This is a genomic window from Selenomonas sp. FOBRC9 (assembly GCF_000287655.1).
In the GTDB taxonomy this organism is placed as follows: domain Bacteria; phylum Bacillota; class Negativicutes; order Selenomonadales; family Selenomonadaceae; genus Centipeda; species Centipeda artemidis.
Genome location: NZ_ALJR01000019.1, coordinates 1 through 57,671 on the forward strand (window position 1 = coordinate 1; position 57,671 = coordinate 57,671).

48 protein-coding genes and 1 pseudogene are annotated in these 57,671 nt (G+C 50.8%); 43 read left to right on the top strand and 6 right to left on the bottom strand.

The features are described 5' to 3' along the window. Positions 1-175: pseudogene (locus HMPREF1147_RS12015) on the bottom strand (IS256 family transposase); the annotation flags it as partial. Positions 176-480: 305 nt separating this feature from the next. On the opposite strand from HMPREF1147_RS12015, the gene HMPREF1147_RS12020 reads away from it, so the two are divergent. From HMPREF1147_RS12020 to HMPREF1147_RS04445, 12 genes are read left to right on the top strand one after another with little or no spacing between them, the layout of a single operon-like run. After that, positions 481-630 carry a hypothetical protein gene (locus tag HMPREF1147_RS12020; RefSeq protein WP_156791298.1) on the top strand — a complete coding sequence of 50 codons (150 nt, stop codon included), beginning with the start codon at positions 481-483 and terminating at the stop codon, positions 628-630. Between the two features lie 30 nt (positions 631-660). Continuing rightward, on the top strand, positions 661-972 hold the full coding sequence (locus HMPREF1147_RS04395) for a hypothetical protein (RefSeq protein WP_037351147.1): 312 nt from the start codon (positions 661-663) through the stop codon (positions 970-972). Positions 973-1,028: 56 nt separating this feature from the next. Beyond that, the gene (locus tag HMPREF1147_RS04400) at positions 1,029-2,825 is read left to right on the top strand and encodes a thiamine pyrophosphate-binding protein (protein ID WP_009657870.1); all 1,797 of its coding nucleotides are present in this window, start codon (positions 1,029-1,031) and stop codon (positions 2,823-2,825) included. Positions 2,826-2,828: 3 nt separating this feature from the next. Beyond that, on the top strand, positions 2,829-4,481 hold the full coding sequence (locus HMPREF1147_RS04405; protein ID WP_009657868.1) for a cytidylyltransferase domain-containing protein: 1,653 nt from the start codon (positions 2,829-2,831) through the stop codon (positions 4,479-4,481). Continuing rightward, complete coding sequence (locus tag HMPREF1147_RS04410) at positions 4,471-5,550, top strand: N-acetylneuraminate synthase family protein (protein WP_009657895.1); 1,080 nt, start codon at positions 4,471-4,473, stop codon at positions 5,548-5,550. Before HMPREF1147_RS04405 ends, HMPREF1147_RS04410 begins: the two co-directional genes overlap by 11 nt. Further along, on the top strand, positions 5,547-6,770 hold the full coding sequence (locus HMPREF1147_RS04415) for a glycosyltransferase (protein WP_009657875.1): 1,224 nt from the start codon (positions 5,547-5,549) through the stop codon (positions 6,768-6,770). Before HMPREF1147_RS04410 ends, HMPREF1147_RS04415 begins: the two co-directional genes overlap by 4 nt. Before the next feature lie 35 nt (positions 6,771-6,805). Then, positions 6,806-8,023 (top strand): radical SAM protein, encoded by a 1,218-nt coding sequence (locus HMPREF1147_RS04420; RefSeq protein WP_009657907.1) that lies wholly within the window; start codon positions 6,806-6,808, stop codon positions 8,021-8,023. Then, entirely contained in the window at positions 8,016-9,062 is a 1,047-nt protein-coding gene (locus HMPREF1147_RS04425) for a radical SAM/SPASM domain-containing protein (RefSeq protein WP_009657896.1), read from the top strand. The genes HMPREF1147_RS04420 and HMPREF1147_RS04425 overlap by 8 nt, the downstream gene beginning before the upstream one ends. 23 nt (positions 9,063-9,085) lie before the next feature. Continuing rightward, complete coding sequence (locus HMPREF1147_RS04430; RefSeq protein ID WP_232208048.1) at positions 9,086-10,201, top strand: bifunctional 2-polyprenyl-6-hydroxyphenol methylase/3-demethylubiquinol 3-O-methyltransferase UbiG; 1,116 nt, start codon at positions 9,086-9,088, stop codon at positions 10,199-10,201. An 18-nt stretch (positions 10,202-10,219) separates the two neighbouring features. Further along, entirely contained in the window at positions 10,220-11,128 is a 909-nt protein-coding gene (locus tag HMPREF1147_RS04435; RefSeq protein WP_037351148.1) for an NAD(P)-dependent oxidoreductase, read from the top strand. 33 nt (positions 11,129-11,161) lie between these two features. Next, a complete protein-coding gene (rfbH, locus tag HMPREF1147_RS04440) occupies positions 11,162-12,490 on the top strand; it encodes a lipopolysaccharide biosynthesis protein RfbH (RefSeq protein WP_009657869.1) in 1,329 nt (442 codons plus the stop codon). 28 nt (positions 12,491-12,518) lie between these two features. Further along, entirely contained in the window at positions 12,519-14,339 is a 1,821-nt protein-coding gene (locus tag HMPREF1147_RS04445; protein ID WP_009657854.1) for a glycosyltransferase, read from the top strand. Positions 14,340-14,401: 62 nt separating this feature from the next. Here the strand turns inward: HMPREF1147_RS04445 and HMPREF1147_RS04450 are convergent, their stop codons facing one another. The 3 genes from HMPREF1147_RS04450 to pyk all read right to left on the bottom strand — a co-directional run bounded on the left by HMPREF1147_RS04450 (position 14,402) and on the right by pyk (position 17,862). After that, positions 14,402-15,535: a YibE/F family protein gene (locus HMPREF1147_RS04450; RefSeq protein ID WP_009657897.1), complete on the bottom strand. Its 1,134-nt coding sequence runs from the start codon at positions 15,533-15,535 to the stop codon at positions 14,402-14,404. A gap of 407 nt (positions 15,536-15,942) precedes the next feature. Further along, positions 15,943-16,314 (bottom strand): RidA family protein, encoded by a 372-nt coding sequence (locus HMPREF1147_RS04455; RefSeq protein ID WP_009657888.1) that lies wholly within the window; start codon positions 16,312-16,314, stop codon positions 15,943-15,945. 132 nt (positions 16,315-16,446) lie between these two features. Then, positions 16,447-17,862: a pyruvate kinase gene (pyk, locus tag HMPREF1147_RS04460; RefSeq protein WP_037350137.1), complete on the bottom strand. Its 1,416-nt coding sequence runs from the start codon at positions 17,860-17,862 to the stop codon at positions 16,447-16,449. Between the two features lie 206 nt (positions 17,863-18,068). Between pyk and HMPREF1147_RS04465 the strand changes: the two genes are divergently transcribed. Next, positions 18,069-18,788, top strand: a complete 720-nt coding sequence (locus HMPREF1147_RS04465; protein ID WP_009657863.1) for a DUF4198 domain-containing protein — start codon at positions 18,069-18,071, stop codon at positions 18,786-18,788. A 255-nt stretch (positions 18,789-19,043) separates the two neighbouring features. Then, positions 19,044-19,793, top strand: a complete 750-nt coding sequence (locus HMPREF1147_RS04470) for a hypothetical protein (RefSeq protein ID WP_009657879.1) — start codon at positions 19,044-19,046, stop codon at positions 19,791-19,793. 89 nt (positions 19,794-19,882) lie between these two features. Here the strand turns inward: HMPREF1147_RS04470 and HMPREF1147_RS04475 are convergent, their stop codons facing one another. Further along, positions 19,883-21,253, bottom strand: a complete 1,371-nt coding sequence (locus HMPREF1147_RS04475) for an FAD-dependent oxidoreductase (protein WP_037351150.1) — start codon at positions 21,251-21,253, stop codon at positions 19,883-19,885. 213 nt (positions 21,254-21,466) lie between these two features. On the opposite strand from HMPREF1147_RS04475, the gene HMPREF1147_RS04480 reads away from it, so the two are divergent. The 29 genes from HMPREF1147_RS04480 to HMPREF1147_RS04625 all read left to right on the top strand — a co-directional run bounded on the left by HMPREF1147_RS04480 (position 21,467) and on the right by HMPREF1147_RS04625 (position 56,281). Then, positions 21,467-22,408, top strand: coding sequence for an AEC family transporter (locus HMPREF1147_RS04480; RefSeq protein WP_009657853.1), 942 nt, complete (start codon positions 21,467-21,469; stop codon positions 22,406-22,408). A 12-nt stretch (positions 22,409-22,420) separates the two neighbouring features. Beyond that, positions 22,421-23,857, top strand: a complete 1,437-nt coding sequence (gene wbaP / locus HMPREF1147_RS04485) for an undecaprenyl-phosphate galactose phosphotransferase WbaP (RefSeq protein ID WP_009657874.1) — start codon at positions 22,421-22,423, stop codon at positions 23,855-23,857. 92 nt (positions 23,858-23,949) lie between these two features. Beyond that, complete coding sequence (locus tag HMPREF1147_RS04490; protein ID WP_009657898.1) at positions 23,950-24,729, top strand: polysaccharide biosynthesis/export family protein; 780 nt, start codon at positions 23,950-23,952, stop codon at positions 24,727-24,729. A gap of 48 nt (positions 24,730-24,777) precedes the next feature. Next, on the top strand, positions 24,778-25,878 hold the full coding sequence (locus HMPREF1147_RS04495) for an ATP/GTP-binding protein (protein ID WP_009657891.1): 1,101 nt from the start codon (positions 24,778-24,780) through the stop codon (positions 25,876-25,878). Between the two features lies 1 nt (position 25,879). Further along, positions 25,880-26,518, top strand: coding sequence for a DUF3226 domain-containing protein (locus tag HMPREF1147_RS04500; RefSeq protein WP_037351151.1), 639 nt, complete (start codon positions 25,880-25,882; stop codon positions 26,516-26,518). Between the two features lie 54 nt (positions 26,519-26,572). Next, on the top strand, positions 26,573-27,922 hold the full coding sequence (locus tag HMPREF1147_RS04505) for a GumC family protein (protein WP_009657903.1): 1,350 nt from the start codon (positions 26,573-26,575) through the stop codon (positions 27,920-27,922). Positions 27,923-27,975: 53 nt separating this feature from the next. Next, positions 27,976-29,076 (top strand): glycosyltransferase family 4 protein, encoded by a 1,101-nt coding sequence (locus HMPREF1147_RS04510; RefSeq protein WP_009657889.1) that lies wholly within the window; start codon positions 27,976-27,978, stop codon positions 29,074-29,076. 53 nt (positions 29,077-29,129) lie between these two features. Beyond that, complete coding sequence (locus tag HMPREF1147_RS04515) at positions 29,130-30,347, top strand: glycosyltransferase family 4 protein (protein ID WP_009657862.1); 1,218 nt, start codon at positions 29,130-29,132, stop codon at positions 30,345-30,347. A gap of 156 nt (positions 30,348-30,503) precedes the next feature. Next, entirely contained in the window at positions 30,504-31,652 is a 1,149-nt protein-coding gene (locus tag HMPREF1147_RS04520) for a glycosyltransferase (RefSeq protein ID WP_009657900.1), read from the top strand. Between the two features lie 3 nt (positions 31,653-31,655). Then, positions 31,656-32,861: a hypothetical protein gene (locus HMPREF1147_RS04525; protein ID WP_009657860.1), complete on the top strand. Its 1,206-nt coding sequence runs from the start codon at positions 31,656-31,658 to the stop codon at positions 32,859-32,861. A gap of 64 nt (positions 32,862-32,925) precedes the next feature. Continuing rightward, entirely contained in the window at positions 32,926-34,137 is a 1,212-nt protein-coding gene (gene wecC, locus HMPREF1147_RS04530) for a UDP-N-acetyl-D-mannosamine dehydrogenase (RefSeq protein ID WP_198002975.1), read from the top strand. Positions 34,138-34,334: 197 nt separating this feature from the next. Further along, positions 34,335-36,257 carry a bi-domain-containing oxidoreductase gene (locus HMPREF1147_RS04535; RefSeq protein ID WP_232208049.1) on the top strand — a complete coding sequence of 641 codons (1,923 nt, stop codon included), beginning with the start codon at positions 34,335-34,337 and terminating at the stop codon, positions 36,255-36,257. 93 nt (positions 36,258-36,350) lie between these two features. Continuing rightward, the gene (locus HMPREF1147_RS04540) at positions 36,351-37,592 is read left to right on the top strand and encodes an oligosaccharide flippase family protein (RefSeq protein WP_009657864.1); all 1,242 of its coding nucleotides are present in this window, start codon (positions 36,351-36,353) and stop codon (positions 37,590-37,592) included. Positions 37,593-37,599: 7 nt separating this feature from the next. Next, positions 37,600-38,457 carry a class I SAM-dependent methyltransferase gene (locus HMPREF1147_RS11400; protein ID WP_009657902.1) on the top strand — a complete coding sequence of 286 codons (858 nt, stop codon included), beginning with the start codon at positions 37,600-37,602 and terminating at the stop codon, positions 38,455-38,457. Between the two features lie 42 nt (positions 38,458-38,499). Continuing rightward, entirely contained in the window at positions 38,500-39,849 is a 1,350-nt protein-coding gene (locus HMPREF1147_RS04550) for a phenylacetate--CoA ligase family protein (protein WP_009657872.1), read from the top strand. Between the two features lie 38 nt (positions 39,850-39,887). Continuing rightward, entirely contained in the window at positions 39,888-41,351 is a 1,464-nt protein-coding gene (locus HMPREF1147_RS04555) for a DUF362 domain-containing protein (protein ID WP_009657867.1), read from the top strand. Between the two features lie 24 nt (positions 41,352-41,375). Continuing rightward, positions 41,376-42,338 carry a hypothetical protein gene (locus HMPREF1147_RS04560; RefSeq protein WP_009657901.1) on the top strand — a complete coding sequence of 321 codons (963 nt, stop codon included), beginning with the start codon at positions 41,376-41,378 and terminating at the stop codon, positions 42,336-42,338. 34 nt (positions 42,339-42,372) lie between these two features. After that, the gene (locus HMPREF1147_RS04565; RefSeq protein ID WP_009657866.1) at positions 42,373-43,557 is read left to right on the top strand and encodes a glycosyltransferase family 4 protein; all 1,185 of its coding nucleotides are present in this window, start codon (positions 42,373-42,375) and stop codon (positions 43,555-43,557) included. Positions 43,558-43,845: 288 nt separating this feature from the next. Continuing rightward, a complete protein-coding gene (locus tag HMPREF1147_RS04570; RefSeq protein ID WP_232208050.1) occupies positions 43,846-45,735 on the top strand; it encodes an alginate lyase family protein in 1,890 nt (629 codons plus the stop codon). Between the two features lie 286 nt (positions 45,736-46,021). Then, positions 46,022-46,240, top strand: coding sequence for an abortive infection protein (locus HMPREF1147_RS04575; RefSeq protein ID WP_009657904.1), 219 nt, complete (start codon positions 46,022-46,024; stop codon positions 46,238-46,240). A gap of 281 nt (positions 46,241-46,521) precedes the next feature. Continuing rightward, positions 46,522-46,701: a hypothetical protein gene (locus HMPREF1147_RS04585; protein ID WP_009657858.1), complete on the top strand. Its 180-nt coding sequence runs from the start codon at positions 46,522-46,524 to the stop codon at positions 46,699-46,701. A 71-nt stretch (positions 46,702-46,772) separates the two neighbouring features. Beyond that, positions 46,773-48,230 (top strand): MBOAT family protein, encoded by a 1,458-nt coding sequence (locus HMPREF1147_RS04590; protein WP_009657865.1) that lies wholly within the window; start codon positions 46,773-46,775, stop codon positions 48,228-48,230. A gap of 10 nt (positions 48,231-48,240) precedes the next feature. Next, positions 48,241-49,203, top strand: a complete 963-nt coding sequence (locus tag HMPREF1147_RS04595) for a hypothetical protein (protein ID WP_009657882.1) — start codon at positions 48,241-48,243, stop codon at positions 49,201-49,203. Between the two features lie 417 nt (positions 49,204-49,620). Continuing rightward, positions 49,621-50,364 (top strand): nickel pincer cofactor biosynthesis protein LarB, encoded by a 744-nt coding sequence (gene larB / locus HMPREF1147_RS04600; RefSeq protein ID WP_009657877.1) that lies wholly within the window; start codon positions 49,621-49,623, stop codon positions 50,362-50,364. After that, on the top strand, positions 50,365-51,582 hold the full coding sequence (gene larC, locus HMPREF1147_RS04605; RefSeq protein WP_009657857.1) for a nickel pincer cofactor biosynthesis protein LarC: 1,218 nt from the start codon (positions 50,365-50,367) through the stop codon (positions 51,580-51,582). It abuts the gene before it with no gap. After that, positions 51,567-52,391 carry an ATP-dependent sacrificial sulfur transferase LarE gene (larE, locus tag HMPREF1147_RS04610; RefSeq protein WP_037351154.1) on the top strand — a complete coding sequence of 275 codons (825 nt, stop codon included), beginning with the start codon at positions 51,567-51,569 and terminating at the stop codon, positions 52,389-52,391. The genes larC and larE overlap by 16 nt, the downstream gene beginning before the upstream one ends. Positions 52,392-52,546: 155 nt before the next feature. Then, positions 52,547-53,968, top strand: a complete 1,422-nt coding sequence (locus HMPREF1147_RS04615; RefSeq protein WP_009657856.1) for a 3'-5' exonuclease — start codon at positions 52,547-52,549, stop codon at positions 53,966-53,968. Continuing rightward, positions 53,965-54,639, top strand: a complete 675-nt coding sequence (locus tag HMPREF1147_RS04620) for a DarT ssDNA thymidine ADP-ribosyltransferase family protein (protein WP_037351155.1) — start codon at positions 53,965-53,967, stop codon at positions 54,637-54,639. Before HMPREF1147_RS04615 ends, HMPREF1147_RS04620 begins: the two co-directional genes overlap by 4 nt. Before the next feature lie 10 nt (positions 54,640-54,649). After that, a complete protein-coding gene (locus HMPREF1147_RS04625; RefSeq protein WP_009657890.1) occupies positions 54,650-56,281 on the top strand; it encodes an ADP-ribosylglycohydrolase family protein in 1,632 nt (543 codons plus the stop codon). Positions 56,282-56,342: 61 nt separating this feature from the next. On the opposite strand, the gene HMPREF1147_RS04630 is transcribed toward HMPREF1147_RS04625, so the two are convergent. Then, positions 56,343-57,659 carry a sugar phosphate nucleotidyltransferase gene (locus tag HMPREF1147_RS04630; RefSeq protein WP_009657899.1) on the bottom strand — a complete coding sequence of 439 codons (1,317 nt, stop codon included), beginning with the start codon at positions 57,657-57,659 and terminating at the stop codon, positions 56,343-56,345. Positions 57,660-57,671 lie beyond the last annotated feature (12 nt).

Consider the following 57,671-nt stretch of genomic DNA (forward strand, 5'->3'; position numbering starts at 1 on the left):
GCTCGTTGCTCATGTAACCGAGGTGGTTTTCCATCTCGCCATTGAGCATGGCTTCAAACATGGGACCGAAGATTTCTTTGAGGGCGTTTTGCATGTCTTCTACACTCTTGGGCTGATACTCTTCGATAATTGCCTTAGCGAGCGTTGCACCGCGCCGTGGGAGCCTCTTTGACATAAGGGTTCCTCCTTAGTTTTTGACTCCCCCTCACGGGGAGTGCTCCTAAGCTGTCTTCCTACTTACACAGTTTATTATACACTCCCCTTTGATAAGAATATTCGCTTGGAACGGAATTATGATGCTTTTGCATCGTTTCAGGTATTCGAACATCTTGGAGATCCTTTGAGTACGTTTCAACTACTTTACAATGTGTGCAGGGAAAACGCCTATGGCATCATCAACGGTCCGAATGGACTGCAGGTTTTTTTGCGCAGGTACTCTATCAACAGGTGATTCTGCAGCACATCAATTACTACACTCCGATGAGTCTTTACACCTTGGCGCAGCGTGCAGACTTTATCGTTGAGGAACTCAAGTCGGATGACGCAGAGATTGAGATGAATCTCTACTGCAGGAAGCCGGGCGCGTCTGTTTCAATGAATGAGCGGCGCGCACAGGAGCGCAGTGTCTAAAGGAATATCTTTCCGGAAAAAGGTGGTCATTTGGGGGCAGGCACAAAGGTAATCACCTATTCTGCTTTGCTTGGTGCAGAGGTGAACATTACACATATTGTTGACGGGGGCCCAAAGAAATCAGGCGGCTATATTGCAAATATCAATGTGTCGATTGAATTGCTTTCTGATACTTCCTTTGCGGATGCGGACATTGTTCTCCTATCTGCAACATCCTATCTTGATGAGATTATAAACAGGCTGAAGATGGAGTTTTCTTTACGAAGAGGATCGTCTACTTTGGTGAGCGCGGAGCAGTTCTGGCATAAAATTTGGCAAAGCAATTTTATGAGAATCATGTAAGATTCGATAACCTATATAGGGATGTTCTAACAGAAAATGTAAAGTTGGGAAAATCAATGAAGCTATCCGATTATGTTGTTCAGAAACTAAAAGAAAATGATGTGCGTGATGTCTTTCTCCTTGCAGGCGGTGGCATTATGCATCTCTTAGACTCCGTGGCGCGGGAAGACGCGATCAACAAATACTACACGCTGCACGAGCAGGGCGCGGGTTTTGCAGCAGATGGCTACGCGCAGTGCTCGAATCGTCTCGGTGTCGTCTTTGCGACGACGGGGCCGGGCGCGACGAATGTGGTGACGGCCCTCGGCTCGGCGTTCATCGACTCGACGCCGATGCTCGTCCTCTCGGGACAGGTCAAGACTGCCGATATGACGACGATAGGGGGGGTGCGCCAGACGGGCGCGCAGGAAATCGGTATCATTCCCATCGTGGAGAGCATTACAAAATACGCCGTGACGGTGAAAGAGCCCGCACGGATCCGCTATGAAGTCGAAAAGGCAATTTACCTCGCCACGCATGACAGACCGGGTCCGACGTGGATCGATCTCCCACTCGATGTGCAGTCGGCGGAGATCGATCCTGCCACGCTTGAGGGCTATACACCGTCTGCAGCGTACGCGAGTTCGGCGCATGATGAGCAATATGACGTGATTGCGCGTATTGCGCAGGGGCTTGCGCACGCCGAACGCCCCGCAATTCTCATCGGCAGCGGTGTCTTTCTCGCGGATGCTCTGGATGACTTCCGCGCGCTTGCGTCAGAACTGCGGATGCCCGTGCTCACGTCGCAGCGTGTGAAACGCGCCTTTCATGTGGGCGAGGACCGTTACTATTACGGCAACGTCGGGCGTATCGCGCCGCGCTATGGCAACTACACTCTGCAGAACTGCGACTTCCTCTTCTCCATTGGATGCGGTCTGCGCTACTACCTCACCGTGTTCAATGAGGAGCGCTTCGCCCCGCATGCGAAAAAGGCGGTCGTCAACATTGCACAGCCGGAGATCGATAAGTTACGTATGCCTGTGGACTATGCCGTGACGATGGATGCGAAGGAGTTTATTACGCGTTTTCATTCGGCATGGAAAAAGAGCGGACAGAAGTCGCAGATGTCACCTGCATGGCTCGCGTACTGTGATGAGATGCGTGCAAAATACCCCGTGCGGAACGATGTCATCCCGCATGATGACGGGCTTTCGGATGGCTATCTGACGACCTATGCGATTGAGAAATACGCCAAGGACGATGATGTATTCCTTGCCTCGCCCTCGGCGTTCTGCTATACCTACAACATGCCGCTCAAGGGGGGGCAGGACTATGTCTGTCCGATGGGACTCGGCAGCATGGGGACGGCATTGCCCGCCGCCATCGGCGCATGTGCGGCGGCGGACGGGCGGCGCGTGATTGTCGGTGAGGGGGATGGCAGCCTCCAGCACAATATACAGGAGCTTGCCCTCCTGCATCACTACCATCTGCCGATCAAACTCTTCATTGATACGAATCTTGGCTATCGGCAGATCTACACGATGCAGAATGCACATTTTGATGGAAAACTTGCGGGCTGTACGAAGGAGAGTGGTATCGAGTTCCCTGCCCTCGAAGCGATTGCACGTGCCTACCATTTGGACTATTACTGCATCGAGAATGCGGAGATGACCGATGTGGTTGTTGCTCGTGCACTTGCGGACGATGAGCCTGCTGTCATTGAGGTGGTGAGCAATCTCAAAACCGAATTTGTTCCGAACATCAAGAGCCGCATGGGGGCGGATGGTAAAATGCAGACCTCTGCACTTGAGGATATGTTCCCGTTTCTCCCTGAGGAGGAACACCGGGCGAACATGGCGATCTCGGAGGACTGAGGCATGCGTATTTTGGCGGTCATTCCTGCACGCGGCGGCTCCAAGGGGATTCCACGGAAGAACATCCGACTTCTTGCAGGAAAGCCCTTGATCTACTATAGTATCCGCACAGCACGGCACTGCTCCGCGATCACGGATATTGTCTTGACAACGGATAGTGCAGAGATTGCCGATCTCGCCCAGCAGTATGGGGCAGACATTGTGTTTCGCTCTCCTGAACTCGCGACGGATGAGGCAACCCTTGATCCTGTTGTATATCATGCGGTATGTGAAATGGAAGAGAGAAAGGGCACGGCATACGATGTCGTTATTACACTTCAGCCGACAACGCCGCTTCTATGTGCAGAGACTCTTGCAAAGGGACTCGAATATTTCTGCACGGGAGTATGGGATACTGTGCTCAGTGTCGTAAACAAGCCTCGCCTTTTCTGGGAAAAACAAGGCGATGAAATGGTGCCGCTCTACACACAGCGACGCAACCGTCAGAACATGCGTCCGCAGTATCTTGAGACAGGGGCGTTCCTCATCACGGGGCGCGCGTTCGTCACGGAGGGCAGCCGCATCGGCAGACGTGTCTCCGTCTTTGAGATGGGCGAGGATGAGAGCATTGAGCTGCGCACACCGAATGATTGGCTTCTCGCGGAGCATAGGCTTGGGCGCAAACGGATTGTCTTCCGCGCGGATGGACATACGAAGCTCGGTATGGGTCATATCTACAACTGTCTGACCATGGCATACAGCCTCATGATGGAGCATGATGTCCTGATCGTCCTGCACGAGCGTTCACACGAGGGGCTGAAAAAGGTGCAGGAATCCTTTCTTCCATACATTGTCATTCGTGATGATGCAGAGATTGACCGTGTGATTGAGGACTATCGGCCCGATATATGGGTCAATGACTGCCTCAACACAGACGAGGAGTATATCCTGCACCTCAAAGAGCGGATTCCGCGCGTCGTCACCATCGAGGATCTGGGAACGGGCAGCGAGGTCGCGGATGCTGCCATCAACGCACTTTACATTGAGGAGGGACGTGCCGCACATGTCTACAGCGGCTATGAGTACGTCTGTCTGCGCGAGGAGTTCCAGACCGAGGAACCGCGCGCATTCTCCGAGGAGGTGCGCTCCGTCATCATCATGTTCGGTGGGACTGATCCTGCGAACCTCAACCAGAAGATCTATCGCAGCCTGCTGCAGTATGCGCCGCGCCACCCCACAATCCGTTTCTCCTTCATCACGGGGGTCGGTTACGACCATGAGGCGCACGGCGTTGTGACACGCGAGGACTGCAACATCTTCGTCCATCCGAACGTGCCGCGCGTGTCGAAATACATGAAGGAAGCCGACCTTGCCATCACCAGTCAGGGACGTGCCATCTTTGAGCTGGCGGCGATGGGCGTACCCGCGATTGTGCTCTCGCAGAACAGACGCGAGCAGACCCACCGCTTCGCACAGATGGCGAATGGCTTCATCAATCTCGGCATGGGCGAGGAGGTCGAGCAGTCAATGATCGAAAATACGCTCGACTGGCTCATTCATACACCGTCCGTACGACGCAATATGCACGAACTCCTTTTGCAGTACCCCCTGCGCGAAGGTGTGGAGCGCGTGCGGGACATCATACTCGGGAGAGGAGGACGTACCTATGGCGTATGATCTGATCGAGCGTTTGCATGCGGGGCGGTTTACCCTGATGGCAGAGATCGGTGTCAACTACTACGACATCGCTGCAAAACTCCATATCTCGCCGATGGAAGCGGCGAAATACATGATTCTCGCGGCGGCGAATGCGGGCATTCACGCGGTAAAGTTCCAGACGTACAAGGCGGAGACGCTTGTCTCAAAATACTCGCCCTCCTACTGGGATACGAGTGAGGAGCCGACTACATCGCAGTATGAGCTGTTCAAGAAATTCGACTCCTTTGGTGCGGATGAGTATCGTGAACTCAGTCATTTTGCGGCGCAGACAGGTGTCGAGTTTTGCTCCACACCGTTCGATTTCGATTCGGCAGACTATCTTGCGGAAATGATGCAGGTCTATAAGATCTCCTCGTCCGACCTCACAAATCTGCCGTTTATTGAACACATGGCGAAGAAGGGGAAGCCAATCCTGCTCTCGATTGGTGCGGCGAATCTCGATGAGATCGAACGCGCTGTCGCCATCATCCGTGCCCACAATGACCGCGAACTTGTCCTGCTCCACTGCGTACTTGAGTATCCGACCCCGCAGGAACACGCAAATCTGGCGAAGATCCGCAGCCTGCGGGAACACTTCCCCGATGCCTATATCGGGTATTCCGACCACGCGAAGCCCGATATGGATGTCATTAAGACAGCGTATCTCTTGGGAGCGACCCTTGTTGAAAAGCATTTTACCGTGGATAAGACCCTCGTCGGGAATGACCACTATCATGCGATGGATCCCCATGATGCGGAGGAGATTCTACGCGGCATCGCCCATGTGGATACCATCCTCGGCAGTGGGGAACTCGCGGCTCTTCCAACGGAGGCGGCGGCACGGCAGAATGCACGCCGCTCCATCGTTGCACGCGTTCATATCCCTGCAGGGACGACCATTCGTGCGGACATGCTGACGTGCAAGCGACCCGGGACGGGAATCCCGCCCGCACGGATGGAGGATCTCCTCGGCAGGGTGAGTGCCGTCGATATTGCAGAGGACAGTATTTTGCAGGAAGAAATGTTCGAGGGCGGGGTGCGGCGATGATCCACATAGCGGCATCCATCGACTTTACGAAGATCAGCGCAGAGTATGATGCCTATTTGGGCGTGCTCTGCGCCTCCATTTTGGAGAATACGACGGCAGATGTGACGATCCATGTCTTTTTCATCGGAATGCGTACGGATGACTACTGTGTGCGGCTGACGGCGATGGTGGAACGCTATCGCGCTGTCCTTCGCTGGCATGAGGTGCATATTGACGCAGCGTTCATGGAACTCTCCCACATTCACACATGGACGCCCGTCATTCTGAACAAATTTTACTTCCCGCAGATCCTTTCGGATGTGGAGAAGGTGATCTTCTTCGACCTCGATGTCGTCGTGAAGCGGGATGTGCGCGAACTCTGGGACATCCCGATGGAGGGATATGCGATTGCAGGCGTACAGTACGCGAACTCCTTTGCGCTGAACCGCGAGTTCAACTCCTACGAGGAGACGCACACCATCGGCATGCGTGTCAACGGCGGCATGGTCATTATGAACCTTGCCGAGATCCGGCGCACGTGCGATTTGCTTGCACAGGCAAAGGCATTTGTACGGGAGTATCCCGATGTCAAGGGCGTGGACGAGGTGCTCTTTCACCATCTCTTTTACGCAAAGACAAAGCTCCTGCCCGCGCATTGCCAGCACTTCCTCGGGATGGACGGACTGCTCTTCGACGAGGAAAGCTCTGCGGTGCAGAATGCCGTGATTGCCATGCACTATGCGTATGAGTCGAAGCCGTTCCACTATGTGAACGGGACGCCCGACCGCTACTTCTGGCAGTATTTCAAATGCACGCCGTTTTGCGAGGAGCATGCCGTAGCGGAATGGTATGCGCGTGTGGGGCTGATGCGTGCGGCACTTGTGAACGGACGGCGGCATATTCGTGCATTCTATGAGCGACTGCGGGAGAATCCTGAGATCGTTGTCTTTGGGACGGGGGTCTTTGCACGCAAGCTCGTGCACTATCTCGGGACGCGTGGGATTCCCGTCCATGCATTTTCGGACAACATGGAGGAACATTGGGGGCGGCAGGTGGACGGCCTCGCGGTGCTTTCGCCTGTGGACGGCTTGCAGTGCGGAGCAAAGCGGATCGTGCTGCTCGGTATCATCAACGAGCGCAACAACCGTGCCGTACGGGAGCAGTTTCACGCGGCGGGGCTGCGTGATGGTATTGAGTTTTTTGATGCGAAAGTCATCTTCGAGGATATTCGCAGGGATTAGGGAGAGCAATGCTTTCCATAGAGGAGGATGTTTGATTGTTCGTATATGATGCGCTGGCGACGGAACGACGCGCCATCGTGATCTTCGGCGCGGGCTTTGTCGGGGAATATATCGGAAAACGGTGCACGACGGCGGGCATCTCCGTCGCCGCATACTGCGACAATGTATTGGGGCGTACGGGCGGCGATGTATTTGGTCTGCCCGTGCGCACGCTGCCGGCACTGATGGAGGAGTATGGAGAGAATATCGTATTCCTCATCGCTGTGCGGGATATTGATACCGTCGTACAGCAGCTTGCGGCGGCGGGAGACTTTCCGTGGCATCCCGTCTGTGACCTCTATGAACCCTCGGATATTCCGCAAACACTTCCCTTTATGGATCGGCAGAAACTTGAGGCGGCGTGGTATGTTCATGATCATTACTGTGATGCGGAGCGGCTGACGCTGAATACGCTCGACTTCGTGATTACCGAGCGGTGTTCCCTGCGCTGCCGCGAGTGTTCAAACCTCATGCAGTACTATGAAAAACCGCAGAACTTCGGGCTTCCTGCGCTTCAAGAACAGATCGCCCGTCTCCTCACTGTCTATGACGAGGTGTACGAGCTGCGCCTCCTTGGCGGTGAGCCGTTCGTGCATCCCGAGATGAAGGAGATTATTACATTTCTGAACGGACAGGATGCGATCAAACGCCTTTGCATCTACACGAACGCGACCATCCTGCCGGGGGATGATGTGTTTGCAGTGATGGCGGAGGGCGGCAAGACATGGTTCTCCGTCAGCGATTATCATGCACTCTCACGGAATCTCACGCCGATGATCGCAAAACTTGAGACATTCGGCATCGGCTATGAGCGGAAACCCGTCGACTACTGGACGCGCTGCGCCTCGTTTGAGAAACACAATCGCACGCCGGCGGAGAACCGCCGCATCTTCTACGAATGCTGCGCGAAGGATCTTTTGACCCTCCTTGGCGGGCGGCTCTATCCCTGTCCATTTATTGCGAATGCGATGAATCTCAAGGGCATCCCCGCCGCACAGTGCGACTATGTCGACCTGATGGCAGATAAAAGCGCAGAGGAATTGCGAACGGAACTGCGTGCAAAGCTGAAGAACCGTCCGTATTATGTTTCCTGCGACTACTGCCTCGGTCGCCCCGCCGTTGCGTTTGTGCGGGAAGAGGATAAGATCCCGCCGAACGAGCAGACAGCGGCGGCACTGCCGTATCGGCGGCTGGAGGTGATGGCAGATGGCTGACACAGACTATCAGGCGAAGATTGGGACGGGGCGCGATGAGAACCGCACCCCGCTCTGGCAGGTCGTGCCGATTCCCGTGCCGTTCTCGGTTGGCATCACCGTGAGCGACTTCTGCAACTTCAAGTGCATCTACTGCAACCACTCCATTCCGAACGCCATCAAGAATCCGAAGATGATGACGTATGACATGTTCCGCGAGATTGCCGTACAGCTTGAGGAGTTCTACCGTGTGCGTGGGATGGGGCGCACGAAAAACCTGCGAATGTGGGGGTATGGAGAACCCCTGATGAACAAAGACCTCCCGCGTATGATACGCTATGCACGGGAACGCGAGCTCTCCGACCGCGTGGAGATCACAACGAATGCGAGCCTGCTGACGCATGAACTCTCGGATGCCCTGATTGATGCTGGGCTGACACGTATGATCGTCTCCGTGCAGGGCGTGACCGAGGCGAAGTACAAGGACACATGCGGCTACAGGATCGACTATCCGCGCCTGTTGGAGGAACTTGCCTATTTCTATGCGCATCGGAAAAACTGCAAAGTGTTCATCAAGACAGTGGATGTGGCACTCGACAATGCAGAAGAACATGAGCAGTTCTATGAGATGTTCGGTCCCGTTTGTGATACGATGGGCATCGAGCACATCTTTGCCGCGTTTGAGGGCGTGGACTATGCGACCATTCTGCCGGAGTCGGACGGCACGACGCGCTATCGGTATGCCTACAAGGAAAAGCTAGTCTGCGACACGCTCTTTAGCCTCCTCAACATCCAGACGAACGGCAACGTGGACTGCTGCGGGTGTAAATATCCGCCGCTGCCCATCGGCAATATCCATCGAACCCGTCTCAAGGATATATGGAACGGAAAAATCCACCGAAACTATATGCAGATCCATCTGACGGGACATTATCGCGACATTCCCGCCTGTAACGGTTGCACGTCCATGCAGTTCAACGGGCATCCGATGGATATTCTCGACGACCATTGCGCTGAACTGCTCCCCAAGATACGGGAGCTTGGAAAGGACACGCCATGATAAAGCGCTGCTGCCCCGTCTGCGTGGGGGAGGAAACGAAAACGATCTTTCATCGGGATTTTGGCGGCATGGAGAGCATCGTTCCGTTCTCCGGCTACGATGTCGTGCAGTGCACGCGCTGTGGAGCATTCTATGCGGATAACATCGGCGAGACGATGCCGCTCATGCACTACTACGAGATGATGTCGAAGTACGAGACGGAGGCGTTCTCCGTGTCGCAGGAGGCTCTGGCGGAGTATGCGTTTGCCATCGGTTTCCTGCGCGGTCATATTGCGCCGGAGCAATCCATTATCGACATTGGCTGCGGCAACGGTGCGATGCTGCACATGCTGCAGGAACAGAGATTTCGGCATCTCACGGGACTGGAACCGTCGGAGAAGAACTGCCGCAGCATCACGGAGCGATGGGGGATTCGTGCCGTAGCGGGCGCACTCGGGGAGGACATACCGCCGCTTATCGGTGAGACGTTCGACGTTGTTCTAATGGAGGGGGTGCTTGAACATCTCATTGATGTTCAGGGGAACGTGAGAGATGCACTTGCCTATCTCAAAAAGGACGGTGCACTCTATCTCAATGTGCCCGATCTCGCCGCATTCCCTGACTGTCATGATCTCTATCAGCAGTTCAGTGTCGAGCATGTGAACTTCTTCAGCCTTCCGTCCATGCAGAACCTCATGGGGGCATTCGGTATGACCTGCGTGGCTTATGACCGCAACGGCTACGGCGTGTTCACGCTCTGGCGACACGCGTCGGAGGGCGTGACCGCACGCACTTTCGATCAAGCGGGCACGGCGGATATGCGTACCTATCTGGCGGGGGCGGAACAGCTCGCCGCTCAGATGAAAGATCGCCTTACGCCGTATCGCGGACGTGAAGTCTATGTCTGGGCGGCGGGGACGCACACGGCGATGCTCTATCAGCTAGGGCTGCTTGACGGTATTCATGTGCGTGCAATCATCGACTCGAATGCGAACTATCAGGGTAAAGAGATCTACGGTGTGCCTGTCATCGCCCCGCAGGAGCTCGTGGCGCGTGAACCTCTCCCCATCATTATCTCCTCCCAGCTCGCACAGGATGCAATCCATACACAGATCAAAGAGAAGATGGGGAGGCCAAACGAGGTGGTACGGCTGTACTGAGGGGCAATCCTCTGCACGATGAAGGGAGCGACCTTGAAAAACTACATCGTCACAGGTGCGGCGGGATTTCTTGGCTGCAATCTCACAGAGCGGCTGATGCAGGAAGAGGATGCACACATCTATGCCGTCGTGCGTCCGAACTCACCGCATAACGCACGCTTTGCCCCATCGGAGCGGCTGACCATCGTACCCGCCGACCTGTCGGAATATGCACGTCTTGATGAGCTGATTGATCAAACGTGCGATGTGTTCTTCCATCTTGCGTGGCAGGGGGGGCGCTATGACTTTGCGACGCAGTATGGGAATATCGCAGATACGCTCGGCGCATTGGAGGCGGCGGGACGCCTTGGCTGCCGGCACTTTATCTGCACGGGCTCACAGGCGGAGTACGGGCGGCAGACCGCCCTCATCACGGAGGAGACGTGTCCGCACCCCGCCTGCGCCTACGGTGCGGCCAAACTCGCCGCCTGTGTGCTCTCGCAGCGGCGTGCGGCGGATCTCGGCATCGCGTGGATCTGGGGGCGCGTGTTCAGTCTCTATGGGCGGTATGAGCAGGAGGGGCGGATGCTGCCCGCACTTGTGAACTCCCTGCGTTTGGAACAGCCCTTTGCGCTTTCCTCCTCGGGTGCGCAGAATTGGGACTATCTCTATGCGGCGGACGCAGCGGATGTGCTTCTTGCGCTCGCCGAACGGGGGCGTGCGGGCGAGATCTATAACATTGCGCATGGCGGCTACAGACCCTTGCGGTATTTTATCGAGGCGGCGCGGCAGACCATTGCTCCATACTGTGATGTCGCCTATGGTGCGGCGGATGCGGATGTGTTTTCCCTTCAACCGTCTGTGGAAAAGATTTGCCGTGATACGGGATGGCGGCCCGTGACTGATTTTGTCGATGGGCTGCGGTTGGGATATGGGCTTTTACCTTGAGAAGGAATCGATATTGATGTATGGGAGAGCAAAATGACTGAGCAGGAGATGCGCGGAGAGATTCTCGCACTGGTACGGGAATACGCTGAGAAATATCATGCACCGAAGGAGGGCTTTGCGTCGGGGGATCGGCTGCCGTATGCGGCTCGGGTCTACGATCACGAGGAGATGGAGAATCTCGTTTCGAGTGCGCTTGAGTTCTGGTTGACGGCGGGGCACTATACGGAGGAGTTCGAGCGCGGACTTGCCGCCTTTTTAGGCGTAAAGCACTGTTCTCTCGTCAATTCGGGTTCGTCGGCGAATCTTCTCGCCTTTATGGCACTCACCTCGCCGCTCCTCGGAGAGCGGGCTGTGCGGCGCGGCGATGAGGTTATCACGGTCGCTGCGGGCTTTCCGACGACGGTTGCGCCGATCATCCAGTACGGGGCTGTTCCCGTGTTCGTGGATGTAAGTTTGCCGACGTACAATGTGGATGTCAGTCTCCTTGAGGGTGCGCTCTCAGAGCGGACAAAGGCGGTCATGATCGCGCATACGCTCGGCAATCCGTTCGATCTGGCGGCGGTCAAAACCTTTTGTGAAAAACATCATCTGTGGCTCGTCGAGGACAACTGCGACGCGCTCGGGGCACGCTATACGCTAGACGGCGCAGAACGCTATACGGGGACGATCGGCGACATCGGAACGTCGAGTTTCTACCCGCCGCATCATATAACGATGGGTGAGGGCGGCGCGGTCTATACGAACAATGCCCTCTTGCACCGTATTGTGCGCTCCATGCGTGACTGGGGGCGTGACTGCATCTGTGCGTCAGGGCAGGATAATCTCTGCGGGCGCCGTTTCGACCGACAGGACGGAGAGCTGCCGCATGGCTACGATCATAAATATGTCTACTCCCATTTCGGCTATAATCTGAAGGCGACGGATCTGCAGGCGGCAATCGGCGTGGCACAGCTGAAGAAGCTGCCGTCCTTCGTAGAGCGGCGGCGGCACAATTTCGCACGTCTGCGTGCGGCTCTTGCGGATATGGAGGAGTTCTTTATCCTGCCGGAGGCGACGGCGGATGCCAACCCAAGCTGGTTCGGTTTTCTCCTGACCTGCCGCGATGGCATCAACCGTACGGCGGTGGTGCGACATATTGAGGAGAAGGGGATTCAGACGCGGATGCTCTTTGCGGGGAATCTGACGAAGCACCCGTGCTTTGACGAGATGCGGGCATCGAGCGAGGGCTATCGTATTGCGGGCGAACTCACACAGACTGACCGCATCATGAACGATACGTTCTGGCTCGGCGTCTACCCGGGATTGACCGACGAGAAGATCGACTATATGGCACAGACCGTAAAGGATGCTGTGCGCGTGTAGCTGTCATAAGCGCGAAAGGAAGAAAGAAATGGAACAGGAACAGATGCGGTCGTTGCTGAATATATCTGTGGAGGCAGCGTCCCATATCCAGGGGGTCCTCGCGCGGGGGGAGATTGAACCTGCGCTTGAGGAAATCGTGGACAATCTCGCGCAGATCGCGGCACACATCGAAACGGCAACGGTGGATGCCGCCGGCCTGATGCAGAAGGTGCATCTGTATGCAAAGAACGTGCAGGCTTCTGTGGACGATATCCGCTGTGGGCGCACGGCATTGGAATGCGGGGTCTTGTGGGAGATTTACCCGTTCGTTGTAGAGATGCAGCGGCTTTGGCATCTTGCGACGGAGGTGCTTTCGGATGCGTCAGCGCGGGCAGGGCATCAGGAGCGGCTGATGCAGGCGATGAAGGACTTACACGGTGAGCCCCGCACGCATTATCCGTATGATGTGTCGATTGTGCTGTGTGCCTACAATAAATTGGAGTATACGAAAAAAGCCGTTGAAAGTATTTTTGCCCATACGGATTTTTCAAGCGGCAGGATTGAACTCATTACGATTAACAACGGTTCGGAGGATGGCACAAGGGAATACTTTGAGCGTTTGCCGCATAGGAAGAAGCTCAATCCCAGACACAATATCCTCGGCATCAATTCTTGGCAGCATATCGCCGAAGGAAAGTACATCGTCGGATTCTCCAACGATGTCGTTGCCACACCCCATTGGTTGGAGCATCTGCGCACGGCGATGGAGTCGGATGAACGTATTGCAATGGCTGTTCCCACCTGCAACGAGGAGAGCATATCGAACCTCCAAGGAATTCCTGTTCCCTACGCCAACACGTTTGAGGGGATGCGAGAGATGCAGGAATTTGCGGCAGCACACAATCATCTCGATCCCGCCCTTTGGGAAGAGCGGAGCGTATTGATGCCCTTCCTTGCCATTACCCGCTCGGATATTTACAAGTTGGGGCTGATCGATCCGATCTATACGCGGGGGGAGTTCGTAGACGATGACCTGTCAACACTCCTTCGCCGTACGGGATGGCGGCAACTGCTTCTGAAAGATACCTTCGTGCATCATTTCGGCGGCGTGACCCTTGGTGCGGATCGCCACAAGGGAGCCGGCAATGCGCTCGACGAGATGCGCCGTGTTTATTACGCGAAATGGGGCGTGGATGCGTGGGACTCACGGGGGGGCTTTAGTGGTAGCGAGAATGCCTGGGCTTGGCATACATTTCATGCAGGGGAACGAGTGCTTGTCATGGAGCCTCGCTTCGGTGAACTTGCTTGTGATCTGGTCAACGCCTATCGACGCAGCGGATTTGTGCCCCACATGACGGCTGCTGTTTTTGATGAACGCTATCTGCCGGATACGGACTACCTCTTTGATGAGACGATGATGACTGCGAGTATTGCGGATGTTGCGGCGCAGTGCGCAGGGCAGCGGTACGATGTGATCACGGCAGGCTGTTATCTGGACGAGCTGCCGACAACGGATGTGGTTGCAGATCTGGAGCGGCTCTATGCGCTCCTTGCACCGGGCGGCATCATTATTCTGCCCGTGCGGAATCCGGGCAGCGCGTACGAGCTGGACTGCATGATGCACGCGGGGACACGGGAGGTGTATGAGCCGAAGACACCGCGCTATGCGGTGATTCCTTATCGTCAGCTCTTGGAAAGGTTTCATGCACACCCGTTACTGCACCAATATCGGGTTCACTCCATCTTGATGAAAGCGGACGAGGAACTCGTGCGACGGATGAAGCCGCTGCTTCGCCATGATGAGGATGCTCCGACGGATTTGGAGCTGAGTCTTTCGGTTCGGATGTTCTTCCTTGGCATTTCCAAATGATAGGAGTCGTTTGGAAATGAAGTCCGTTGGATTGATTGAACAGCGCAAACAAAAAACGGAGGTTAGACCTCCGTTTTTTGTTTGCGCTGCGGGCGGATGGTGATGAGAAATGCGGTCGCGTACGCGGTGATGGGGATGGCGCAGAGGAGTCCGATGCTGCCGATCAGGGAGCGTACGATCTCGGCGGCGATCATGTTGAGGTTCAGCACGCGAATGAGGTCGATATTTGGCTGCGCGGAGATGAGGAGAATGAGCGGCAGTGCGCCGCCGATATAGGCGAGGACGAGGGTGTTTGCCATTGTCCCCATGACGTCGCGCCCGACCGACAGCCCAGAGGAGACGAGCGCTTTGAACTTTGTCGCGGGGGCGAGCTGCTTCATCTCGTACTGCGCGGCAGCGATGGAGACGGCGACGTCCATGACCGCACCGAGCGCGCCGAGGATGATGCCCGAGAAGAGCAGTTCGCGGAAATCAACATCCTGCAGATAGAGCACCTTGAGCATGGTCGCCTGCTCTTCGTCGATGCCGGTCAGGTACGTTCCGTGAATGGCAATCAGCGCCAGAATACCCGCAACGAAGATGCCGCCGATGGTGCCGATGATCGCGCCCGCCGATTTCCGATTCCGGCCGCCGATGATGAGCTGCGTGGCGAGCGTGATGACGCTGCCGATGAGGAACGTCCAAAAGAGGATGTGCGACGGGGAAAAGAGGATGAAGGAGATCAGCCCCTTTGCGATGAGGAGCACCGCAAAGAGGAGGACGAAGAGCGCCTTGAGTCCCGTCAGCCCGCCAAAGAGCACGAGGAGAACGCCAAAGCCGATGAGCAGCCATATGATTCCGGGCAGGCGGTCATAGTCCGCGATGGCATAGCCCTCACCCTCGGCGCGCAGGAGCACCTCCTCACCCGCCTGCGGGTGGATGTCAAAGGCGGGATTATTCGCAGTCGCGTGCAGGAACGAGACTTCCGTCCCTGCGGCGGGGCCCGACGTGAGCCGTGCCGTGACGTCGTACTGGACGCTGCCGGGGGCAAAGGAAGCAAACGCGCCGTCCGTCTGTGTCGCGGAGATGATTTCCGCCTTGTAGGTCGGGGGCTCGGCGTCCTCTCCGCCCGGCAAGTGGAAGATGCAGTAGAGCAGCACGGAGAGCGAGAAGCAGACGGCGAGAAAGCGTGCAAATCGGCGCGGGTGAATTTTCATAGCAGGCAGCCTTTCGTCTAGCAGTGGGAATGATTGAAATTATCATACAATGGAAATGTGATAATTGCATGAAGGAAAATGGGGCGTGTGCGCAGGATAAAACTTGACGAATCACATCGGAAGTCATATAATAAGCATAGAAAAGGTGCTGTATCTGCAGTGACGCGGTAAAGCCCCATATATGTGTTTTGGAATTAACTGCCACAAGATTGGAAGCTAGGGGCGGTTACTTTCTTTGTAGGAGAACCACGAGAACGACGAGGAGCAACAAAGTTACATTCGTGTTATCCATGGTGCTCACCCCCTTCCAGGGGTAAGAGTTAACCGCGCCTCCGCTGTGCAGAACAGCACCTCAAAACCATTATATCAGCTTGCAGGCACGATGACAACGTGCCTTTTTGTTTTGGCTATACCTCGGCAATGACCTCGATCTCGCAGAGCGCGCCCGCAGGCAGCGCCTTGACGGCGAAGCAGGAACGGGCGGGTTTGCCCGTAAAGTAGCGTCCGTAGACCTCATTGAATGCGGCGAAGTCCGCGATGTCCGCGAGGAAGCAGGTCGTCTTGACAACGCGTGTGAGATCCGTGCCGGCGGCTGCGAGCACGGCGCCGAGGTTTTTGCAGACCTGCTCTGCCTGCGCGTCGATTGCTCTTGCCGTGATCTTGCCCGCAGCGGGATCAATGCCGATCTGTCCCGAGGTATAGACGAGATTGCCGACCCGCATGGCTTGGCTATATGGGCCGAGGGCGGCGGGGGCGTTGGGGCTGTGGATTACTTCCATTTTTATCCTCCTTAAAGACGTGACGCGGTTATGGGACGCGGGATTTTCGCGCCTAGCTGCGTATATCCGCGCGCCTACGAAAAGAAGCCGTCCAAAATCCTTGAGACGGCTCCTTCCGGTTCGGGTCAAAAATCAGCTGATGGTCGTGACGCGTATGGCGACGGAGCTTGCCTCGTTGTAGGTCATGCCCGCGACCATGACGACTTTGTCGCCCTGTGCGACGTAGCCGTGTGCGAGTGCGCCGCGCGTGCAGGACTCGATCATCTCTTCGACGCTCGACCATTTGCGTCCGAGGATGGAGTAGACGCCCCAGCGCAGGTTGATGTGGCGCGCGACCATGTGGTTCGGCGCGTAGGCGACAATCGTTGCCTTCGGGCGGTACTTCGACACGACGCGCGTGGTGTAGCCGGACTGGGTCGGCGTGAGGATCGCCGCCGCGCTCGTCTCGTACGCGAGCTGTACGGTCGCGTGCGAGACGGCGTCTGTGACGGAGGAGCGTTCGCGAATGCTGCGCGAGCGGATGATGGTGTCGTACTCGAGCGATTCCTCCATGCGCAGGGCGATGGTACTCATCATCTTGACCGCCTCGACGGGGTAATCGCCGCTCGCGGTCTCGCCCGAGAGCATGATGGCGTCCGCGCCGTCAAAGATGGCGTTGCCGACGTCCGAGACCTCCGCGCGTGTGGGGCGCGGGTTCGTGGTCATGGATTCGAGCATCTGCGTGGCGACGATGACGGGCTTGCCGACGGCATTGCACTTGCGGATGATTTCCTTTTGGATGACGGGAACGTCCTCGGCGGGCACCTCGACGCCGAGATCGCCGCGCGCGACCATGATGCCGTCCGAGACGGCGAGGATCGCGTCGAAATTATTGACGCCCGCGAGGTTTTCGATCTTTGGGATGATCTCCATGTGTCCGCCGTGCTTGGCGATGAGGTGTCGGATCTCCTCAACGTCCGCGGGGCGCTGGATGAAGGAGGCGGCAACGAAGTCCATGTCGTTCTGGATGCCAAAAATAATGTCGCGCTCGTCCTGCTCGGAGATCGCCGGGAGGCTCAGCTCGATGCCGGGCGCAGCGACGCGTTTGCGCGTGGACATGGGACCGCTGTTCTGGATCGTCGTCACGATGTCCTTGCCGCGCACCTCGTCGACGACGAGTCCGACGAGACCGTCCGAGAGGAGGAGCGTGTCGCCGGGTTTGACCTCTTCCCAGAGTTTCTTATGGTTGACGCTGACGTGCGTCTCGTCGCCGGGCGCGTCGTCGTAGGTCAGTGTGAATTTGTTCCCCTTTTCGAGATGCACCTTCCCTTCGGCGAACTCGCCGAGGCGCATCTCGGGGCCTTTGGTATCGAGGATGAGCGAGATGACCTTGCCCGAGCGCTCCGCCGCCGCGCGCACCTTCTTGATGCGCACGAGGTGTTCCTCATGTGTGCCGTGGGAGAAGTTAAAGCGCGCGCAGTTCATCCCATTCTCGATGAGCGCGTCCACAATCCCGTCCGGATCGGTCGACGGCCCCTGCGTGCATATGATCTTGGTTTTCTTCAGCATCATAAATATCCCCGCCTTTTATTCCCTGAGTGTTTGTAACTGATAATATTTTACACTCTTTTTTAGGAGAAGTAAAGAACGGCGCGGTGTTATTTGAAAAATCCGCCGGGCGGTACGCTTGCAAATATCTCTCATTTTTATTATAATAAATGAAGATGTGCGGGGGATCCCGCGAAAATCTTCTCTCTGCGTTAGGAGGATGACTGATGAAAAAATTTCTTTCTGCCGCGCTCGGCGCGGTCGTAGGGCTCGGGCTCTATGCGGCACCCGCGGATGCCCACGGCGTGTACTTTGCCAATCGTTTTGACCAAAAGGCGCTCGTTCTGGGCGAGGGGCCGATCGACAATGCGTATGATCCGGCATGTGCGCTCGGCATCGATGCGTACGATGTGGACTTTATGCCGACGACGATTGAGCGCGTGGACTACAGCGACCACATGTCCGTCATCCCGTCCGACCGGCTCGGCGTGACGGCGACGTTCTTTGACTACGGGTATTTCGCAAAGACAACGGACGGGCAGGTCATCCCGACGCGCGACTACTCGAACATCGAGAATCTCGTCTCGGTGACGCACGCGCGCAAGTACAATGTGCACTATTGGAGCGACGCGGTAAAGCCGGGCGGGCTCTACAACGTGCCGATCCAGATTGTGCCGAGCGTGAACCCGCTGACGCTCCGCCGCGGCGATACGCTCGAACTCCGCATCTATAAGGACGGTCAGCCGTATGCGAACGCGCCCGTCATCGCAGACGTCATCGGCAACCTCGCATCGGAGATGCAGGCGGATGTGAACGGCTATGTGTCCGTGCGCGTTGCGAACAACGGACTCAACGTCATCGGCGTCGAGGTCGCGTTCCCGACCGCCGATCCGAATGTGAAGGAGAAGGTGTTTAGTTCGCTGTCCTTCATTCTTCCCGCCGAGTGAGTGAGACGGTATGAGGTGAAATCGTGACACGGGATTTTGGCGCCTAGCGTCGTCATTTTCGGTGAACGCTTCGTCGACGTAGGGGTCATCTACGCCGTCCTTGCGTTCGTCTCAATTCCTTGCTCTGCATCCAAACTTCCGTGTCACTCACGCTGCGGCGGGGCAGCACGAGATTTTGGCGTATCAAATGAGACAGCCACCCTGCGCAATCATGCGTCCGGGCGGTTGTCTCGTTTATTTTATGGGGGAGTACCAATGAAACATCAAATAAGCGACGCCTACATCCCCTTCGTCTTGGGGCGCAGAGCGGCGCTTGATGCGGTACGCGCGTACGCCGGGGCACGAGGGTGCTCTTCCGTTGTGGATGCCGGTCTGCGTATGGAGTCGTGTCACGCCGTCTATGTTCCTTTTTGGCGTTTTCGTACCACTGCGATATGCGAATATCAAGGTGCGTGGGACGAGGAGCAGGACTATGAGGACAGTGACGGAGACTGGCAGACGGACACCGACCGCCATTACATCAGCGGCACGGCACATTATGATCTCGACGACAACATCCTTATCTCTGGTGCAGAGGAATACACGGATTCCTTCGAGGAGGGGCTTTTCCCCTATGACCTCGCGCAGACAGAAGACGATGTACCGAACAATGCGGAGCGCATCGACATTGTCCCTTGTACCGTCACCGCGCAGGACGATTGGGACGAGGCGCAGGAGGGGATACGGGATTTCCTTGCGCAGCGCATCGAGGACGATTTGTGCGGGGAATATCAAACGCAGTCGGCAGAGGTACATGAACTGAATATCTCATACGGCGATATTGTGCCGGAATGTATCCTTCTGCCGCTTTGGGAGATCTCATTCATCCATGACGGCACGACCTATACCGTCCGCGTGAACGGTCAGACCGGAAGTGCCTGCGGGGATCTGCCGCCTGCTCCGCGGCGCACAGGATGCCTGGCGGCAGCAGCGGCAATACTGTCTATATTGCCGGTTTTATGGTAGTAACGTAAAAAGGAGCATCGTGATGGGATGCTCCTTTTTGGTATGCCGGTTTATCCTGTGACGGGAGGTCGTGTCTCTTTCCGTCCGCCTTACACAAACAGATCGTTCAGCGCCTCGCTCATGGTCGGGTGGTTGTAGATACTCTGTCCAAGCGTATGCGCGGTAATGCCGGCGTCAATGGCGAGTTTCATGAGGTTGATCATCTCTTCCGAGCCGGGGCAGAAGAAATGCGCGCCGAGGACTTTATCCGTCTTGGTGTCGACGATTGCCTTGAGCAGACCCACAGGGTTCCGGAGGACTTGCGCCTTTGGTACGGCGGCGGCCTCGAGCTTCAACACGCGCACGTCGTATCCCGCCGCGCGCGCTTCATCCTCGGTCATGCCGACGCGTGAGAGCGGCGGATCGAGGAAGACGGTGTAGGGAACGGCACCGCGGTTCTCCGTTGTGCGCGCACCCGCACCGGCGAGCTGATCCCGCACAATGCGGAAGTCGTCGAGCGAGATGTAGGTGAACTGAAGTCCGCCCGTCACGTCTCCCATCGCACAGATATGCGGCACATTGGTCTGCAGATGCGCGTCCACGGCGACCGCACCGCGCGGCGTGACATCAATGCCTGCTGCCGCGAGTTCCAGCCCTTCGGTGTTGGGTTTACGACCCGTGGCGAGGAGAACCGCATCGGCGGAGATGGACTGCTCGCCGACAGAAGTCCGAACGACAACCGTCGTCTCTGCCGCACTGTCCTCAATGTGCTGCGGCGCGGCGGCGGTCAGTACGGTGATGCCGCGTGCCTTGAGCGATGCCTTGACGCGTGCCGCGATCTCCGCGTCCTCGCGCGGGATGAAGTCCGCACCGTCCTGGACAACCGTGACTTCCGAACCGAAATTTGCATAGTATGAGGCGAACTCAAGTCCGATATAGCCGCCGCCGATGATGACGAGACGGCGCGGGAGTATGTCGAGCTCCATCATCGTCTCGCTTGTATAGCACCGCGTACTCTCCGCCGCGCCGGGGATGGCGGGGATGATGGGCAGGGCGCCTGTATTGATAAAGATGCGCTCTGCATATACCTGTGTCTCTGCGCCGTCCTCGGCGGTCACACAGACGGTGTGCGCATCAATAAAACGGGCCTCGCCGTCGAGAATGTCCGCGCCCGTACCCGCGACTTTGTCGTAGTTCTTTTGCCGCAGCATAGCGGTGAGACGGCGCTTCTCGGTGATGGCAGCCGCGTATCGGCGCGCCTTTTCTTCGAAACTGCCGCCCTCCGCCGCCGAGAGGCGTGCGCTGTATTCGAGCGATTTTGACGGGATGCACGCGACGTTGATGCAGGTGCCGCCGTAACGCTGTTTCGAGCGTTCCACGAGTGCGGTTTTCTCGCCGCGCTTTGCGAGGAATCCGGCGAGGGTCTTGCCCGCCTTACCGAATCCGATGATGAGATTCTGTACGTTTATTTCATTTGCCATGACCGTGTCTCCGTTTCTATCATTCATAATATGCGGCTCGCTGCCGCCTGCTTGTATCATAGGCGGTGCGGCTGTACTTGTCAAGAAGGCGGGAGACTGTCGTATCGTATTGTACGGAACGCTCAAATATTCCGACGGGAATTGTACAGGATAATTGCGCTGTTCTCACTTTCCTGTTATAATAAAATGGGATAATCAGGAGGAGACATCTGTATGCTTAGCAACTTTTTCGTTGCGCTTGGCGGCGTGGTGCCGCTCTTCTGCTTGATGGCGGTCGGGCTCTTTGTCCGGCGCGTGCGGCTGCTCACGGATGAAGAGCTGTTCCATGTGAACGGCATGGTGTTCCGGGTGTTTTTCTTCTTCATGATGTTCTATAACATCTACGCGGCGAAGCCGGGGACGACGGTCAGCCCGCTCCTCGTGGGCCTCGGCGCGGGCGGGGTGCTGCTGACGGCGCTCGTCGCGACGGGGGTTGTCTGTATTTTTGAAAAGGACAATGCGCGCCGCGGCGTCATCGTACAGGCGGCGTACCGCGGGAACTACGTTCTCATGGGCGTGCCGCTCGTGGCTAATATCTTCGGATCGGATGCGGTCGCTATTCCGACGATGATGATTGCTGCCGTTGTTCCCCTCTATAATGTGCTCTCGGTGTTCATACTTGAGACGTTTCGCGGGGGACGGTTCGATCTCCTGAATATCCTGCGCAGTGTCGTGATGAATCCCATGATCCTCGGCGGTATCCTCGGAGCGCTCTGCCGCGCTGCGGAGCTGCATATCCCCGCACCGATCCTGAGACCTGCCGCAGAGATCGCGGCGGCGACGACGCCGGTTGCCCTCATCATCCTCGGCGCTTCGTTCCGGGGCGGAAGTTTCCATACGCATTTGCCGCAGCTCATCGGAGCGATTGCAGCACGTCTCGTCATCGTGCCGGGGATCATGCTCGCGATCGCGATCGCCCTCGGCATGCGGGATGTGGAGCTCGTGACGCTCATCGCGATCTATGCAACGCCCTGTGCGGTCGCCGGCTTTGCCATGGCGCAGCAGATGCACGCCGACGCAGAGCTCGCGGGGAACTGCGTCGTCTACAGCAGCGCGATTTCGTGTTTTACGATCTTTGGATGGGCCTTTTTGCTCAAGACGCTGGGGTATTTTTGAGAGGGAGGACATATGCCGGAGCACCGATTGTCTCTGTGGGAGCACTATGCTTCGTATCTGCTTCCGTTCATGGCAGTGATTGTAGACTATGCCGCGATCGTGTCGGCGGAGCTGATCGCCTATGCGGCGTATCGGGTGTCGCCGTTTGGCGATCCGCAGTTTCATATTTCGGGTATTTACATTTACGGCATCATACCGCTCATCTTCCTCGGCTTCCTCTACGCGATGCGCTCGCATGCGCGCGATATCCCGTTCTGGGTCGTCGTGCAGCGGATCTTTTGGGCGTCGGTTTATGCCGTTGCGACCATCGTCCTACTGCTCTACTTCGCGCAGCTTGGCGATGCGGTCTCACGGCTCTTCGTCGGCCTGACGGCCGCCCTCATCGTTTTCCTCCTTTGGGCGGGGCGCTATATCTATCGGAAATGTGTGTATTCGCTCGGCCTCTTTCGCGTGCCTGTCCTCTTCGTTGGGGCGGGGCTCACGGCCGAGCGCGTCATTCGGTCGTTCCAATACGACGTGGGCTTTGACTGCCGCATCGTCGGGTTCCTCGACGATCATCCCGTCAGTGCGGCGCTCGCTGCGAAATATCCGATCCTCGGCGGCTTTGACGATGCGGAGCGCGTCATCCGCGCGACGGGCGTACGCGACGTGATCATCACCGCGCCCGGCCTCGAACAGGACGCGCAGGTGCGCCTCATCAACCGCATCCAGCCGCTCGTCTCCCGCGTCGTCGTCGCGCCGAACCTCATCGGCATCCCCATGGGGCGGCTTACGGCGATTAGCCTGGTGAGTGAGAAGGTCATTCTCCTTGAAACGCATAACAATCTCCGCAGCGCGCTGAACCGCACTGTGAAACGTGCCTTTGATCTCGTGTGCAGTATTTTGGGCCTTATCGTTATTTTACCGGTGATGGTGGGCGTCGCCGTCGCGATCTATATCGACGATCCCGGCGCGGTGGTTTTTGCGCATCGACGCATCGGGCGGAATGGGCGGACGTTTTCCTGCTATAAGTTTCGCTCCATGGTGAAGGACGCGGAGACCCGTCTCACGCAGTACCTCGCGGAGAATCCGGAGGCCCGCGAAGAATGGGAGAGGGATTTTAAACTCAAAGACGATCCCCGCATCACGCGCATCGGGCATTTTCTCCGTCGTACGAGCCTCGACGAGCTCCCGCAGATCCTCAACGTCATTCGCGGCGAGATGAGCCTCGTCGGACCGCGCCCCATCGTGCAGAAGGAAATCGTAAGATACGGCGACCTTATCTCGGACTACTACCTTGTGCCGCCCGGCATCACGGGGCTTTGGCAGGTCAGCGGACGCAGCGACACCACCTATGACGAGCGCGTGCAGATGGACTCGTGGTACGTTCGCAACTGGTCTATTTGGCTCGATTTCGTCTATCTGATGAAAACCGTGCAGGTCGTGTTCAAAAAAGAGGGCGCATATTGAAGCCACTTCTTGATCTTGCGTATGGCTTTGCTTGACAACATGCAGTGAATCCTTATAATAAAATAAAAACTTTACCTTAGCACAGGAGGAGCATGGGAATCATGACATGCAGGAAGAAAATCGCGGGACTCGGCACACTGATGCTCGCAGGATATATCGGCATGATTGCGCAGCCGACAGCAGCACATGCGGCGGAGACGATTGCAGCAGAGCCGGGCAGCACCGCTAGTGTCGATCAACCGCGTCGTGTTGTCGAGGGCGGCGACTTTAAGACCGCAACCTTGCAGAGCGACCGTCTACTTGAGACCTACCGCCTTACGAAGTATGACGTCGTCGACATACAGATCATCGGCTTTCCCGAGGGTACCGGCATGAGCGACATCATGATCGGTCCTGATGGCTATGTGCAGCTCCCCTACGCAGGCTCCGTGAAACTCGCGGGTCTGACCCTCGAAGAGGCCAAACAGGTCCTGACAGAAAAACTCGGCGTCTATCTCCGGTTCCCCGATATATCTCTGATCATGAAGACCTATGGCCCGCGTAAAGTATACGTCATGGGGGAGGTCGGCACCCCCGGCATCCATGAACTCAGCGTCGACAACCTCAACGCCTACGCCGCGATCTCCTCGGCGGGCGGCATTAAACGCCGCGGCCGCAGCACACAAGTGCAGGTCCTGCGCGTCGTCGGCGATACCATGTATTATAAGAAACTGAACATCAAAAACTACATCAAAAAACACGACCTCACGCAGAACGTCGTGCTTCAGGACGGCGACATCGTCTATGTGCCGCGGTCGAACGGCATCAAGGTCGACGAGGATATTTTGCCGTATGTCAATATTTGGGCTATGTATAAAGCAATTAGGGATTAGGTTTGTTTCTGTTGATTTGTAGGAAAATTATTGATAGGAGGGAGCTTGATGATCAAGGCGTTCCATATACAAAACTTCAAAGGATTTTTTGAACTCGATGTTCCTCGTTTGGCTCCCATTACACTTGTTGCCGGTATGAACAGCGTTGGTAAGACAGCTTTACTTGAGGCGATGTTCCTCTTTCTTTCGCGATGGAACCCAATGATGTTTTTCCAGCAGTTGCGATTCCGTGGCCTGAATGTGAACCCGATTAACGGTGCGAATTTATGGCAACCGCTCTTTTATCAATTTGATATGAATCATGATATCATATTGAAAATGAGGCGCTCAGATACAGAAGAGGAACAACTGTCGTTGAGCTATGATCCTCGTTATGCGCGAACTCTTATGAAAAAATCTAAAGGGACTGAAGGAACGGAGCGATTTGAACGGATAGAATCATCGAATGTGCCCCGCCCCGCAGAGGCAATGCGGTTACTATATGTTCACGGTTCAGATCGGAAAGAATATTATCTGAGGCTGGAGCAAGATGGGATGAGCGTTAATATCCCGAGGGATGAATGGGAGTCTGAACAAACGGCAGTCTTCTTAGCCGCACGCCATATCTTAAACTTGACCGATGATGCGGCACGGTTTAGCGTCTTCGATAAAAACAATCAGAAGCGACTCATTATAGACGCCCTTCGTATCGTGGACGAAAGGGTTTCCGATCTATCGGTTGTTGTAGATGAAGGGAAAGAAGAGGGGACGATCTACGCAGATATTGGGCTTCCTCAAAAGCTCCCGGTACGTCTTATGGGCGATGGTATCTGCCGGTTGCTGTCCATTATATTGGCATTGGGGAATGCAAAGAACGGCGTCGTTTTTGTCGATGAAATAGAAAACGGCATTCATCACAGTGTACTCTCAGATTTTTGGAAAGCTCTCGCACATGTCGCGGAGGCCTTTTCGTGTCAGTTAATCGCAACGACGCATAGTTATGAGTGTGTCACAAGCGCATTCCGGGCGATGACCGAGAAAGATCAACTAGACGATTTTGCATATTTCCGTCTTGCTCGTGATAAAAAGCAGGCAGATACGATAGCGGCGAAGGAATTTGACGCCGATATGTTGAAAATTGCTGTGAATGCCAATATGGAGATTCGTTGATATGGGACAGGAATGTAAGCCGTATGAAACAGAAAAAATCCTCAAGGAGAAGCTGATTCTTGCAGAAGGGGCAGATGGAATGCGGTTTTGCATAGCAGCGCTAGCAGCTTATGGTATAGATGACGTTCAGGTATTTGATTTTGGGGGGAATGAAGATTTGATAAGATATTTGCGAACCTTACCCCCACGAGATGGTTTTGATCGAGTTAACGCGATTCTTATTGTACGTGATGCAGAGGATGATGCAGAAGCTGCACAACGCAGCATAAGAACAGCCTTGATAAATGCAGGGTTTCCACAGTGCCATGAAAGAGCGTATGAATATGAGGAACACGATGATCTCCGTATAGGTACCGCCATTTTCCCTAATAGCAGAGCTGCTAGTGGGGCCTTGGAGGATTTGTGTTTGGCAATGATCCCACCGGAGCAACACTGTAAGATGGGGTTGGTTGACTCGTTTGTGGAGCAGGCAGATCAGCGCGAAAGGCTAACTCGCAGGCATAAGACGAGGTTACATGCGTATTTATCAATACAGAACGACTTTGTCGGGCTAAAAATTGGAGAGGTGGCAAGAGCAGGAGCATGGGATTGGGACAGTCAGGCAGCCAATGACTTTAGAGAGATGCTAGTGAATCTATAAGCACCATTATGGGGAAATATATTAAGCAAGACTACTAGAGGAGAGAATGCATCAATGGAACAGCGTGAAGATACGATCGACCTCTCGCGACTTTTTAGCGTGATGTGGGCGAGGCGCGGTGTAATTTTCGGTATTATTGTCACCTGCACGCTTATCGCGCTGATTATTTCCTTTACATTACCCAAAGAATACGAATCGACGACGCTTGTGCAGACGCGTAATGCGGCAAGGGTCGATACTTTCGGGGCAGCAGCTGCGATGGCCGCCTTGGGAATGAGTGGTGGAAGCGGATCGATCACATCACCGACGATGAGCTATATTGAGCTTATGAAATCTCGTACGGTGCTTGATCCGATTATTAGCAATCTCGATTCTTCGGATGAAAAAAAACTTGACGCAAAGGCATTTGCAAAACTACGATTGGACATTCGTAATGCAAAAGGGACAAATTTGATCGAGGTCACTGCTCGCGGAAGAACGCCTGCAGAAGCTCAGTACATCTCGCAGGCTGTTGTGGATAATTTTCTTATCATGCAGACGGATATGAATCAACAGACGCAGTCTCTGCTCGTTCAATTCCTCAATACTCGGATTGTCGATGCTAAAGCAGATGCTGACGAGGCGGAGCAGACGCTCGCGACTTATAGTCGTGAACATAAGATTTATAGCCCTGATGATCAAGCAAAAGCTGCCATTGAGCAGATGGCAGCTTTCGATAAAGCAATCAGCGAGGTGGAAGTCAATGCGAAATCTGCAGCGGCATCTCTTGATGTTGCAAATGCCAAATTAGGAGAGCAAAAAGTAGGGAGTAAAACTTATAATATCTCTGATAATTTGACGGTACAGAAAATCCGTGATCAGATTGTTGCAAAGAGAGTAGAACTCGTCGGCTTAGAACAACGTTATACCGATCAGCATCCGAGTGTTCAGCAGACGCGCAAAGAACTAGCTCAGCTGCAAACGAGTCTTGATGCAGAAGTCGCCGCGACAGTTGACTCTAATGCCGCGACGTTAAATCCGACATATGCTGAACTCCTTAAAAGCAAGGCATTGGCAGCGGTTAATCTTGCTGTTGCAAACGCAAGTGAGACAGCGCTTAAAGCGCAACAGAAAAGAAAGGAAGACGAACTGGGCGGATTCCCGGATGATGTGATGGAGTATACACGTCTTAGTCGCGACGTAAAAATAAAGAATGAAGTTTATTTAAATCTGATCAAGCAATACGAGCAGAATAAAACCCAGCAAGCCATGGATAGTATGGATATTCAGATTGTCGATCCTGCGAATTTGCCGGATGAGGATCGACCTGTTGCGCCTCGGAAGGGATTAATGGTGTTGATCGGTTTTGTATTTGGCGGGATGATCGCACTTGGTTATACTTTTGTCGCTGCATGGCGCAGTTGAGTATCTTCTAGAATTCAAGATACTGATATGTGGCGAGAGAGGTACGGTACCATATGAAAATAGCTGTCATATGCGATTGGCTTGTTGTTTATGCAGGAGCAGAACGCGTACTGGAACAGATTTTAAGACTTTATCCGGAAGCCGATTTATTCTGTCTTGTAGATTTTCTTCCAAAAGATCAGCGCGGTTTTATCCTCGATAAAAAAACGATCACATCGTTCATTCAACGGCTTCCTTTTGCGAAGAAAAAGTATCGTAGCTATCTTCCTTTTATGCCGCTTGCAATTGAGCAGCTTGATGTTACCGGATATGACCTTGTGATATCCAGTTCACACGCAGTGGCGAAAGGAGTCCTGACGAGTCCGAATCAAGTGCATATTTCCTATGTGCATTCTCCGATCCGTTACGCTTGGGATTTACAGCATCAGTATTTAGAACAAGCAGACCTCCAACATGGACTTAAAAGCTGGTTGGCACGGGTGGTTTTGCATTATATCCGTATGTGGGACTACCGAACGGCAAACGGTGTAGACTATTTTGTTGCAAACTCCGAGTTTATCGCAAAGCGCATCAAGAAAGTCTATGGGCGAGAAGCGGAGGTGATCTATCCGCCTGTTGATGTCGAAGCGTATGGCCTTTGTGAGCAGAAAGAGGATTTTTATTTAACTGCATCGCGACTCGTGCCCTATAAGCGTGTCGATTTGATTGTTGAGGCATTTACCAATATGCCGGGGAAAAAACTTGTTGTTATTGGTGATGGACCTGAATTCACTAAAATTAAAGATAAAGCGGGCGCTAATGTCACGATGATGGGATACCAATCCTTTGAGGTTCTGCGTGGCAAAATGCGGAAAGCAAAGGCATTCGTCTTTGCTGCCGAGGAAGATTTTGGCATCATCCCGGTGGAGGCGCAGGCTTGCGGCACTCCGGTGATCGCCTATGGACGTGGAGGTGCGCTAGAGACGGTAAAAGATCGAGAAACCGGGGTGTTTTTTAGAGACCAGTCTGTGGAGGCTCTCGTATCTGCTGTGGAAGAAATGGAGGAAATATATGATACGATTGGGGTGCAAACCTGCAGAAACAACGCGGAAAGGTTCTCGAACCACGTATTTTCTACTAAATTTAAGTCATATATTGAAACACTGACGTGTTAAGAAAAAGCCTGGCATTCTTCTAATTGAATTTATGGATTAGGGTGTAAAGTATCTTGAAGGTTATTATCCTTAATGATTTTGCCTTTGTGAATGGCGGCGCCGGTCAGGTCGCGATTGATACGGCCGTTATGCTGGCGAAAAGAGGGATTGATACATGCCTTTTTACCGCTGTCGGATCTGTTGAACAGCGTCTGCTGCAGGTGGAGAATCTACGGGTCGTTTGCTTGGGACAATATGATATACTTCACGACACAAATAGACTTCGTTCGGTTGTTCAAGGGATATGGAACAGAAAAGCTGAGAAAGCACTGTCAAAACTGCTAATAAACTATGATGCAAAAGATACGATCATCCATGTCCATACATGTCAGAAAGCGTTGTCTTCAAGCTGTGTTTGGCGGGCGAAACGCATGGGCTTTAAGGTGATCTACCATATGCATGATTATGGTATTGCGTGTCCAAATCTAGGATTCTATAATTACCGGTCGAGAGCAATTTGTAAGCAGAGAGCCATGAGCGGCGGCTGCCTACTATCGAATTGCGACGTTCGACATTACACCCATAAGATTTGGCGGTATGTTAGGCAACTTGTCCAGAACTATATCGCCCAAATACCCCAAGGTTTGGATGGATATATCGCTGTTTCAGAATTCAGTTATAAGATTCTTAAACCGTATTTAGCGGGAGACGCATTTGTCCGAATTGTGCCAAATCCATGCCCCATACATGTGAAGGAACGCGTATTGGTAGAAAAAAATACAGCATTTATCTTTGTCGGACGCTTATCTCCTGAGAAGAACCCTATGCTGTTTGCAAAATGTGCAAAGCACATGAGGGTGCCGGCGGTTTTTATTGGTGATGGAACAGAAGCGGCGGCAATAAAAAGTGCGAATCCTGAAGCAATTTTATATGGTTGGATACCAAGAGAAGATTTACATGCCGTTTTGCAGAACGCCAGATGCCTCGTTTTTCCGTCTGCATGGTATGAGACGCAAGGCCTCGTCGTGGCCGAAATGGCGGCGTACGGAATACCGGCAATCGTATCTAATACGTCAGCTGCAAGTGACTATATTAAAGATGGCAACAACGGCCTTTTATTTGAAAGTGACAATGAAAGAGCATTGGAGTCGTGCATGAACCGGATGATGAATGATTCTTATGTCGCGCAGATGGGGGCATGCGCGTTTGAATCGTTCCAAACAATGGTGCCTACAAATGAAGAATATATGGAAAATATTTTAGAGGTTTATCAAGAAGTGCTCCGGGTATAATATATTATAGAGAAGGGAAATGACCATATGGGAGACATACCAAGTGTTACAATGAGTTTGGAAGCACATGCTGTTAGTGTTGACGTTCTAAGAAAAGTGCTATTATAAATGGATTATTTGGGAATATGATGACTTTATGTTTTTGGGGAGCTGTTTATGCGACGTAAACTCGTATTTTACGCATCTGCAAAAGATTGGAATTCGGAATCGCCTGTTGGCAGCCACGGTTATGCGCGGGAGTTTCTGCGCCAAGGTTGGACGGTCGTTTTTATTTCTGTGAATTTGACTCCATGGCATAAGTTTCTAGCAAGGGATCGAGATGCATATCATCGGCGCATAGAGATTTGTGACCAAGGCGGACGATGGTCGGAAGGGCATCGTCTCTTGGAATATGTGCCGTGGTCCCTCGTGCATTGTAAGTGGCTGCCGAAGTATTGGCAGCGATTTGATCTTGGCCGATTTGGTCGCGATATGAAAAGGCATGGTATAAGTACTTCCCCCGCGATTGTATGGGTGGATACGCCGGAGTTTGGATGCCTGTTTGATAAATACGCCGAAGCGAAACACATCTTTCGCATTGCGGATAAAAATCGATTTTTTTTCGGCGTGACAAAACAGCTGATGCGATATCAAATGGAGACGGCGAGATCGGCAGATACTTTGATTGTGACAAGTTTTGCTTTGGAAGATGAAATGAAATCACAGGGGCTTCATAATGTCTTGCGCGTCGAAAATGCGGTAGACCGAACTAGATTTTTATCGACAAAGGCTCGGAAAAAGCCGCCTGAATATATCCAATTAGGAGAGCTTCCTATTGCGTTATATGTAGGGGAGATTCAGACATGGTTTGATTTAGAAATGCTGAAATTTACAGCACTCAAATTGCCGAAAGTAAATTTTGTCATTATAGGTAAAGTGAATATTGATATAAGTTCTGTCACAGGCATAGAGAACGTTATTTTCCTTGGGCCGCGAGATCCCAATACGATTATTGATTATATGGAGTTTGCAGATGTAGGAATTATTCCGTTTGAAAGATCGGAGTTCGTTGATGCGATTAACCCGGTAAAGTATTACGAATACATTGCGTGTGGATTGCCCGTCGTTAGTTCTAGGAGTTACGAGTTGGAAAAGTTAGGCCTTCCCGTATTTCTTGCAAATCGTCCGGAGGATTTTTCGGGGCAAGTGGAATTAGCATTACGCACGACACAAGAAGAGAGAGAGTATTTACGGAAGCTAGCACATGAGAATACATGGTCGCAGCGTTGGAGAAAAATCATGGATTCGATAGAGCCGGAGGGATAAATTGTGATTCAAGCGCTCGCACTATTGTTCATCCCTATAGGAATGTTCCTCACTGTCTCGTTAGAGATGTTTGGCCCACAAATCAATATGAATGAGGTGACAATAGCAGGCGGTGCGATCTCTTTATTGTTGGCGATACTATTATATTGCGTTAGAACTTATAAAGTCCGCTTATTTATGAGAGAAGAAAAGCGAATCGCATGGATGAGCTTGGCTTTTAATATTTTAGTATTTATTTTCTTGGCATATGTTACATTTAAAAATGGACTCTCACCGGCGTTAGCCTTCTTGTTCACAGATACAGTTCCTTTGGATATGCTGAACGGCGCGTATCGTAATTTGGTTCCCCTGCGTGCGTTAGTGCCGCCGCTTGTTATGATACAATCCTTTTTTATTTTATTTGTATTACCCTATAGAAGAACGACATGGAATCTCTTTGTCAAGGGCATGATGCTGTTTACTCTCATCGCAGTTTGTTTGATTTGTGAAACACGGCATATTATCTTATGGCAGTTTTTGTACCTTATCGTATGGAAAATTCCAAGCGTAGCAAGGTTACGAAGTATTTTTATGCCTAAGTATCTTATACGAGTTGTGATTCTCGGCACCTTGATATGGGGCGTATTTGTTGCCGTTGGAAACATTAGATCAGGCGTCGATGCGACAGCAGAGGGAACGCGATACCTTGCAAGTGGGATGGCGTTGTCACCGGATTATTGGGATTTACCTTCGGCCGCGGTGTGGGCCATAATTTATCTGTTTAGCGGTTTTGCCCGCGGTATAGATAATGATTTGAATATCGAAATGCTGCATTTAGAGCTGGATCCAAGAATGTTTCCCGGATTTCTACAATTTATTCCGCATGATTTGGGATTAGAGGTCATTCGTGGCGATCGCTTCTCTGTACAAAATATGGCAATTGATGGTTATCATACGCTGTGCTTGAGCTTTGGCTTTTTGTTTGGGACGATGGTATTTATTGGGGAAGTATTAGCCTTTGCCTATTTAGGGTACAATTTATGGAAAAGGGGTATAGGACAAAAAGAGATCCCACTTATTATGTATGCAGTTTTTTTGTGGCTAGGCGTACGCGTTCTATTATTGCCGATAGGCGATTATCTTGTGGATTTTGCCGCATGGATGGAGCTCGTATGGATTTATATGTTTATGAAAGTCGCGGATATGGAAGTTGTGAGAGCAGACAAATGATCTGCTCTTGAAAATGCCGCTTTAAGACTAATGAACTAAACTTTAGGAGGTTTTTATAGTGCAGATGGTATGTGTCATCGGACTTGGATATATCGGCTTGCCGACGGCGACCTTGATCGCGAATCACGGGATCAAGGTATACGGCATGGATAAGGTGCCGCATGTTGTGGAGACGATCAATCGAGGGGAAATTCATATTGTAGAGCCGGGGCTGGCGAAATTAGTCAAGCAAGCGGTTTCTTCCGGCAATCTGACGGCGGATCAAGAGCCGCATGAGGCGGATGTCTTTATTCTTGCGGTGCCGACGCCCTTTAAGGGCGAGAAGCAGCCCGACCTTAGCTATGTGGAGGCGGCAACACGCGAGATTGCTCCCTACGTGGAGGAAGGAAATCTCATCGTTCTCGAATCGACTAGTCCCGTGGGGACGACGGAGCGCGTGCGGGATTGGCTCTATGATGAGAATCCGGCGCTCAAGGGAAAGCATGTTTATTTTTCCCACTGTCCGGAGCGCGTTTTGCCCGGAAAGATTGTTGAGGAACTGCCGGGCAACGACCGCATCATCGGCGGTGTGGATGAAGAATCCACGCAAAAAACAATTGCGTTTTACAAGCAATTTGTGACAGGCGCGCTGCTTGCCACGGATGCGCGCACGGCAGAGCTCTGCAAGCTAACGGAAAACTCCTTCCGTGATGTGAATATTGCCTTTGCGAACGAACTGTCCGTGATCTGCGATAAGCTCGGCATCGATGTTTGGGAACTGATCCGGCTTGCAAATCGGCACCCGCGCGTCAATATTCTCCAGCCGGGACCCGGCGTCGGCGGGCACTGCATTGCCGTCGATCCGTGGTTCATCGTGGACTCCGCGCCGCGGGAGGCATGCCTCATTCGTACGGCACGGCAGGTCAACGACAATAAGCCCGCCGTCGTCATGGGCAAGGTATATGAGGCGGCGAAGCGCGTGGAAAAGCCGGTGATTGCCTGTATGGGGATTTCCTTCAAGCCGGATATTGACGATCTGCGTGAAAGCCCGTCGCTGAAGATTGTGGAGGAGCTCGCGCAGCGCGGCGTCGGCGATCTGCTCGTCGTCGAGCCGAACATCACGGCGCTTCCAAAGAGTCTTGCGGCACATCCGCATGTCATCCTCTGCGGCGCGGAGGATGCGCTTGCTCGGGCGAATATCGTATTGCTCCTCGTGGATCATACGCCGTTTAAGCATATAGATCGCGCGCTTCTGGCAGATAAGATTTTGATTGATACACGGGGTGTATTTGCATGAAACAGGTGATTATCAAAAAGGGAAGTACTGTTGTTGAGGATATACCGGCGCCTTCAATAGAACCTGATAAAATATTGGTAGAGACAAGCTGTTCGTGTATCTCTATTGGCACGGAACTCGACGGTGTACGAAATACGGCAGAGCCGCTTTGGAAAAAGGCGTGGAAAGATCCGGAAAAAGTAAGAAAAGTCTTTTCTATGATGGCTGAAAAGGGGGTTGCTCACACTAAGGAACTCGTACGGGGAAAACTAGAGACCGGAACGCTGGTCGGATATTCTGCTGCAGGGATTGTTATTGGTGTAGGAGAAAATATCCCTGATATAAACATCGGAGATCGGGTTGCCTGTGCAGGGGCTCAATATGCGTATCATGCAGAGATCATCAATGTGCCGCGCAATCTCTTGGTGAAGATCCCGGAAAGCGTCTCTTTTGAAGAGGCGAGCACGGTCACGCTCGGCTCAATTGCGATGCAGGGCGTACGTCGCGCGCACACAACACTCGGCGAGTGCTTCGTCGTCATTGGGCTGGGCGTGATTGGACAGATCGCTGTGCAGCTCCTCAAGGCGAGCGGCTGTAAGGTCGTTGTCAGCGATCTCGATCGGGCACGTATTGCGATGGCAGTGAAACACGGTGCGGACTATGCGATCCATCCCGACGACGGCGTGGATGTGGAGCTCGTCCGGCATTTAACGGGCGGCGTCGGTGTGGACGGTGTGATCATCACGGCGGCGACGAAGTCGGATGCCGTCGTTTCGACTGCGTTTCAGATGTGCAGGCGTAAGGGACGCGTCGTTCTTGTGGGAGATGTCGGACTGCATCTGAATCGTGCGGATTTTTACGAGAAGGAGATCGATTTTTTCATCTCGACCTCCTATGGACCGGGACGTTATGACAGCGACTATGAGGAACGCGGACTGTCGTACCCGATCGGTTATGTGCGCTGGACGGAGAACCGCAACCTGCAGGAAGTTCTAAACCTTATCGCGGCAAAGAAACTGCAGGTCATGGATATGGTATCGCATATCTATCCCGTGGAGGAGGCACACGCCGCCTATCAGTCGCTGAAAAATGCGTCGCCAAAGCCGCTGATGGTTCTGCTCTCCTATCCGGAACGCGCAGAGAAAAGGGAAAGCGTCGTTGCCCTGCGGCAGGGATCATCTGCCCGTGACAAAGTGCGTCTCGCCGTGATCGGGGCGGGCGGATTTGCCAAGGGGATGCACCTGCCTAATATCAAGCAACTGGGAGATCTCTATCGACTGCAAGCGGTGATGAGCCGTACCGGGACGAATGCCGAGGCTGCGGCAAAACAGTTTGGCGCAGTCTATGCGACGACCGATTATGAACATGTCCTGCATGATTCGGATGTAGATGCCGTACTCATCGCGACACGACATAACCTCCATGCCGATATGGCGCTGCGCGCCCTGCGCGCGGGAAAGCATGTGCTTGTCGAAAAGCCGACGGCAGTGAGCGCGGCGGAGCTGGAAGAAATCGAAGCTTTTTACCGCGATACAGAAAATGCACCGCTTCTCCTCACCGGCTTTAACCGCAGACATTCCGCCTATCTGCAAGAGATTGCAAAGCATACGAGCAAGCGCCGTGATCCCCTCATCATCAACTACCGCATGAATGCGGGCTATATTCCCCTCGATCATTGGGTGCATACGGCGGAGGGCGCAGGGCGCAATATCGGTGAAGCGTGTCATATCTATGATGTCTTTAACTTCCTCATAGGGGTGAAGGTCGCCGCGGTGTCTGCATCGTCCATGAAACCGGGCACGGAGTATTACAGCGCGAAGGATAACTTTGTCGCGACCATCACCTACGACGACGGTTCCCTTGCGAACCTGCTCTATATCGCAACCGGGAGCAAGGATGTTCCAAAGGAAACGATGGACATATATTTCGACGGCAAAACGATCTCGCTGAACGATTATAAGAGCATGCAGGGATACGGCGTAAAACTGGAGACGATCTCCTCGAAGATCAGTCAAAAGGGACAGCGTGAGGAAATCGAAGCCTTCGCCCGGGCGATCCGCGCGGGCGGAGAAGCCCCGATCCCGCTGTGGCAGCAGATGCAGGCGATGCGAATTGCGTTTGAAGTGGAGTTGCAAATCTGAGAAGCAAATACTCGATGTTCGATTGCATGGCCTGTATAACATTTGCGACGACGGCTTTTAAGATAAGAGATACCGCCAACATATAGGACAGATATGAATTTGAAATTTTTGCGCAATCAAGTATTTCGTCAGACCACGGTTTTATCAGGAGCAAATTTTTTTTCTTTAGGCATAGGATTCTTACTTGCCTTACTTTTGCCCAAAGTTATGGGAAAAGAGGAATATGGACTGTTTTCTCTTGCCTGTGCGGTGGTTTCCTTCTGTGCTATATTTTTTGAGTTCGGTTTTTTCGTCAGCGCCGCGAGACTTTTAGTTATAACTTCAGACGTAAAGAAAAAACATGAAATTGTCGCTATGTCTTTATGGCTATTTCTTTTCCTAGGGATTTTATTTGCAGCTTTGATGTATGGAGTATCTTTTTTTATCGATAATGTTCTACGAGATGCTGTCGGTTATATCATTTCAAGCGCTGCAATAGTTTCCTCTTCATTTTTTAGTGCGTTTGTTGCTCAACAGCTCTTCCAAGGTCTGAATGCAATTACTCGCTTATCGATATATACTTTTTTTTCTAAGCTCATATATTTCGCTCTGTTAGCTATTGCTTGGTTGCTAGATCTCCTTTCTGCAAAGACTGTATTTTGGGCTTTTTCCATAGCTCCGCTCATTGCCTTTTGTATGGTATTTTCTTCCTATTGGAGAATACAACTAATGTATAGAGAAGAGCTACTGCAAAATATCCTGCATATCTATAGAGCGTTTGGCATGAAAAATTATTTTGCTAGAATTGTAGATACTGCTGCAAAACAAATTAATGGTATACTACTTGGTATTTTTTGTGGCGCTGTGGATGTAGGATTATTTACACTGTGTACAGCTATAGCAAGTCCGGCGAATGTTGTATCCCAATCACTTACGGCAGCAAAGTTCCGAGATTTTGGTGGTTATCGTATTATGTCCAACAAGTTAATTGTTGGGCATTATACAATTTCGGTTATATTTTCACTGTTTTGTTCTGCTTTAGCGTACCTATTGTTCCATTATTATTATCTATCGGAATACCCACAGGGGATGTCAGTTTTTATATTTTGTATGATAGGGATGATGTTTCAATCGATTTATACGTTGTATAATGGATGGCTAGCGGTGAATGGCTGTGGGGACGCTATGTTACGTATGTCTTGTGTCAACGCGGTGATTTGTTTTGGGGGCTATGGTCTTCTGATTCCGGTATATGGGATTTATGGTGCGGCTATTACAGTTGTTGCCTCCAATCTGTATTTTATGATGCATGCAGTATACTATTATTATAAATATGGCCATAGCGCAGAGGAATGAGGTAGACGTGAAAAAGCACAGGAAAGAGAAATTTTCAGATATATATGATACCAATTTACACGGTTGGGGCTTTAATTTTCGCCGTAGTCAATTATATCGATTTGAAAAATACATGACATTAATCAAACAGAATAATGTGCAAAGGAATCATTCATGTCGTGTATTAGAAGTTGGCTGTGGGGAAGGCTTTTTTACCTTTCAATATTTGTCTATTATTTTTACTAACGTTACAGGCGTTGATATTGCATCGAATGCTATTGAAAGAGCAACTGCATATGCACGGTCTAGGAAAAAAAAAGATAAAGGGAAAAATTTTTTTTTAGTAGACAGCTTGCCGGATTTATCTGCTGTAGAAGGGTCTTTTGATTTTATTACATTAAATGAACTGTTATATTATCTGTCAAAGGAAGATCAACAACATGCACTTAAGCGTGTGTGGGATTTATGCGTCGACGATGGATATCTCATGATCAGCGTCAATATTGGTGCTCCGCCATATTTTACGAGAGAAGAGATAACGGGACTGGTAGAGACATATTTTGATGTCGTTGACAGCGCGGATATGTGTATTAAGCAATACTATGACCATATTGAGACGAAGATTTGGCAACTGTTAGAAATCGTACAGCCGGGATTTTGGCGACAGTCGCACAGAATAGACACAATACCAAAGAAGATAGCACGAACTATTTTGGATAATAGGATTGCAATGAGCACATATAATCCGCTTATCAGTTATCTCTGTAAGAAAATCCTATACTATATGCCAATCCGGTGTATTGATGCATTGGGGCGCAAGGTTTCTTATGATAAGAACCTTTCCATATATGTGTTACTTTGCAAAAAGCGACAGACAAGAATTTAGGGATATAAATACTCAAAAATATTTTTAGGGAGAATGGACGATATGTCGGTACATAATGCCTTACGGAATATTTATCACTTTTTACCATTAAGACTGCGCTTGGGTAGGGAATTTTGGCGCCTATATGATTTTTATGATAAGATGCAGCACCTTCCATATGAAAAAAGACGTGAATTCCAAATGCAGGAATTATGTCGTGTGATTACACACGCGTATGAGCATACGCGGTATTATCGGCGCTTGTTCGACGAATACGGTATTCGACCGTCACAGATACAGGATTTTAGTGACATCAAGAAAATCCCTATTTTGACAAAGGATATTGTACGAGAACATCTCATGGATATGATTTCAGATGTGAATTCTCCAAAAAACCTAATATACGTTACAACCGGCGGATCAACAGGAAAGCCACTAGGATTATACATCACTCCTAAAAGTGAAAAAAAACGTATGGTATTTACTTGGCTGAATTGGTCTTTTATGGGGTATAGGCCGGGAATGTCGTGCGTAGTTCTTCGAGGGAATGTAGTAAAAAATAATTGGTTTCGGTATGACAGGGGAGATAATTATTTAGTTTTATCTACATATGAACTTAGTGAAGCAAATATGGAGAAGTATTTGAAGAAAATGGAAGAGTTTTCACCAAACTTTATTCGTGGGTACCCGTCTGCGCTGGAAATTCTAGCAAAATTTATAATAAAAAATGATATTACCCTAAATACTAGTAAAAAGATTGGTGGGATTGCAACATCATCCGAAGCTCTCCGTCCGGCTCAAAAACAGCTTATTGAAAAAGCATTCCACTGCCGTGTCTTTGATTGGTATGGGAACTGTGAACAGGTAGGGGCAATAGGCGTATGTCATCAAGGGTATTATCACGAGTTTATGGAGCATTCATATTTGGAATATCTAGATCAAAATGGAAGGGATACAGTGTCGGGAGAGGCAGAAATTGTCGGAACTAGCTTTATTAATGATGCGGTTCCTTTTATTCGTTATCGGACGGGTGACGTTGTACGGCTATCTCAAGAAACCAATTGTAATTGCGGTCTGGAATCTCGCAGAATAGACCGGATAATAGGAAGATGGCATGGAGATTCTATTCAAACAAAAGCAGGAAATTTGATCTCACTCACAGCCCTGAACACGCATAGCGATATCTTTGATCATACGATTCGAATTCAGTATTATCAAGATACTATAGGGGTCGTTATATTGAAAATTATTCGTTGCCCGGAATATACGGAAGAGGATACAAAAAAGATTTACGCAGAACTAACACAGAAGCTCGGCGACCAGGCAGAACTACGAATTGATTTTGTAGAAGAAATTCCTTTGACAGAACGTGGGAAATATAAAATGTTAGATCAACGACTGCGGTTGCCGTGACTGATCCATATTAGCATATGAATGAGAGGTGGTGGGTCATGCAAAAAGATGTTTCCGTCTGTATTGACGATGGTGTGCGCTACTGTGAGGAGGCGCCGTTTCATCCGCCTCGCCGGTACCCGGAATTTTCGGCGCAGGAAAACTGTCCGATCAATGAAGAAAACCGCGTCTACGCGCATGTCCGCGCGTGCATTAAAAATCTGGGGTTAGACGAGGCGCACGCAGAGACGCCGACATGGAACCCGTTCGGCGCGTTCATTAAGCCCGGCGACCGTGTACTCATCAAGCCGAATCTTGTACTTCATTTTAATGCCGGCGGCGGGGATTATGAGGCGGTCGTATCACATGCGTCGGTCATTCGCCCCGTGATCGACTATGTGCTTCTTGCACTGCAGGGGCGCGGAGAACTCATCGTCGGTGATGCGCCGCAGGCGAACGGACATTTCGATGAAATTGTGGAACAAAACGGGCTGCGCGCCTTGATTGATTGGTATCAAGGACGTGAGGTGCCGGTACGGCTCGTGGATTTTCGGAAAAACTGTTATCCCGATGGAACCCGTGAAGGGGTGCGGGTCGATCTGCCGGGCGATCCGAACGGCTATGTGCTCGTGGATCTGGGAGCGAAAAGTTTCTTGGCGCAGTTCCCGCACCGTGAGCGCCTGTACGGTTCAGATTTTGATCGCAGTTTTATCGTGGAGAACCAAAAAGAAACACATAAATATCTCCTTTCCGGGTCGGTGTTAAAAGCGAACGTGATCATCAGCATTCCGAAGCTCAAAACACATCGGAAAACGGGCGTGACGATCAACTGTAAAAATATGGTCGGTGCGAACGGCGACAAAAATTATTTGGCGCATTATCGCGTCGGACATGGGGATAACGGCGGTGACGAATACCCTGCCGATGTGCCGTGGCTTGCGAAACTTTGTTATCGGTGGGATCGGCTGGCACGTGATCATATTCTCGTGCGGAATACGAAAAAAAGCAGATCGGTATACCATCTGCTGAATATCCCATTTTCAATTTTGCAGCGGGGGTACCGTGCGCTCAAGGGGAAATCGCTGCTCATGGGGCATGGGGACTGGCACGGCAATGACACGACATGGCGGATGTGTCTCGATCTGAATCAGATCGTCCTCTATGCGGATGCCGCGGGGCAGCTGCATGATACACCGCAGCGGAAATATTTCAGCCTCGTTGACGGCATCGTTGCGGGTGAATGTGATGGACCGCTGTCCCCGACGGCAAAGCAGGTCGGCTATGTGGCGTGCGGCGTCGGCGGTCCTTTTGCAGTAGACTATGTGTGCATCCGGCAGATGGGCTTTGATCCGATGAAGCTCAAAGTCAATGACCGCGCGCGGCAGTATCCGTTATTTAATTTCCACCCGGAGGATATGCGGGTTTCCTGTCAATGTTCCGGTAGGGCAGTAGATTATAAAACAATCAATATGCGATTTGCGCCGCAGGAAAATTGGGTCGGGTATATAGAGCGCGAAGAATAGGATATGACGGTATCGGAGAGACATATGAAACAAATACTGCTGACCTGTGATACGGAAATCGGCGAGCTTTCGCGTGATGTTGAGGGCGCTTTTGATCTCTTTGTATGCGGCAGGGTGGGCGGCGAGGAAGTCGGCGTTTCCCTCATTAATGCGGTAGCCAAGGAGTATGGTGCGACCGTCAATCATTTTGTCGATATTTATCCGCCGCAGTATGAACTTGAGTTTGCGCGGCTCTGTGAGGAGATCCTGTCGGCGGGACATTTTGTCGGCCTGCATACGCATCCGAGCACGCGGTACGGCAAACGCTATATGCATGAATATACATCGGAAGAACAGAAACGTATCGTTGCGTGGGGAAAGGAATGGTTCCAGCAGCATTTAGGTCTTGATGTCAGGGCGCACCGCGCCGGCGGATACGGTGCGGATACGCATATTCACGAGATTCTTCGTGCAAACGGCATCCCGATGGACAGTTCGTTCTTTTATCGGGCGCCCCAGTGCAAAATGGACTATCCGCATATCAACCGCCCGGCACTGCATGGCGGGGTCTATGAAGTGCCTGTGACCGTATACCTTGAGAAAAGTGTTTTTCTTGGCAGAGAGCTGCGGCGCAGGCAGGCGGTGAAAAAACTGGATTTTCGCTACGGGTCGGACAGCAAGGCGATTTTAGAGGTGATTCGCCGGGTTCCGCGGGACAGCATCATTGTTTTGTTCCTGCACAGTTTTAACTTCATGGAGTTCACATATCATATAAAAACAGGGACATATACGGATTTTCGCGTGCACCGCCGTTTGATCGAGGAGTATCATGCGCTGCTGGATGGGATACGGGCGATGGGGGATACGGTATTTATTGATTTTGACCGGCTGGATATGGGGCAGGAGGCGAGCGCGGACTTCTGCGTTGAAGTCAAACGCCCGCTGGATCTATGCGGCGCGGTTTGGCAGCGTATCGAGACGCGTATTCTTGGGAGGACTATGACATAAGATGAAGATCCTATACCTGAGGACACTCTACGCAATGAATCTCAAGGCGGGCGGATCTGTCGGACATACGGCAGGCGTGATTAATGCAATGCGAAAATTGGCATCATTAAGTGTGATCTCAAATGATGCGCTCGCAGAAGTGCAAGGGGATATTCTTGTATTGCGTCCATGGGTTCGGCGATTCGTTCCTATTGGGGTCAAGGAATTGTTGTGTAATATCCAGTTCCTATTTCAGATTCAACGAGAAAAATGCTCTGTTGATTTTATTTACCAACGTCATGCGGCATTTTCTTTTGTCGGGGCATATCTTTCGCATAAATATGATATTCCGCTTATATTGGAGTTTAATTCATCGGAAGTATGGAAGATGCGGCATTGGCAAGTGTGGAAGCCGGGGCTCGCAGGGATATTGCAAAAAATATACCATCACTACTTTGCGGTGCCGTTTGTATGTTGGGCAGAAGCATATAATCTGCGGCGTGCGGGGCGAATCGTTGTCGTATCCGATGTACTAAAGGATATGTTGATGCAGCGCGGTATTGCCGCTCCAAAGATATTGGTCAATCCAAACGGTGTGGATACGGAGAAGTTTTCTCCCGGATGTGGCGGCGACGATGTACGCCGGCGCTATGGCCTGGCAGACAAGACGGTTGTAGGGTTCATCGGCACGTTTGGGCAGTGGCACGGGATTGAGGAACTCGCGCGTGCCGTAGTACGCTTAACGCAGCGACACCCGCATCTGCCGCAGCGTGTCAAATTCCTGTTGATCGGAGACGGGATCCTGCTGCCGAAACTCAAAGAGATTCTCCATGCGGGAGATGCCGAGGATGCCGTCATATTCACAGGACTCGTCCCGCAGCATGAGGCGCCGCAGTATCTGGATGCGTGCGATATTTTTGTATCACCGCATGTTAAGAACCCGGACGGGACAAAGTTTTTCGGCAGTCCGACGAAATTGTTTGAATATATGGCGATGGAGCGGGGGATTGTCGCGTCCGATCTGGATCAGATCGGTGAGATATTAACGCACGGGAAAACGGCGCACCTTGTCCCGCCCGGCGATGTTGAAGCGCTGGCGGACGGTATCTACCGTCTCATAGAGGACGCCCCCTACCGCGTGCGATTGGGGAAGGCGGCACGGCAAACGGTTTTGAAAACTTATACATGGGAGAAGCATGTAGAGCGGATTTTGCAGGCCGCTCAGAATGTGAGAGTATAGCACATGGGCGATTATTGGCGGAAAATCAAGACACTGCCGCTCGACGAGGTCATTCGGCGTGGCGTGCGGTTGATTCAGCGTAGAGGGTATGCGGTATATCAGAAAAAAAAAGATCATAGAACATCAACGTATTGCCGGCTGCGACATGCAAAGCTCGGACAGGGTCTTTTAGGAAATATACCGGTGTTCTTAGAGGATGAGCGGGATACGTTATTTGAAGTTACCGACTTATATCTACATCACCGTTTTGATCTCTTAGGCAGCAGCTGGCGTGAAGTATCTTATGGAATGGTTTGTGCAGGAGTGGGCGGACATCGCTATGAGGGCTTACAAGCGGAGCTGATCGACGCATCCGGCATGTGGCTGCGCCGCGTTGTAACGCCGGCAAATCTGCCGTATGCACAGCGGGTATGGAGTCTCGTGGATGAAGACTATCGACCGATCCCGTGGCAGCTTGATTTTAAGTCCGGCTATGCATGGTCGGCGCAGACGTGGTATATGGATGTCGCTTATGGGGAACTCGCCGGTGTCGATGTTAAAGTTCCATGGGAGCTGGCGCGTATGCAGCATCTTCCTCTCCTCGCACGCGCATATCATGCCGCGCATGGAGATGCGAAAGTTTTGTATTTGCGTGAGTTTCGCAATGAGGTATTGGACTTTATTGCTGCGAATCCGCCGCGCTTTGGCGTGAACTGGCGGTGTACCATGGACGTGGGGATTCGCGCGGCAAACTGGCTTGTGGCATATGACCTCTTCAAGGCGGGGGGGGCGCAGTTTGACGATGACTTTGAACGCGTATTAGCAAGTTCCGTCTATGACCATGGAAAGCATATCGTCGCTAATTTAGAGTATTCACCGCAGCTTCGCTCTAATCATTATCTATCAGATATTGCGGGACTGCTGTTTGTTGCGCTGCATTTGCCTCGAACATCGGAAATTGACGCGTGGCTGGCGTTTGCATTGCAGGAACTCGTGTCGGAAATGGCGGAGGAGTTCCATGAGGACGGCAGCAACTTTGAAGGATCGACAAGTTATCATCGCTTGTCGACAGAGATTATGCTTTACAGTGCGCTGTTTGCCGTACAGATGAATGAACAGCGGCGCGCGGGACTGCAGCATTACGACGTATCACTGCATCGCGCGGAACCGAAATTAAAATCCCCGCAGGAACAGGAATTTGATCCCGGGAGAAAAGAACTGTTCCCCGCCCGATTCTGGCAGCGGCTCGCAAATGCGCTGCAGTTTACCAAAACATTGCTGCGTGATGACGGAGAGATCCCGCAGATCGGCGATAATGACAGTGGACGTTTTTTGAAGCTGTGCCCTGCATTCGTCAGAATGACGGCAGAGGAAGCCGTGCAGAGATATGAAAATTTAGCAGGAATACCGCACCGAGATGATGAATTATACTATAATGAGAACATCCTAGATCATACGCACCTCGCGCGCCTCTATGATGTTGTCTTTTCAAACGAAAGGAAAACACCGCCGGATTTTGAAACAAAGCTGGCGGCGCACATGGGACAGGGGCTTTCACTCCCCACGGCGGAATGCAGGGGGCTTGATGCCGAGAAGGAAGATTTTGCAGCCTGCATACCATCGTTGCCCCTTTCCGGTTTGGATATGCAGGAATATCGTTTTGCGGCACAAAATAGAATTACGGAACTCTTGCAGTGTTTTTCCTATCCCGGCATGGGCGTATATATCTTCAAATCCCCCCATCTATATATGACGGTGCGCTGTGGAGAAGTCGGGCAAAAAGGAAACGGCGGACACGCGCATAATGATCAGCTTTCGATCACGCTGCGTATTGACGGCGTGGATCTGATCCGCGATCCGGGGACATATCTCTATACGCCGTTGCCGGCAGAACGCAACCGGTTCCGGTCAACAAAAGCGCATTTTACGATCCAAAAGGACGATGAGGAGCAAAATCCGTTTTATCCGGATAGAGACGGGCTGTTTTCTCTGAAGGAAGAAAAGACGTTTGCAAAGGTGTTGTACTTAACGCGATCCTGTATTGTCATGGAACATAGTGGATTCGGGGATAAGGTTTATCGCGAGATAGAGATCCTTGACCATGAGGTGCGCGTGCGCGACTATGGAAAGGGGATTACGCGGATCTGCCGGGACATACCCTTTTCCAATGGGTACGGGAAACTTCTGCGGCGCGTTTAATTAGCCGTTCTTTTGTGTCATTTTGTGATATGTTGGATGACGGAAGTGGGGGGCTTTTATTCGGGGAGTCGATATGAACCAGTGGGTTTGAATCATGAGCAAATCAGTTTTGGTATCGGTAGCCGTGGCATCTAGATTAATTCGATCTGGGCTGAAGTTCCTCAGCGGGGGCTGCAGATTTTAGTTCATGTACTACGAGATTTTGGCGGTTACGAGGCAATAGCTGCTAGTGAGGAAAGAAGTTAGCGCGCAGGGGAAGACATGAGTGGAATAGGACGTGTGAGAGATGGCTGCAAATACGATTTTAGTGATTGGTAATGGATTTGACCTAGCGCATGGATTCAAGACGACATATCAAGATTTTTTAGGCTTTATTAAGAAACTCAAAGACCTCAATTACTATGCGTATAAATTCACTATGAACTACGATGTCCTGTCGACGGTCGCTCATGGGCTCGCGAATATCGTCAAGGCGATTCCAGGGAAATCTCGTGCTCGACCTTGATAATACTCTGTGGGGCGGTACATTGTGCGAGGATGAAAAGTACGGTAGGATATTACTATCCGACGAAGAAAACTGTATGGTCGCACATTTCTATGAAGAGATGGGATTTGACTGCCTGCCGGCGGACGAGGAGGACATGCCAGGTGGACGGCTATACGCCGCGAAACCAGTATATTGATGTGCAGGGAAGTGTGGAATGAATTACAGAATCTGGCGGTGTGGAATACCCCATATACCGTTGATAGACAGGGGGTGTTTTTGTGTGAAGGGAATAGAGCCGAATGGATATTTTAGCAGAGCTTCAGCTGATTTTTCACGATGTGTTTGATGATGAGGATTTCGTGATTGCGAACGAGACGACTGCGGATCAGATTGAGGATCGGGATTCCCTGCCCCACATTCGTCTTGTCGTTGCGATTGAGCCATACTTCGCCATCAAATTTGTGTTCGGTGAACTGTAAGACTTGAAAAATGTCGGTGAGATGATCGAACTCATCAAAGAAAAACTTGAGGATTAAGGGGCTGAGAAGAGATGCTGTTCAACTCGTATGAATTCCTTTTTTTATTCTTTCCGATTGTACTCTTGGGATATTTTGCCTTGGGCAAGCGGGAGGATTCGAATGCGGCGAATTTGTGGCTGGTCGCTGCCAGCCTTTTTTTCTATTCCTATTGGAACGTGCGGTATTTGCCGCTTTTGCTTGCCAGCATTGCGTTTAACTATGTATGCTCCGGCGTGATTTTGCGGGATCGGAAGCGTGCGGATAAACGTATGGTGAGAAAAGCGGTGTTTATTTTTGGGCTCTTCGTGAATGCCGGACTTCTTGGATTTTATAAGTACACGGATTTCTTTCTTGAGAATGTAAATTTCATTGCAGGGACGGATTTTAACCTCCTGCACATTATTTTGCCGCTCGGCATCAGTTTCTTTACCATTACGCAGATGGTGTATTTGGTCGATTGCTACGAAGGTGTTGCAAAAGATCATAATCTAGTCAACTATACGCTCTTTGTGTCGTTTTTCCCACATCTCTTGGCAGGTCCGATTCTCTATCATAAGTCGATGATGAAGCAATTTGCAAATCCTGAGACGAAAACGGTGCAATGGGAGAATATTGCCCGCGGTTTTACGCTTTTTATCATCGGTCTTGCGAAGAAGGTCTTACTTGCCGATACATTTATGACCTATGTTTCGCCCGGATTTAACGATCCGGCGGGGCTGACTTTTGTAGATGCGTGGATTACTGCGCTCAGTTATATGTTTCAATTGTATTTTGATTTTTCGGGATACAGCGATATGGCGGTCGGAATTGCTCGTATGATGAATATCGAGATTCCCATCAACTTTAATTCGCCGTATCGTGCTTATGGAATTATTGACTTTTGGCGGCGATGGCATATGTCTCTGGGGACATGTGTGAGGAATTATATCTATATACCGCTTGGAGGAAATCGTTTGGGGGAGAAGCGAAAGATGGAGAATCTCTTTCTTTCGATGTTGATTCTCGGTCTGTGGCACGGTGCGGGATGGAATTATATTATTTTCGGCGCTATCCATGGATTTGCTCTGATTGTCAATCATACATGGAAGAGGTACCGGCTCCGGATGTGGCGGCCGTTAGGGTATACTTTGACCTTGGGGACTGTTTTGGTTGGCTGGATTTTTTTTAGGGCAGATAGTATACATGACGCATGGCTGATTATGATGGCGATGTGCGATCCGTCGCAGATTATTTTGCCGGCAGGTGGTATCGTGGAGAAATATTTTGTATTCCTCAAAGATAGCGGTGTAATCTTTTCCGGAGATGCAATGTTTATGGGCTTGAAATACATTCTTGTAGGAAGTTTGTGCGTTGCTTTTTTACCAAGTTCAAACCGGATTGTGGAACGCATGAAACCTACAATCGTTTGGGCGTTTGTCGTTGCGGCAGTCGGCTTTGTATCGATGATTCGTATGGGCAGTTACAGTGAATTTTTATATTTTCAATTTTAGGAGTACAGAGATGATGTCTTATAAAAAATATGTAGGTGTCATTGCATTTCTCTTATTCTTAGCAGCGGCAATTCATATGATGCTGTTTTATTTCAATATCGGCATTCCGCCGAAAACAACGCAGCATATGCATAACTTCGTACAAAAAAAGAAAGCCTGCGCAGAAGCAGTTCCCGGGCGCAAAATTATGGTTGTAGCCGCTTCCGGCACGGCACTTGGCGTGGATGCGGGAGAAATAGAGAAGGCACTCGAGATTCCTACAGTGAATTTTGGTCTTACTATGCCCTTGCACCGATATATATTTGTATTGGCAAAAAAGGTGCTCTATGACGGCGATATCGTTGTATTGCCTTTAGAATATCCGCTGTATTTGGATAACCCGTATAATATGGAATATATGCCCTATATCATGGCGTATGATTATCCGTATTTTGAGGACATGAAATTTACCGAAAAACTACGGTTTATTTTTGCTGCAGACACCTATAGTTTGGCGAAAGGGGTGTATTATCAACTGCGGCCGGAGCCCGATAGAAAACAGGAGTTCAAGTTGGAGCAGATGGACACGCGAGGGGATCGAACACCGGATTTTTATGATAACGATAATATTAGTATCCATAAGTTGTGGGGAGAAGTTACCTCATATATTTATCCTCCTGCAACAAATGTTCCTAGTCCGGATACAAAAGAAGCACTGCGCGGATTTGCGGAGTACTGTAAGGCACATCATATTCGGCTCTATGTGACGTGGCCTACTTTGCTGCGCAGAGAAGCGTCTCTTTCCAATGAGGATGCCGAAAACCTGCAAAAGATCGCAGCATTTTGGACATCCTGCGGTGTGGAGGTGTTAGGAGAACCGGACGAAGCGTTTTATGAGATTGGCGATTATTATGATCATGCAACCCATCTCAATCAGCAGGGAAAAGAAAAATATACCCGGCATTTGGTTGACCTGCTAAGAGAAAAAATATAGGCTGATATTTTTGATAAGGGAGGGGGCTCATGGATGGATTCTCAAATATCTATGAAAAGGTTTTTCACACAAATTTTAATATCCTAATCTTTCCGCAAATTTTAGCCACTAAAAACAATTGAAAGGACGTAGGAAACTTATCCGGAAATTATGTTTATCGCAGATGGGGGGGTGCCAGAACTAGGGGTATAGAGTCCCTCAATGTACTGGAACAAGGAAAGTTAGAAGTCCTGAATGGTATGGCAAATTCTACGGTTCATTTTCTACTTTGAGATATCTAAAAGCAAGCATTATCGCTTTTTTAAGATGGGGGCTCCTCGCTAAATTGTGTTGCATTTAGACTATAAATCAAAAGGTATATAGGATATGATTTAGTTCAGGGGAAGTCGTTGAAAGTTCAAATTGGGAGATAAATTTATGGATCTACGAAACTTACTGGAAGATGTAAAATCCGGTGCTATAGAGATTGCCGTAGCAGAACGAATACTCCGTGATCTTCCATATGAAGAGATTGGTTATGCAAAGATTGACCATCATAGAGCAATTCGATCAGGAATGCCGGAGACGGTATTTTGCGAGGGGAAGCCGGATGCATATATTGCAGAGATATATCAACGGCTTTATCAGCGGAACGGTAAGGTGCTTGGGACAAGGGCGTCCAACCTGCAGTTTGAACTTGTAAAGACGGCCGTTCCAGCGGTGCAGTATGATCCTATATCGCGTGTCCTTAAGGTGGAGTCGGAGAGGAAAGAACAAATTGGATGCATTGTCGTCTGTACCGGAGGGACGGCGGATATTCCTGTTGCAGAGGAAGCCGCACAGACGGCAGCGTTCTTTGGCAGTCACGTAGAACGGATCTATGATGTGGGGGTTGCGGGGATTCACCGCCTACTAAAACAGAGGGAGCGCCTCGAGCGCGCAAATGTTATTATTGCTGCTGCCGGGATGGAAGGGGCTCTTGGAACGGTAGTTGCGGGGCTGGTTGGATGCCCTGTGATTGCCGTTCCTACCTCTATCGGTTATGGTGCAAGTTTTCATGGGCTTTCTGCACTCCTTACAATGCTCAACTCCTGTGCGAACGGTATTGCGGTCGTTAATATTGATAATGGGTATGGGGCGGGATATCTTGCGACACAAATTAATCGCTTGGCGGTGAAATAAATGGGAACTACTCTCTATTTAGAATGCAGATCGGGTATTAGCGGCGATATGGCTGTTGGCGCACTCTTAGATTTGGGCGCTCGACGCGATGTGTTAGAAAAGATACTAGGGCGGCTCCCTGTAGGCGGGTATCGATTACATTTCGGTAGGACAGTGAAATGTGGGATTGATGCTTATGACTTTGATGTATACTTGGATCCGGAATATACGCATAACCATGGACATGTCCACCGGCATAGAAATCTGCGTGATATTTATGCGATTATAGATATGCTCACATGTGGAGAACGGGTGAAAGTACTAGCGCGGCGTATATTTAATATCCTTGCGCAGGCGGAGGCCAAAGCACACGGTATTCCCGTTGATGAGGTACACTTCCATGAGGTCGGTGCGATTGATTCTATTATTGATATTATAGGTGTCGCGATTTGTATCGATGATTTAGAAGTTCATGAGGTCATTGTCTCTCCGTTAACAGACGGGAGCGGTAGCGTGCAGATGGCGCACGGAGTAATGCCTGTACCGGTACCGGCAACACTTCGTATCGTAGAAGAGTATGGTTTAGGTTTGCATATTTCGGATAATGACGGCGAGATGGTTACACCCACAGGCGCTGCAATTGCTGCAGCTTTACGGACGCGTGATGCGCTACCGTCCGAGTTTCGTGTTTTAAAGACGGGGATCGGCGCGGGCAAAAAGGATTTTTATCAGGCAAATGTGTTACGTGCTATGCTAATCGAGGATTTGTCTGTAAAAAAGGAATCGAGCGCAGAAAAACAAATGTGGTTATTAGAGAGCAATATCGACGACGCAGGCGGAGAGATGCTCGGCTTGGCAATGGAATGCCTATTTGAGGCGGGGGCGGCAGATGTGTGGTATACGCCTATCTATATGAAAAAAAGTCGCCCGGCCAATATGCTGTCTGTCCTTTGTACAGAAGAACTAATTACTCCACTAGAGAACTTAATCTTTAAGCATACGACAACCATCGGTATTCGAAGAACGCCTGTTAGCAGAATCATACTGCATAGGGAGATTCGTATATTACAAACTGCGCTTGGTGCGGCGAAGGTAAAAATTTGCACCGATGGAAGCCGGCAGTATTTTTACCCCGAATACGAGAGTATCCGCCGTATTTGTAAAGAACATCGGATGGGCTATCAAGAAGTATACGCTGTTATACAGGAAGAAGCTAAGAACAAATGGACAGCATGTTAAGCTGCATTAAAGATCAACTCGAGTCTACAATGGCGGAATATGCAGCGGAGGATATATGTCTTGCTTTTTCAGGCGGGGTAGATTCTTCGCTCTTACTCAAAATAGCTGTGGATGCAGCGAAAAAAACAGGAAAAAATGTCCATGCAGTGACGTTTGATAGTCGCTTGCATACTGCTTGTGATCTTGTAATTGCATCGCGTGTTGCCGCGGAACTAGGCAGCATTCATCATATTATTGCCATTGATGAGCTCGCTCAAGAGAATATACGTCAAAATCCTGTGAATCGTTGTTATCTGTGCAAGTATAGCCTATTTCGAACGCTCCGAGACTTTGCGTCACGTATGGGGGTATCGTGTGTCATGGATGGAACGAATGAGGATGACATGCACGCGTATCGTCCGGGCATTCGCGCGCTTAGAGAACTTGCCATTATTAGTCCGCTTGCACAGTTGCATATTCGAAAAGCAGATGTAAAGCGTCTGGCGGAGTGTTACGGAATTTCTGTTGCTGCACGTCCATCAACGCCTTGTATGGCAACCAGACTACCATATGGGACAGAAATAGATTATGAGATACTTTCACGTCTTGCGGATGGGGAGGAGTATCTGCGTACAATCTTATCCGGAAATATACGTTTACGTTTGCATGGACAGGTTGTACGGATTGAAGTAGATGAACCCGTTATGGTGGAATTGCTATCAAAGAGAGCAGAAGTTGTTGCTTGTCTGAAAGAACTTGGCTTCATCTACATCACAATGGACATAGAAGGATTTCGTTCTGGGAGTATGGACATTGGGATGATTTTATAGAAGAATATGTTTTGCCAAATATCTTAATCAGAAGAGTAAGGGAAAATACGCAATACCTCTTGTTACCCGCTAGCGTTGTATCAAATATGGGGAGGTACAAACGAAAAACACAAATCTAAATTTGTATAGAGGAAATTAAGGTAGGAGGATATGAAATGATGCTCTCAGTCACTCCAACAGGGAAACAAGAAGAAGTTCTGGCACTTCCTGCTAAGGGGCATATTGTCGTTTTGGGGACTGCCGGAAGTGGAAAGACGACCATAGCATTGATGCGTGCGCAGCATCTTGCACATCTTCCAAGTACAAATCAGGTGCTGCTTGTGACATTTAACCGTGCTTTGGTCGAATATATGCGTGGTATTAGCAACTCACGGTCGGAGAAATTAGTTGTAGAGAATTATCATTTGTTTGCGCGCGGATATTTGCACAGTATGGGGGAAATGCCGCGACGAAATGGCATTTTGAATAAGGACGGAAAGAAATACTATATAGAACGAGCCGTTGAAGTATTAAAAAAACAAAACCCTTCTGAATCAACGCTGCAGCGCTCTCAGGCATTCTTTGTAGATGAAATAACCTATATAGAGCAGTTTGGTTTGGTGGATTCTACCTTGTATTATGATGCCGAGCGTATAGGGAGACGTTCGGCTAATATAAAAAAGAAAAACCGCAAGTGGATTTTTGAGGTCTACAAGAAATACATAGAACTCCGTAAACAAGCCGGCTGGAAATATGATTGGGATGACGTGGCATTTTACGTATATTGTGCATTACAAAAGGATAAGAGGGAACGTAGATATACCCATATTATTGTTGATGAAGGTCAAGATTTTTCTCCAATGATGATTAAATCATTGATAGAGGCGATAGCCGACGGAGGTTCTTTCACATTTTTCGGCGATGTGGCGCAGCAAATATACGGCAGCCGACTCTCGTGGCGTGATTCTGGTATTCATGTAGATAATAAAATTTGGCGATTCGATATGAATTACCGAAACCCTGCAGCGATTATGGATTTTGCAAAAGATATTACAAAGAGTGTATACTGGAGAAAAAACAGTGATATGATTGAGGCTGCCGCGCATATTGCGGAGGGCCCCAAGCCTGTACTTGTAAAATTTACATGTGAGCAACACGAGATAGATTGGGTCATTGATAGGGTAATCTCTATGGGCAAAACTTCTTCGACTGTAATTGTATGTAGAAGTAGAGCTGATATCGATTTGTTTAGATGTCTCTTGAACAATAATTCTTGCGATGCGACGGAAATTGACAAAAAGACGCCGGGATATGCTAATATCAAGACCGTTTACTTAACAACATTTCATGCGGCAAAGGGATTAGAGTTTGATAATGTTTTTATCCCCTTTTTAAGTGATGATAAATTTCCGTCTCCTGAGGCTATGGGAAATGGCGTATCTGAGGAAGATGTATATGAAGATGAAATAAAACTTCTTTATGTAGCGGCAACTCGATCGAAATATGGCCTATATATGTCATACAGCGGTACGTTATCGCCGCTTTTCCCAAAAGACGCAGGCAGCTATGACTTTCAAGATGAGGCGGATGTTATATGAGCACTTACCATATATTGTCAGCCCGCGGCGTAAATCGATTATGCCACTTCACTAAACTTCAAAGCTTTACGCATATTATTTTACATGAGACAGGCATTTTAGCAAGAGATTCTATTCGTCAGGACACAAAAAATGTAACGGACCAGGAACGTTATGATGGTGAACTGGATTATGTATCCTGTTCTATTCAATATCCAAATTCATGGTTTTTGAAAAAGGCTATGCAAAATGACACGAATAAGATATTTCAAGAATGGGTCGTCTTATATATAAACTTGAATATACTAGCCTCTAGAAAGGCGAAGTTTTGTCCTTGTAATGCAAGTAAAGGAAGAGGCTGCTATATAAAGGAAAATATGGAAGAGATAGAATCAATTTTTGCACATCGTATTCCGACATTTCAGTATCCACGCACACCAAGAATGCTTCCTTCCTGTCCAACCGATGGACAAGCTGAGATATTGATAAAAGATAGTATTCCACGTTCATTTATCGTCGGTATTGCCGTTGGGAACGAGAAGATAGCCGAGCGAATATACGCGATACTGGTAATGTATCATATTCAACATATATCAATTTTTATTGCGCCGGATGTAATTACAACACAGTGGAGTAGTATGATTAAGGATGGACACATGCCGGATGAGATAGCTTACGGTTGGCCGGAGTAGGAGTGATCTAATGTCGATAACGATACCAACCAAAAGAGAAAAATGTATAGGAGCGATGTTGGCCACTGCTATTGGCGATGCTTTAGGTTGGCCGAATGAGCCCCGGTCTAAAAATAGAGCAAAAAAACCGAAGGTGCATGATTTCTTTGTTGAGTGGACTCGGAGTTGTAGGCAGCCCCGTTGGCATGATGAGAGAATTTTTCCAGGCGAATACAGCGATGATACCCAGTTAACACTTTCCGTGGCACGAAGCATAATAATGGGAGATTGGGAGACTTTCTTTGCGGAAAAAGAACTTCCTTTTTGGTTGAAGTATGAACGAGGGGGCGGTCGTGCACTCTTGAAAGCTGCTAGGTCAATTGCCGAGGAAAAGGTTTTGCCTTGGCAGTCAACATCTCCTCAAGAGTACCTTAATGCCGGCGGTAATGGAGCCGCCATGCGGATTCTTCCGCATGTTATTGCCTATGCGAATAAGCCGGATAAAACGGCCTTGATATCGGACATCATTAGGAATACAATCATTACACATGGGCATCCAAGAGCGATTTTGGGTGCAACTTGTTACGCTTATGCCTTAGATTTTATTTTAAGAAAAGAGACTGTTCTCGAATATGGGGAACTTGTAGCCGCAGTCATCGATGGAAAAGACTATTGGGGTACGTTTCCTTCATCTGAATTTTTTAAGGACTGGTTTGGAAAAGTCAAGCAATATTCGACATTTGACTATGTACAAGAGTGGGACAGTAATTACAACCATATGATCCGCCAACTCGAATTCATTAGCACATCTCTGAAAAAAGGCTTGATGCTAGAAGATGCCAAAGTGATGGACTCTTTGGGGTGCTACAGTAGTGTGAATGGGGCTGGCGATGTAGCTGTACTGACAGCTATATATTTCGCCTCTCGATATGCTACAAATCCCGTATTAGGGATTAAAACTCCTGCGGGTTCCTTTGGCATCGATACCGATACGATTGCTTCGATAACGGGAGGACTCCTTGGGATGCTCTGCGGTATAAACTGGATTCCGCCGGAATGGAAAATGGTCCAGGATTATCAATGCCTTGTTCAAATCGTTGAAATTTTACTATCTGAAAATAAAAAAGAAACAACAAAGACCGAGGTATCGGTAGTAAAATCAAAAAATGATAATTGGTCGATTTCGCCAATAGGCATGATGCGGCTTCTAGAGACACGGCAAGCTAGAAATGGAAATCATGGCATTGTAGTGATAAAAAAATGGATGACGGCACTTGGACAGACTATCTACGCGAAAGAATTTCAGCCGTTTGAGGTCGAGCCACATAATCGTCAAGATGATAGTCAAACCTGTCTTGTCCTATATCAGCGGGCATCTATGACGGAGTCGACCCAAAGGATTGCAGGGAATCAACAGCCGACAGGTGGGGATAATGCTCAAAAACAAATTGCGGTACGGAACACCGAAGAGAAATTCATACTGGATGCAGGGATTATCAAGAAGCTGCTTGATAATTCTACATTCAATAAGGCCATAACGATGGGGAAAGTACTTAAAATCATACGAGAACTTATTGAGAGTGATAAATCTTTGGTAGAGATAGCCAAGCAATTCAAAGTAAATGAGGAGATGGTAGCGCTTATAAAAAAGTGTATCAAATAATTTGACGGAAAAGTAAAGGGATATGGTATTAACTTAATTTGATACGTATAAACTATAATCTTTATGATGAAAATAACATAATCTTATCCTCCACATCAATATCCTCCCCGACCTGCACCTCCATGACCTTGAGCAGGGTTTCTGCGCGGATGGTGTGGAAGGAGCCGCGGGAGATGCGGACGGTTTGTCCTTCGGAGACGGCGAATTCGTTGCCGTCGAGTTTGACGTGGCCGCGGCCTTCGATGACGGTCCATGTTTCGTCACGGCGTTCGTGCATGTGGTAGGTGAGAGCATGTCCGGGGCTGAGGGTGATCTTGATGGTGAGGCTGTTCGTGTCGGCGTCGAGGATGTGGAATTCGCCCCATGATTTTTCGGTATACATGACGGGGGTGTGGAGTTTTTCGACGTAGGGCTTCATCATGCTGGAGCGGTGTTTGTCGGCAATGAGAATGCCCTCGGGGCTGGCGGCGACGACGACGTTCTTGAGCCCCATGCATAGGATGGGCATAGACGCTGTATTGACGGCGTGGACATTCGAGCAGGTCTCGTCAAGGGTGACGCGTCCGATGGCGTCTTCGGGCATGACGCCGGCGAGGGTGTTCCACGTGCCGATGTCGAGCCATGTGCCGCTGTAGCGCCGGACGGCGATGTTCTCTTCCTTCTCGGCGACTGCATAGTCAAAGCTGATTTTCGGCAGTTCCTCATAGCGGTTGTAGAGGTCTTCATAGCCGTCAAAGGGAAAGATTTCCTGCATCTTGTCGAGTACATAGCCGAGCCTGAATGCAAAGATGCCGCTGTTCCACAGTGCACCTTCGTCGATATATTTCTCTGCGGTCGCCTCGTCCGGTTTTTCCCGGAAGGAGGCGACTTTGCTTTGTGTGTCGCCCGTCTCGGGGAGGATGTAGCCGTATTTTTCGCTGGGATAGGTTGGTTCGATGCCCATGAGGAGGAGCGGCGCAGCGCCCTCTCGTTCGACCTCGGTGAGGAGGTCTGTGACGGCGCGGAAATAGTCGGAGGCAACGTAGGGGTCGGCGGGGCAAATGGCGACCGATTCTGTGAGCGGTACGCCGCGTACCTCGTGCAGATAGGCGCAGACAAGGGCGATGGCGGGAAAGGTATCGCGGCGGCACGGTTCGACGGAGATGCTCACATCCGTACCGAGCTGGCGGCGGATGAGCGAGATCTGCGCGCCGGCGGTTGCGATGGTGATGGGAACGCCGGGGGCCGCCTCGCGTACTTGGCGGCAGACGCGCTGGATCATGGATTCGCGCGTGCCGTCTGCGCGGCGCAGGAGACGCAGAAACTGTTTGGAATATAGGTCGTTGGAGAGCGGCCAAAGGCGTTTGCCTGCACCGCCGGAGAGTAGTACGATCTGCATGGAGTTCTCCCT

Bases quoted from the DNA above. Each gene is read 5' to 3' on its own strand.
- HMPREF1147_RS04415 (WP_009657875.1), top strand. From the start codon at position 5,547: ATGATCCACATAGCGGCATCCATCGACTTTACGAAGATCAGCGCAGAG.
- HMPREF1147_RS04630 (WP_009657899.1), bottom strand. From the start codon at position 57,659: ATGCAGATCGTACTACTCTCCGGCGGTGCAGGCAAACGCCTTTGGCCG.
- HMPREF1147_RS04560 (WP_009657901.1), top strand. From the start codon at position 41,376: ATGAAACAAATACTGCTGACCTGTGATACGGAAATCGGCGAGCTTTCG.
- HMPREF1147_RS04400 (WP_009657870.1), top strand. From the start codon at position 1,029: ATGAAGCTATCCGATTATGTTGTTCAGAAACTAAAAGAAAATGATGTG.
- HMPREF1147_RS04585 (WP_009657858.1), top strand. From the start codon at position 46,522: ATGGATATTTTAGCAGAGCTTCAGCTGATTTTTCACGATGTGTTTGAT.
- HMPREF1147_RS12020 (WP_156791298.1), top strand. From the start codon at position 481: ATGAGTCTTTACACCTTGGCGCAGCGTGCAGACTTTATCGTTGAGGAA.
- HMPREF1147_RS04470 (WP_009657879.1), top strand. From the start codon at position 19,044: ATGAAACATCAAATAAGCGACGCCTACATCCCCTTCGTCTTGGGGCGC.
- HMPREF1147_RS04500 (WP_037351151.1), top strand. From the start codon at position 25,880: ATGGGACAGGAATGTAAGCCGTATGAAACAGAAAAAATCCTCAAGGAG.
- wecC (WP_198002975.1), top strand. From the start codon at position 32,926: ATGGTATGTGTCATCGGACTTGGATATATCGGCTTGCCGACGGCGACC.
- HMPREF1147_RS04570 (WP_232208050.1), top strand. From the start codon at position 43,846: ATGGTTTGTGCAGGAGTGGGCGGACATCGCTATGAGGGCTTACAAGCG.
- HMPREF1147_RS04405 (WP_009657868.1), top strand. From the start codon at position 2,829: ATGCGTATTTTGGCGGTCATTCCTGCACGCGGCGGCTCCAAGGGGATT.
- HMPREF1147_RS04595 (WP_009657882.1), top strand. From the start codon at position 48,241: ATGATGTCTTATAAAAAATATGTAGGTGTCATTGCATTTCTCTTATTC.
- HMPREF1147_RS04550 (WP_009657872.1), top strand. From the start codon at position 38,500: ATGTCGGTACATAATGCCTTACGGAATATTTATCACTTTTTACCATTA.
- rfbH (WP_009657869.1), top strand. From the start codon at position 11,162: ATGACTGAGCAGGAGATGCGCGGAGAGATTCTCGCACTGGTACGGGAA.
- HMPREF1147_RS04480 (WP_009657853.1), top strand. From the start codon at position 21,467: ATGCTTAGCAACTTTTTCGTTGCGCTTGGCGGCGTGGTGCCGCTCTTC.
- HMPREF1147_RS04435 (WP_037351148.1), top strand. From the start codon at position 10,220: ATGAAGGGAGCGACCTTGAAAAACTACATCGTCACAGGTGCGGCGGGA.
- HMPREF1147_RS04565 (WP_009657866.1), top strand. From the start codon at position 42,373: ATGAATCTCAAGGCGGGCGGATCTGTCGGACATACGGCAGGCGTGATT.
- HMPREF1147_RS04495 (WP_009657891.1), top strand. From the start codon at position 24,778: ATGATCAAGGCGTTCCATATACAAAACTTCAAAGGATTTTTTGAACTC.
- HMPREF1147_RS04615 (WP_009657856.1), top strand. From the start codon at position 52,547: ATGATGCTCTCAGTCACTCCAACAGGGAAACAAGAAGAAGTTCTGGCA.
- HMPREF1147_RS04450 (WP_009657897.1), bottom strand. From the start codon at position 15,535: ATGAAAATTCACCCGCGCCGATTTGCACGCTTTCTCGCCGTCTGCTTC.
- pyk (WP_037350137.1), bottom strand. From the start codon at position 17,862: ATGCTGAAGAAAACCAAGATCATATGCACGCAGGGGCCGTCGACCGAT.
- larB (WP_009657877.1), top strand. From the start codon at position 49,621: ATGGATCTACGAAACTTACTGGAAGATGTAAAATCCGGTGCTATAGAG.
- HMPREF1147_RS04535 (WP_232208049.1), top strand. From the start codon at position 34,335: ATGATGGCTGAAAAGGGGGTTGCTCACACTAAGGAACTCGTACGGGGA.
- HMPREF1147_RS04445 (WP_009657854.1), top strand. From the start codon at position 12,519: ATGGAACAGGAACAGATGCGGTCGTTGCTGAATATATCTGTGGAGGCA.
- HMPREF1147_RS04425 (WP_009657896.1), top strand. From the start codon at position 8,016: ATGGCTGACACAGACTATCAGGCGAAGATTGGGACGGGGCGCGATGAG.
- HMPREF1147_RS04620 (WP_037351155.1), top strand. From the start codon at position 53,965: ATGAGCACTTACCATATATTGTCAGCCCGCGGCGTAAATCGATTATGC.
- wbaP (WP_009657874.1), top strand. From the start codon at position 22,421: ATGCCGGAGCACCGATTGTCTCTGTGGGAGCACTATGCTTCGTATCTG.
- HMPREF1147_RS04410 (WP_009657895.1), top strand. From the start codon at position 4,471: ATGGCGTATGATCTGATCGAGCGTTTGCATGCGGGGCGGTTTACCCTG.
- HMPREF1147_RS04505 (WP_009657903.1), top strand. From the start codon at position 26,573: ATGGAACAGCGTGAAGATACGATCGACCTCTCGCGACTTTTTAGCGTG.
- HMPREF1147_RS04540 (WP_009657864.1), top strand. From the start codon at position 36,351: ATGAATTTGAAATTTTTGCGCAATCAAGTATTTCGTCAGACCACGGTT.
- HMPREF1147_RS04575 (WP_009657904.1), top strand. From the start codon at position 46,022: ATGGCTGCAAATACGATTTTAGTGATTGGTAATGGATTTGACCTAGCG.
- HMPREF1147_RS04555 (WP_009657867.1), top strand. From the start codon at position 39,888: ATGCAAAAAGATGTTTCCGTCTGTATTGACGATGGTGTGCGCTACTGT.
- HMPREF1147_RS04520 (WP_009657900.1), top strand. From the start codon at position 30,504: ATGCGACGTAAACTCGTATTTTACGCATCTGCAAAAGATTGGAATTCG.
- larE (WP_037351154.1), top strand. From the start codon at position 51,567: ATGGACAGCATGTTAAGCTGCATTAAAGATCAACTCGAGTCTACAATG.
- HMPREF1147_RS04465 (WP_009657863.1), top strand. From the start codon at position 18,069: ATGAAAAAATTTCTTTCTGCCGCGCTCGGCGCGGTCGTAGGGCTCGGG.
- HMPREF1147_RS04455 (WP_009657888.1), bottom strand. From the start codon at position 16,314: ATGGAAGTAATCCACAGCCCCAACGCCCCCGCCGCCCTCGGCCCATAT.
- HMPREF1147_RS04590 (WP_009657865.1), top strand. From the start codon at position 46,773: ATGCTGTTCAACTCGTATGAATTCCTTTTTTTATTCTTTCCGATTGTA.
- larC (WP_009657857.1), top strand. From the start codon at position 50,365: ATGGGAACTACTCTCTATTTAGAATGCAGATCGGGTATTAGCGGCGAT.
- HMPREF1147_RS04490 (WP_009657898.1), top strand. From the start codon at position 23,950: ATGGGAATCATGACATGCAGGAAGAAAATCGCGGGACTCGGCACACTG.
- HMPREF1147_RS04475 (WP_037351150.1), bottom strand. From the start codon at position 21,253: ATGGCAAATGAAATAAACGTACAGAATCTCATCATCGGATTCGGTAAG.
- HMPREF1147_RS04510 (WP_009657889.1), top strand. From the start codon at position 27,976: ATGAAAATAGCTGTCATATGCGATTGGCTTGTTGTTTATGCAGGAGCA.
- HMPREF1147_RS04625 (WP_009657890.1), top strand. From the start codon at position 54,650: ATGTCGATAACGATACCAACCAAAAGAGAAAAATGTATAGGAGCGATG.